Source organism: Dyella sp. C11, assembly GCF_003121485.1.
Lineage (GTDB): Bacteria > Pseudomonadota > Gammaproteobacteria > Xanthomonadales > Rhodanobacteraceae > Dyella.
Window position 1 is genome coordinate 77,075 of record NZ_QAVX01000014.1, and the last position, 57,671, is coordinate 134,745.

The following is a 57,671-nucleotide window of genomic DNA, read 5'->3' on the forward strand; positions in this document are numbered from 1 at the left end:
GCCGGTTTTGTCTTTGGGGCTTGCGGCGTTTTTGGGGGGCCCCGGCGCCCGTGCCAGTTCCCCCTCCCGCCCCGGGGCTGCGGCCGGGGGTGCGGGGCGGGTGCTCGCGGGAATGTTTCAGTAGGCGAGCTTTGGCTTTTCCTCTTGTCATGCATAGAGGCAAGGGCAAAAGGATCGCCGAACCATAGAGACGGCACGGCAAGCACCCGCCCCTCACCCCAACCCTCTCCCCGAAGGGGAGAGGGAGCTCGCTGCGCCGGCTTGTGTCAGCCAGCTTGTCCCGGGCGCAAAAAAAAGCCGGCTTGAGCCGGCCCGTCTCTATCAATCAGCCACACAAAAAAGCCGGCTTTCGCCGGCTTCTTCGCCAACCCGAGATTCAATACGCGGAACTGGCTTACGCCAGTTCGCGGATCTTCGCGTTGAGGCGGCTCTTGTGGCGAGCAGCCTTGTTCTTGTGGATCAGGCCGCGAGCGGCGTAGCGATCCATGACCGGCTGGGCGGCGGCGAACGCCTCGACAGCAGCAGCCTTGTCCTTGTTCTCAATGGCCTTGACGACCTTCTTGAGTGCGGTGCGCACCATGGAACGGGCGCTGACGTTGCGCAGGCGGCGCTGCTCGGACTGGCGCGCGCGCTTCTTCGCGGACTTGATGTTGGCCAAGGTAGAACTCCGAAATGAATTGCTGGGTTGGAAAAAGACGGCAATTATGCCGGCCAATGAGCCGTTGCGTCAATAGCTTAGGCGTTTGTCAAGGCGAAACAGCGGGTACGCAGCCTTGAAAGGACGATCCGGGGGAACGCCGAGCCCCAATTATGCCATGACTGAGCTGTCATCTTGCCTCGTCGGGCTGTCACACTACGCGCCTTTCGGCGCCAGGGCAGAGGGGCTCTGGCGCGCTGAGCGTCTCACCAGCAAAGGCACGACAAGAGGCATGAAGTCTCCCAGCATGTTCCGCGGGCTGCTGTCCTTCAGCAGCATGACGATGATTTCGCGCGTCCTCGGTTTGATCCGGGACATGTCGATCACCTCGGTCTTCGGCGCCAACGCGGCCACCGATGCCTTCTGGGTGGCATTTCGCATTCCCAACTTCATGCGCCGCCTGTTTGCGGAGGGCTCGTTCTCCACGGCCTTCGTGCCGGTCTTCACCGAGGTGAAGGAGAAACGCCCCCATGAGGATCTCAAGGAGCTGATGGCGCGAGTGTCCGGCACGCTGGGCGGCGTGCTGCTGGTCATCACCGCGCTGGGCGTGATCTTTGCGCCGCAGGTGGCAGCGCTGTTTTCGCAGGGCGCGGCCGATACGCCGGAGAAATTCGCGCTGACGGCGCAGTTGCTGCGGCTGACGTTCCCGTTTTTGCTGTTCGTCTCGCTGACCGCGCTGAGCGGCGGCGCGCTCAACAGCTTCCACAAGTTCGCGCTGCCGGCGCTGACGCCGGTGATCCTCAACCTGTGCATGATCGCCGGTGCGCTGTGGCTGTCGCGCCATCTCAATCCGCCGATCCTGGCGATGGGCTGGGCGATCCTGGCGGCGGGCGTCCTGCAGCTGGTGTTCCAGCTGCCGTCGCTGCGGAGACTGGACCTGTTGTCGATGCCGCGCTGGGGCTGGAGCCATCCGGACGTGCGCCGCATCCTGAAACTGATGGTGCCGACCCTGTTCGGCTCCTCCATCGCGCAGATCAACCTGTTGCTGGACACCGTGATTGCCGCCTATCTGATGACGGGCTCGCAGAGCTGGCTGTCGCAGGCCGACCGCTTTCTCGAACTGCCGCTGGGCCTGTTCGGCGTGGCGCTGGGCACGGTGATCCTGCCATCGCTGTCGCGCCATCACGTCACCACGGACAGGGATGGTTTTTCCAAGGCATTGGACTGGGGCCTTCGCATCACGCTGTTGATCGCCGTACCGGCGATGTTCGCGTTGATGCTGCTGGCCAGGCCGCTGGTGGCCACGCTGTTCCAGCATGGGCAGTTCACGCCGTTCGATACGCACATGGCGACGCTGTCCATTACGGCGCTCAGCTTTGGCCTGCCGGCGTTTGCGCTGGTGAAAGTCGCGTTGCCGGCGTTCTATGCGCGCCAGGACACCCGGACGCCGGTGCGTGCGGGCGTGGCTTCTCTGGTGGCGAACATGGTGCTGAACGTGGCATTCGTCGCGCTGCTTTACGTGCTGTGGGCAACGCCTGCGCAGCGCGCGCTGCCGTGGCTGGATGGCATCGCCGCCGTGCCGGGGCTGCACATGGCGCTGGGCATGGCATCGGCCATCGCCAGTTACCTCAATCTCGGCCTGCTGTGGTTCTGGCTGCGCAAGGCTGGCGTGTACCAGCGCCAGGCGGGCTGGGCGCGGCACATGATGCGCCTGGTGTTGTCCTGCGCGGTGATGGTGGCTGTGCTGTTGACGGGACTGTGGCTCTGGCCCGACTGGACGAACGCGGACAGTCATACGCGCGTCTGGAGACTGGCAGTGCTCGTCGTGGCTGGCGGCGGTGCCTATGTGGCGACGCTGTTCGGGGCCGGATTCCGGATGCGGGAATTGCGCGGGGTTTGACGCGCCGCTTCATGGCTCAAGATCGTCATTCCTGCGGACGCTGGATCCCTGCTTTCGCCGGGATGACGGCCAAGAAATCCCAAGCGTGCCGTCATCATGGCCGTCCAGCAGACCTCAACCGCTATACTCGCCCGATGATGAGACTTTCCAGGGATGTCGCCGGCCCCAGCCTGGCACCCGGCGGCAGTGTGGTTGCCGTTGGCGCGTTCGATGGCCTCCATCTGGGCCATCAGGCCCTGCTGGCCGAGGTACGGCAGCGCGCGGCCGAGCTGGGTGTCACGCCCATCGTGGTCAGCTTCGAACCGCTGCCACGTGCGTTCTTTTCGCCCGAGCCAGTGCCGCGCCTCTCCAGCGTTCGCGAAAAGCTGCGTGGCTTCGACGCGGCGGGCATGGAGCAGGTGCTCTTGCTTCGCTTCAACCGCGCCCTCACGTCCATGTCTGCGGAGGATTTCATCCAGCGCGTGCTGGTGGATCGCCTGCAGGCGCGGGAAGTGTGGGTGGGCGCGGATTTCCGCTTTGGCCACAAGCGCAGCGGCGATGTACCGATGCTGGAGCGCGTGGGGCCGGGTCTTGGTTTCACCGCGCGCACCATGCCTTCCGTGCTGCTCGAAGGCGCACGCGTTTCGGCCACGCGGGTTCGCATGCTGCTTTCCGCCGGTGAATTCTCCGGCGCAGCACCGTTACTCGGTCGTCCGTTCGTGATGGAAGGCAAGGTGGAATATGGCAAGCAGCTGGGGCGCCAGCTGGGCTATCCCACCGCCAACATCCATCTGCGCGACCGCACCAGCCCGGTGCACGGCATCTTTGCCGTTCGCGTGGGGCTGGGCGAAAGCGAATGCAGCTGGCCGGGCGTGGCGAGCCTGGGCGTGCGGCCCACGGTGAACGAGGTGCCTGAGCCGTTGCTGGAAGTGCACCTGTTCGACTTCGAGGGCGACCTCTACGGCCAGCGCATGGCGGTGGAATTCGTCGCCAAGCTGCGTGATGAGCAGAAATTCGACAACCTGGACGATTTGACCGTCCAGATGGCCAAAGACGCGCGCCAGGCCCGCGAATTGCTGGGCATGAATCCGCGTCTCAGCGAGGCGTAACCGGGTCAAATCCGGTAACGTTGGCGTTTCCGCCACGTCATCCCGGCGACACCCCGGCAAGCAGTCGAAGACAGCTTGCCGGAGCAGGCCAGGGAAGGCCTGCGCGTAGAGCAAGCATGGTGATGCTTGCTCTACGGAGCCAGGTTCGGACATGTGCCGAACTTGGCGAGCCGGGAAAGTGCAGGACCGCACTTTCCCGGCAATCCAGTAAACCCTCAGAGCATCCCCAGGCAATGACCCAGGATTACAAGAACACCATCAATCTGCCGCAGACGGAATTCCCGATGCGCGGCGACCTTCCCAAGCGCGAGCCCAAGTGGCTGGCCGACTGGCAACAGGTCAACCGCTACGTGCAGATTCAGGAGCGCGCGGCCAACCGCGACAAGGTGTTCGTGCTGCATGACGGCCCGCCGTACGCCAATGGCGCCATTCACCTCGGTCACGCAGTGAACAAGGTGCTGAAGGACGTGGTGGTGAAATCGCGCCTGCTGGCCGGTTTCCGTGCCCCTTACGTGCCTGGCTGGGATTGCCACGGTCTGCCGATCGAAGTTGCGGTGGAGAAGAAGTTCGGCCGCGTGGGCGACAAGCTCGACGCCGCGGCCTTCCGCCAGAAGTGCCGCGAATACGCGCAGCAGCAGATCGACCTGCAGCGCACCGACTTCAAGCGCCTCGGTGTGCTCGGCGATTGGGAAAACCCGTACCGCACGATGGACTTCAAGTACGAAGCCGACATGGTGCGTGCGCTGGCCAGGATCGTCGGCAACGGCCACGTCGTGCGTGGCGCGAAGCCGGTGTACTGGTGCTTCGATTGCGGCTCGGCGCTGGCCGAGGCGGAAATTGAATACGCCGACAAGGTGTCGCCGGCTGTCGACGTGGCGTACGACGCAGTCGATCCGAAAGCACTCGCGCAGACCTTCGGCGTGGACGCAGGCGATGCCATCGTCGCCATCCCCATCTGGACCACCACGCCGTGGACGCTGCCGGAAAGCCAGGCGGTGTCGCTGGGTGGTGAACTTGAATACGCCTTGATCGAAGGCCCGGCGCGCGATGGCCATCGTGTGCTGCTGGTTGTCGCCAGCGCACTGGTTGAAAAGGTCGCCGCGCGCTACGGCATCGATGGCGAGCCGGCCGTGATCGGCCACGCCGTCGGTCAGTCGCTGGAAGGCGTGCTGCTGAAGCATCCGTTCTATGCACGCGAAGTACCCGTGCTGATCGGTGACCACGTGTCCGCCGAAGACGGTACCGGCGCCGTGCACACCTCGCCCGACCACGGCGTGGAAGACTTCGTCGTCTCGCGCAAGTACGGCATCGAGACGCTCAACTACACCGAAGCGCGCGGCACGTATCGCGCGGACACGCCGGCCGCGCTCGATGGCACCGTCATTGCGGGCAAGCATTTGTGGAAGGCCAACGACGAGATCGTCGAGCTGCTGCGTCGTCGCGGCGTGCTGCTGGCCTTTGCCAAGATCGAACACAGCTACCCGCATTGCTGGCGCCACAAGACGCCGGTGATCTTCCGCACCACGCCGCAGTGGTTCATCAGCATGGAGAAGGAAGGCCTGCGCCCGACCGCGCTCGATGCGATCAAGCATGTGCGCTGGGTGCCGGGCTGGGGCGAAGAACGCATCGCCGGCATGGTTGGCGATCGTCCCGACTGGTGCATCTCGCGCCAGCGCACGTGGGGCGTGCCGATCGCGCTGTTCATCCACAAGGGTACGCAGGAACCGCATCCCGATTCCGTCGCGCTGCTGGAGCAGGTCGCCAAGCGCGTGGAGCAGGGCGGCATCGACGCGTGGTACGCGCTCGATGTGGCCGAGCTGCTCGGCGATCAGGCCAAGGACTATGAAAAGGTCCTCGACGTGCTCGACGTGTGGTTCGACTCCGGCGTCAGCCACTTCGCCGTGGTGGGCCAGCGTCCTGAACTGCAGCAGGGTGATGCGTCCAGCTATCACGTGATGTACCTGGAAGGCTCGGACCAGCATCGCGGCTGGTTCCAGTCGTCCTTGCTCACCTCGTCGGCCATGTTCGCCAAGGCGCCGTACAACGACGTGCTCACCCACGGCTTCACCGTGGATGCGCAGGGTCGCAAGATGTCCAAGTCGCTGGGCAATGGCATCGAGCCGCAGGACATCATGAAGAACCTGGGTGCGGACATCCTGCGCCTGTGGATCTGCTCGACCGATTACCGCAACGAGATGTCGCTGTCGGACGAAATCCTGAAGCGCGTTTCGGATACGTATCGCCGCATCCGCAACACCGCGCGTTTCCTGCTCGGCAACCTCGACGGTTTCGATCCCGCCAAGCACCTGGTGCCGGTGGAAGAAAGCCTGTTGCTCGACCAGTGGGCCGTGCAGCAGGCATACGATACGCAGCAGGCGGTGATGGCCGCGTACGACCGCTATGATTTCCCGGAAATCATCCAGCGCGTGCAGAACTTCTGCACCAACGAGCTGGGCGCGCTGTACCTGGACATCACCAAGGACCGCCTCTACACGATGCCGACCGAAAGCCACGGTCGCCGCAGCGCGCAGAGCGCGATGTATCGCATTGCCGAGTCGCTGGTGCGCTGGCTGGCACCGGTGCTTACGTTCACCGCGGAAGAAATCTGGCAGCACCTGCCGGGCGAGCGCAGCGAGAGCGTGCTGTTCGAGACGTGGTACGACGGCCTTGCGTCCACGCAATCCTCGCCGGAGCAGCGTCGCTATTGGTCCGATCTTCTGGCCATCCGCGAGACGGCCTCGCGCGTGCTCGAAGGCATGCGCAAGGGCGAGCAGATTGGTGCATCGCTGGAAGCCAAGCTGGCGATCCATGCCGATCCGGCCATCGTGGCGCGTTACCAGCCAGCGGCGTCGGAGCTGCGCTTCTTCTTCATCACCTCGGATGTGCGCCTGGATCTTGCTGGTGGCCAGTCGGCGGAAGCGGTGCTGACAGAACTGGAAGGTGCAGACGTCTGGGTGTCCGCCACGGTGAGCGATGCGTTGAAGTGCGTGCGCTGCTGGCATCGTCGCGACGATGTGGGCACGCATGCGAACCATCCGGAGCTGTGCGATCGCTGCATCAGCAATGTGGAAGGGCCGGGCGAAGATCGTCGCTGGTTCTAACCGCACTTCTTCCTCTCCCCTCCGGGGAGAGGACCGAGGTGAGGGGCGGGTGCTTGCGATAGACCTTCAAAGAATCGGCGTCGCTTCGCTTAAAATTTGTCGCAAGATTGACCCCTCACCCCAACCCTCTCCCCGGAGGGGAGAGGGAGTTGTTCGGCACTATTGATTCCTTATGAAACCCAAACCCAACGCACTTTCCTGGCTCGCCCTCTCCATCGTTGTCATCGTGCTCGATCAATTGAGCAAGTGGTGGGCACTCACCGCGTTGGCGCCGGCCGGCACACCGCATCCAGTGATCCCCGGTTTCCTCAACTGGACGCTCGCCTTCAACACCGGTGCGGCCTTCAGCTTTCTCGCCAGCGGCGATGGCTGGCAGCGCTGGTTCTTTGTCTTGCTGGCGGTGGTGATCAGTGGTGTGCTGGTCGTGTGGCTTTCGCGCACGCCGCGTGGCGACTGGAAGACGGCGATGCCCTTGGGCCTGATCGTGGGCGGTGCGCTAGGCAATCTCATCGATCGCCTGCACGCCTCGCAGGTCACCGACTTCATCCACGTGTATTTCCGCCAGTGGAACTACCCGGTGTTCAATCTCGCCGACTGCGGGATTACCGTGGGCGCCGTGATGCTGGTGGTTTTCGGCATGTTCCAGGGCAAGCCAAAGGCCTGAATTGGGCCGTCACGTATGGTCGCTGTGGCCATGCGATAATGGCCACCTGTCAGTCGACCCGCCCAGTCCGGAGTTTCCGTGGACATTTTGCTCGCCAACCCCCGTGGCTTCTGCGCCGGTGTGGATCGCGCCATCGCCATCGTCGAGCGTGCGCTGGAATCCTACGGCGCTCCCATCTACGTGCGTCACGAAGTGGTGCACAACCGATTTGTCGTCGAGAAGCTGCGCACGGATGGCGCGGTCTTTGTCGAAGAACTGCATGAAGTGCCCGATGGCGCCACCGTCATCTTCAGCGCCCACGGCGTTTCCAAGGCGGTGCGCGAAGAGGCGGATCAGCGCGGCCTGAAGGTATTCGACGCCACGTGCCCGCTGGTCACCAAGGTGCATATGGAAGTGGCGCGCCTGGGTCGCGTGGGGCGCAGCGTGGTGCTGATCGGCCACGCCGGCCATCCCGAAGTGGAAGGCACCATGGGACAGTGGAATCCCGCCAACAAGGGCGAGATCCTGCTGGTGGAATCGGTGGAGTGTGTCGCTACGCTCGAACCGAAATTCCCGCATGAGTTGTCCTATGTCACGCAGACCACGCTGTCGGTCGATGACACCAAGGCCATTATCGAAGCGCTGCGCACCAAGTTCAGCGACATCGATGGCCCGCGCAAGGACGACATCTGCTACGCCACCCAGAACCGCCAGGATGCCGTGCGCCGTCTTGCTGCCGCGGTGGACCTGATGCTGGTGGTGGGCTCGGTCAACAGCTCCAATTCCAATCGTTTGCGCGAGCTGGCAGAGAAGGAGGGCGTTCGCTCGTTCCTCATCGACGGCGCCGAACACATCGAGCGCAGCTGGCTGGATGGCGTCACCCGCATCGGTCTCACGGCAGGCGCGTCGGCACCCGAGAAGCTGGTTCGCGACGTCATTGCGCGCCTGCAATCGTGGGGCGCCGGTGACGTGCGCGAGCTCGATGGCGAGCCGGAGACGATCACCTTCGCGCTACCCAAGGAATTGCGCCTCGCTGGCGGTGTTTCGGCGAGTATCTGATCGAAAACGTCTTGCGCGATTTCGACACGCTCTTTAGAATTGGCGGTTCATCGCCGGAATAGCTCAGTTGGTAGAGCGGCGCATTCGTAATGCGTAGGTCGTAGGTTCGATTCCTATTTCCGGCACCAAGTTTTGCAATAAAAACAGCGGTATACGCATAACAGCGTATACCGCTGTTTGTCTTTGTATCCCACGATTTGTCACTGTGCGTGTGGCAAATTTGTGGCGACGCCACACCACGTATTGGCCGATGGGTGTTGAACACGGGCAGGTACATAGATAAATTGGTGTCGCGAGTTGGTCGCAAAGCCCGGTTAGATGCGAGGCAATTAGCTGGGTGCGAGTCCAACAAATGTGGCAGGGGAAGCGGAAAAGCCCTGCCCATGACGAAAGGGGTCGGTAACGACCTGCCCTAGGCCAGCCAAAACAGGCGGCCGAGGTCTGTGACTCCCAGTAGAGAGCCTGGGTTTTCAACGTCACAGCAGGGACAGCGCAGTCAATGGGGCGTAGCCCCGCAGGGGAAACCCTGCCCGCTGGGGGCCGGCCTAAGCAAAACCTTGGCCCCCTGCTCGTTCGAGCAAGGTGGGCTTCCGCAGATCTCGATCCGCCATACCCTTCGGGTGTGGCTGCATGGAGATTTGCATGACTGCCATCAACACTGAACGTGCTGCTCGCTACGCTGCGCTCGCTGGCGAGATGTTTGACGTTGACGATCTCGCTGCCTTGCTCCACAGGCAGGTTCATACCATTCGCAATGACGCCTCGCGGGCGCCGTATCGTCTTCCGCCTCGTTGTGTCCTCCCCGGACAAAAGCGCTTGCTGTGGCGTAAGGATGACGTACTGGCCTGGCTTGCCGCAGCAGTAGCTATAGAGCACGGTCCCATGTCTTCCGAGGCACCTCGGCCGAGGCGAGGGCGCCCCACGAAAGCGGAGCAGCGTGCTCGGCTGGCGGCAGCAAGGGGTGTGCGATGAGTGGGGGGTACATCATTAGGGCTTCGCGCCCAGACGACCCTTGGGAAAGACTGCCTGTTGCGCTCCTGAGGGACAGGAGGCTTTCATTTCGTGCTCGCGGACTGGCCGTACGGTTGTTGTCGAACAAGGATGGTTACCGCATGCCTATGACTATGCTCGCTGCTGAAGCCGTGAGCGAAGAACGGATGCCAAAGTCCCCGCGAGAGGGGCGTGATGCGCTCCACAAGGCGTTAGCGGAGCTGCGATGGGTTGGGTACGTGGTCCAAGAACACGAGCAGGACGAAAGGGGGCGATGGATAACGAAAACATATATTCACGACACCCCCCAGTCCCAAGCCCGGTCATCGAAGATACCGAAGAAGAAAAGACCGAAAACGGGTAAACCGGCCCCGGTAGAGCCGGAGTCCGGTGAGCCGAACTTCGGCAATGCCGTTTGTAAGAGCACTAAAAGCACTAGTGATGAAGAGCACCAGTGAGAAAAGCACCATCTACTTAGAAGAGCATTAGTACCGGTCGATGCCGTGCGACGGCTACGCCGTCGCGCGGCGTTGACCCACGCGGCGCATCGCGCCGCGTAGCTCTTGGCGAGGCTCTACCTACGGAGCGGTGTACAAGTCACAATCTAACGAAGCTGTTTGGCGTAACGGCATTTTGGAGGTCTTGCATGAATGCTAGACATGAACCAAGTGAGCCTATTCGCGGCCTGCGTCGCTGCCTGCCGGGTGAGATCTGCGACACGCTTGGAATCGATGGATATGGTCCTGCTGAGGAGGCCCTTGTTTACGACCTGGCGCGGAAAATCGATCGCCACTGTCAACGCGTCGCAAGGGCTGCAGTGGGGGGCTATAACTCGCGCCTAGCTTCGGCCGTGGCAGAAGGGAAAAGAGCCTTGGCACGCGAGCCGCAAGCTTTGGCTGCGTTTACTCGATTTTGCGGCAATGTAATGGGGGCAATGGGGTAATCACGGCAAAGTCGTCATTCAAGTGTCCCTGGTGCAAGGGACCAGACCGTGCTGCCAGTCGGCGTGAGTTTGGCTTGGTGCCATCCCCGGGCAGTACACCTTAAGAAAGATTTTGGACTTCAGCCTATGCGAAGATTTGAAGCTGCCAACATCATTATCAGGAAAGCTGCGACGTGAGCGCAGCCATGCTGCTGCCGTTCCAGACCGCATTCGATCCGCCGCAACAGGCTGAAGGTAGCCTCGATCCGCTTGGACTGTATTCGATAGCCGATGCGCTTGGTGTCCGCCTGGCACCTGGCGTGCGCGAACGGCAGTCGAAGCCGCGGTACCTGACACTCGCACTGGTCGGCTTTGCGATTTGCCGGGGAGTGGATGAAACGCCCTCTGCACAACGCCTTCCCGCCTGGCTGGCATATGAGTGGTTGGTGGTGATGGCGCTGGTGAAGCAGTTACAGGGTACACCGCAATTGCAGGGCATTCCTGGCCGCGAGAAGGTGCGGGACTGCCTAGAGCGCGGCGAGGCAGTGTGCGCCAGCAACTATCTCAAGACGCCATCGGTGTTTGGCTTCCACGGCATCTATCGCGTGTTCGGGGTGAAGTCGGGGTTGTTCGACCAGGACGGACATCCACTCGAGCCGGGTCGACGCGTTTTGCGAGCCTGGCAGCAGGATCGTGGGCTGCCCACATTTTTCGAGGCCGATGACGAGGCCGGCCATTTCCGTCGTCTCATACAGCGCACGGTGCAGGCCGGCCGCGAAAGCGGACAGATGCCTGCGCCGGGCGCGCCGCTTAGCGCCTGGATCACCACGCATCTCAATCCGCGCGAAATTGGTACCGCCGAGCGCGAAGCGCTGTGGTCAGCGCTTACGATTACAGACGCATTGCGTGGCGAGTACGCGGTGCTCCTGTCGTCGCCGGAAGGCCAGCGACACTGGCAGGCGGCGGACGGTTCTGAGGCGGCGTATCACGGATCGATCTTTGATCACGCCAGCCTGCCCATGCAGCAGTTGCTGCGCACGATATGCGCGTTCGAGCGGCTGGCGCGCTTGCTAGTGGATGCATTCGACGAGGCTCGCTGGCGAATGAGCGAAGAAAACCGTGCGGTCGACATGGCATGGCTGGCACAGGGCGTTTGCATGCAGCGGGCTGCGAAGGATGTCACGGCGACGTTCAACGATGCGCTCGCGTCGCTAGGCGAAGTTGATGCGACCGCGCGGCTGCGACTGGAGAACAGCTTTGGCAGCCTGTGCGAACCAAAGAGTACGGCAGCCTTCGCGGCGCATTTGCTAGCGCACCATGAACGGGTGCAACGCGGTAAGCCACCGAATGGCAAGCGGCCTTGGTTTGACACTTTCGGTGATGGCCGTGTCGCGGTTAGGCCGGGCTACGTGCCGGAAGCATTCGCCGAACGCCAAGGGCACTATGTGCATGCCTACCGCACGCGTCCGATTTGGGATTTCGCACTCGACCTGGGGCGGGTTAAAAAGGAGGCTGTCTAATGGCCAGGCGCCGACAGCCGCAGGACAACGCGCGACGCATGCTCTCGTTGTGGGAACCGCCAGCAGGAGTCGGAGATCCGGTCGGGGTTCTAGCAACGACCTTCACTCTCGATACCGCGTTGTTCGAGGAGGAGTGTCTGGCGCGCTTCGCCGGCGTTCAAAGCGATCCCAATCGCGACGGTGCGCTTTACCGCATCGAACGCGAGGAAAAACTGGCTGCACTGCTATGTGCAGCCGTGGTCGCCGATATCCATCATTGCAGCGGACGACGCAGCCTGCGTTGGGACCTGCTGGCGTCGCGTCCGGAATCGGGCGTGATGCACGCGAAGATCAGCCTGCTGGCATGGCAGCGGCACACCCGCGCGATTGTGTCGTCGGCCAACCTCACGACGGATGGCTACCGGCGTAACCAGGAGTGCGCCGCAGTCCTCGACTTTGACTTGTCATTCGCTGATCGGGACTTGCTGGATCCTTTGCTTGAGTACCTGCGCGAGATCCTGGGCACGACGGCCGCGGGGCATGCGCGGGAGCGGGCGCAGCAATTGCTGGAATGGGTGGGCGGGCATCTGCCCCGCAACGAAGCTCCGGCGCGCGGCCTGCAGCGGCGGCTGGTGCTGGTTGGGCCGGGACGCCCGAATGCCTTCGATCAGCTCGATGCGCACCTACCTGCATCGCGGCCGGAAACTGCGTACGTCGTATCGCCCTTCTTCGACCAGGTACTTCGTCCCGGCGGGCCGGAGAAGCGGCTGTGGAACATGCTACGGCAGCGCGGTGATGCGGAACTGCAACTCCACGTTGCAGGCGAATACGCACCGGAGATTGGTAAGTGGCGCCTGCAGGTTCCAGCGCATGTGTTGGAGTCCACTCCTACGGGACGTGCAGGCGTGAGTCTTTCCCTGCATCCGTTACCCGTTGCGAGCGTACCCACAGATGCCGGCAAGGAACGCCGCCCGCTTCATGCTAAGACGTTGACGCTCTGCCATTCGAGCTGGGCCGCTTGGATGGTGGGGTCAAGCAATTTCACCTCCGCGGGTACGGGCATGATCCAGCGGGGGCGCAATTTTGAGGCCAACGTCCTCTACGTCCTTCGAGCCGATGCGTCCGACCCGTTGTACCGCCAGATCGAGTCAGGAGGACTGCGTGGCACCGATCCCGTGGATGTGCACTCGCAGGCCCAATTCGAACCGGCATTCGGTGAAGAGGATGATGGCGAAAATCTCCCGGTGTTGCCGGCGTTCTTTGTCGAGGCGAATCTTGATGCGAGCAGGGAGGCACATCACGTACTGACGCTGCGCTTCGTGCCCGATCGATCGCCGGCGTCGTGGCGACTGCGGCACGAGGGTGGATTGGTACTGGACGAGTTGACGTGGCGGGCGGAAGGAATGCCAGAAATGATGATGATCCGGCTGGATCGCCAAGGAGCTCCGCCATCGTTGTTACGCGTCGAGTGGGAGACGGACGATGTTGCATGTGCGGCGGACTGGCCAGTGAACGTCGGCAACGTCGATGCGCTGCCCGCCCCGGACGAACTACGCAACCTAAGCCTGTCGGCGCTGCTGGAGCTGCTCAGTTCCGCGCGTCCACTCCATGAAGTGATGCGTGGCTGGTTGAGACGGCAAGGCGATGACGATGATGCGGATGGGTTCAATGCCATTGAACTGATCGATCCGCATCAGAAGGTTGATACAAGCGGTTTCCTCGTCAAGCGGGTGCAGCGTGCCTGCGGGGCGCTGCGGCAGATCCGTCAACGTTTAGAGACGCCGGTGCTGTCGGAAGCCGCCCTGGCTTGGCGGATCGACGGACCTGTGGGCGCGCGCGCGGTGGTCGATGCTATCCATCACCAATGCGATTCGGGCATGCCGGATGAGTGGGCCTTCCTTCTGTGCGAATTAGTACGAGAACTGGAGCCTGTGCGATTGACGGGCGGAAATACTGCTTCCATGGCCCTGTTGCAGGCGCGGCTGGATGCGTTCGTGCTCGAGCTACGAGGGCGATTGGTGCAGGCTTTGGAAGAAGCCTCGGAGCAGATGCGCCGTTACTGTGGCACTGAAGCGAAGGAAGACCGGCGTGAGATTGCCTGAGTCGCTGAATTTGTATGTCGAAGGACGATTGTTCCCCGCGGACGCGCAGCGGCAGACACGTTCTGCGCGGGCCATTCTCGGCCGATTGGCGTTGCAGCCAGGCGTCGTTCTTGGCGACGAGGTGGGAATGGGAAAGACGTTCGTGGCGCTTGCTGTCGCGGCCGCCTATGTGATTTCGGATGAGCGGCGTCCCGTCGTGGTGATGGTGCCACCGAATGTTGTGAGGAAGTGGGAGCGTGATGCAAATACCTTCCGCGCGGAGTGTTTGAGGTCGGAGGTGGATCGTGCCTGCTTTCGAGTGCGCATCGCAGAAACAGGCATCGAATTCCTCAAGCTGTTGGACGATTCGCCGGCGGAGCGGGCCACGGTCATCGTACTGGCGCATGGCGCACTCAACCGGCGCTTGGCCGATAGTTGGACCAAGCTCGCCGTGCTCCAGGCGGCCATCAAGGGCCGGCATGGGGTGGCGAGAATCCGCGAACGTTTAGCACGCTTCGCGCCGCGAATTCTGCGGCTGCAGACCAAGGTGGATGAGGCTCTGCTGCTGCGCCTGCTGAATGCATCCACTGGGGAGTGGAAGAGGTTGCTCGTAGACGCCGGACAGCTCGCAGCCGGGGACGACGATCCGGTCCCTGCATTGCTGGTGGAAACGCTCGAGAGCCTTGACCTTTACGAGGTTTACCAGCGGGTTGTCGAGGTAATTCCAGAGCGCGCGTCCAAGAACCTCCATCTGCGGCTACGTGAGGCAAGTCATGCCTTGAACAGCGCCAGCGACGGCGTTCTGCCACCGATCTGGCAACAGGTGCTGCGAAAGATGCATTTATCGTTGCCGCTGCTGGTTTTGGATGAGGCTCATCGGGTGCGGAACGGCGGTGTGCAGCTGGCGCAACTTCTGAAGGAGCAGCACGAGGAGCTCGACGATGCCGGTGGCGCACTGGCACACCGCTTCGAGCGAATGCTGTTTCTGACCGCCACGCCGTTCCAGTTGGGACATGCAGAACTGTGCAACGTGCTCTCGCGATTCGAAGCGGTCGCTTGGAAGGGCGCGGCGGCACCCGTTATGCAACGAGCGGCATTCAAGGCCGCAATCGCAGAGCTCAAGCAAAGCCTCGATGGCATGCAGATGGCGACTGAGCGCCTGGAAAGGACGTGGAAGCGCTTGCTGCCACCAGATCTCGGTGAGGCAGTGGCGACGTTCGGCGACGCATGGTGGGAGATTAGCTTGGAAGGCGAAAGTGCGGCTAACAAGGTCGCGAACGACCGCGTTGCTGCCGTTATGCGTGCGTATGCTGCGGCTCGGTCGACCATCCTTAGTTCTGAAGTATTGCTCAAACCATGGGTACTCCGCAGTGCACGCTCGCTGAGGCTGCCGGAACCGTACTGTGATGTTCCTCGGCGAGAGCGGTTGGAGGGGGCGGCGGTTCTCAGCGAACTGGGTGCGGCTTCATCCGTAGGCGGCCTTCGTGTGTCGGCTGACAATGCGCTGCCGTTTCTGCTTGCCGCCCGCATAGGAACATTGCTAGGTGCACGCCGGGTGTTCGGCGAGGGCCTGGCTTCTAGCTACGAGGCGCTGCTGGATACGCGCTCTGAAGAGGGGGCGGTAGTGCGCGTGGACGAAGCATCGACCGAGGAGGCTGCGGTGCGCCTTCGCGAGCAGCAATTGAGGGAGTCCGTCGAGGGCATCGGCATCCATGCGCGACGCCTGCATCCCAAGGTATGCGCGACCGTTGATCTTGCCATGGAGTTTTGGCGGCGTGGCGAAAAGGTTCTAATTTTCTGTCACTACCGCCAGACGGGGCGTGCGCTGCACCGCTACCTGTCCGAGGCGATGCTGGAGGAAATCCGGAATCGCGCCGCCGTGAAGCTGGGGTGCGAAGCGAGTGCGGTTGACGAGGAGCTGCGGCGCTTCATCGATCGCCTGGATCGCGACCGGGCTGGCGACATGCTGGCGCAGGTTGATGGACTTCTGGCTCGCTATGCGGTCCTGCAGGATCCTGTCATCCGCTCGTCGATCCACGACGTCGTGCTGCGCTTTATGCGTACGCCCACTTTTCTCGTGCGTTTCGCCGATCTGGGCGTGGACCGGATACCGGTGGACTGGATGCAGTCAATGTTGGACAAGCGAGACTCGTCCGGGCTGGCCCTGCGCGACGTGCTCGACAAGTTTTTTGATTTCCTCGCCTACCGCTGCGGCGAGAGTGAACGAAAAAGTTATCTGGACGCACTCAAGTCCGTGCAGACTGGTACGCATGCAGGGACGGAGGTTGAGGCTTCGTTCGCCAGCGATGAAGCGCAGGCCGGAGAGCGAGCTCGCCTTGTCGCGAACGTCAGGCGTGTCTATGGAGACACCCGCGACGAAACGCGCGACAGGATCATGCTTACCTTCAATACGCCGTTCTATCCGGAAATCTTGATCGCGAGCAGCGTCATGGCAGAAGGTGTCGACCTCCACCTCAACTGCCGTCACGTTATCCACCATGACCTAGACTGGAACCCGAGCTCGCTCGAACAGCGCACGGGACGCATTGATCGCCTTGGCTCCAAGGCCGAGCAGGCGGGAAAGCCCATTCGGGTTTACCTGCCATACGTGGAGGGTTGCCAGGACGAAAAGCTGTTCCGGGTCGTGATGGACCGGGAACAGTGGTTCGGCGTAGTCATGGGGGGCGAGGAGTCCATGGGCCGGGTACTCTCGGCCAGCGCTTGGGAGGTCGATCGCATGGCAGAGCAGCCGCTAGTGCCGGCAGCGATGGTGGATGCATTGAAGCTCCGACTCGAGCCGGACTGACACAGTAACGACGAGCGGGCTACCGTTGGCCCAAAGCAATGACGCTGCCGAAGTAAGTGGGCCACCGTTGACCCAGTCAAATCGTCTAATTGAGCCAGATGTGGTCCATGAGGTTTCTCGCTGGGCCACCGCTGGCCCAGGGCATTGGCGTTGCCGGAGTAGGTGGGCCACCGTTGACCCAGTCAAATGTTCAAGCTGGGCCAGATTTGGCACGCGAACATGACGCTGGGCCAACGTTGGCCCAATGCAATGACATTGTCGAAATCGGCGGGCTACCGTTGACCCAGTCAAATTGACAAGCTGGCTCAGATTTGGCCCACGAAGGTGACGTTGGGCCAACGTTGGCCCAACGCAATGACATCATCGAAATAAGTGGGCCATGGTTGGCCCAGTCGCTTCCATTTTTGCGCGAAATGTTTTCGCAGATGATTCGTTCGGTGCCAGACGGAGAGCGTTACTTATGCGAGTTCTATGAGTATAAGTAACGTGGGGAGCAGATATGATCCTCGGCACCAAGTACGCTTCCAGAAAACGAGTGCGGTCCATCGTCAACAGGCGCGGCCAAGTGCGCCACCAGGCAGGGGCTATGACACCGAATCGGACTGCGAAAACAATTAACGACTATCGGCGCCGGGTAGATCAGATTCGCCGTCAGGTGGCTAAACCACTTGGTGTCAAAAACCCACGATTGGTGTCACCTCTGGCGCTCGTTGAGCACTTGATTGATCGGCGGGAGGCAAGTCGGGATCTGGCTACGAAATCGGTCATGTCGGCGGGACGGGAGACACTCCGCCATCTGGAGAAGAAGGCCATTTCGCGTGGTACTTGGCGCCAATACAAGAGCTCGCTCCTGTTCGTGCTCGAAGAAGAGCGTGAGGCAGCGATTGAGGGTATTGTGGTCGAGGAATTGGACGAGGCGATCGCGAGGCTACGAGCGGAGAGTCAATCAGGCTGCCTGAAGCAGAGTGGTCGGACGTCAGGTCTGAAGGCGAAAGCCTTTCCTGCCGTGGATTTCGAGATTGTTGCCAGCTATCTGGAATCGCGTATTGGCGGCATACGTGGTCACCGACATGCCAACGCGTTGCTGACCTTCTTGAGGGCGAATCGACTGGTGGGACTGCGCCCTGCCGAGTGGAAGTCGGCAGGGCTTGTCGACTTTCGCGGGAGTCTTGCCCTCAGGGTCGGTAATGCAAAGCACACCAACGGCCGAGCCAACGGATCGCACCGTCATCTGCTCTTGAACGGGCTATCGCCGGAGCAGATCGGCCACCTGGACGAGATGCTGCACATGCTCGTGAACTTTGAGAGCGACCCTGAGTATGACTTCGATCGCCATATGCATCAGCTTCGCCTGTATATGGGCAAGGTGGTGCGGCGCTGCCTTGGCAAGCGCAAGCGCTACCCATCCATGTACAGCTTTCGACACCAGTTTGTGGCCAATGCGAAGTCTGGATCACGCTCGCAAGAGGAAATTGCTGCCTTGGTGGGCCATGGCAGCAATGCGACGGCAAGCCAGCACTACGGCCGCAGGGCCGTAGGTGAGGGCGACGTGGGCGTCACTGCCGTGGCCAGCGAAGTGGCCACAGTCCGGAATAGCCGCAAAGCCACCGGCCATCGGCCGGCATCGAGCTTGGCTCGTTGAGCACAAAACCAGAATCGAGTTACGAGACGCATAAACCGCTTCCCACGTTCACATACCCCAGAGGCCCAGACAGGCGGACCGTGGGGCGTGCGCGTCGACAAGTGCATGGTGACACGCGCCTGCTCTTCGAGATGGCTTCCCCACCATCGGACCATAGGTTCACGCATGTCTTCGAAAAATTGCCAGCGTAAGTCCGCCGGAACCGGCTCGTAGCTTGGGCGTTTGAAAGCCATTGATGACGTATTGGCACAAGGCGCGATCGGCGCCGGAGTCGTAGCAAATCAGGGAGCGCTCCACGCTGGCTAGGAACTCACGAAGCCGGCGTGTCATCACCGCCTCGCTCATGGCCGTGGGCCCCGATCAAACAGCGGATGAACCACGGTCTTCACCCACAGCGTCGGGTCGACAGGCAAAGGATCGCGCTCGGCGTAGAAAGCGTGCTGGAGATCCAAGCTGACAAGAGCTAGCGACACCAAATCCGAGGCGAGTACATCCGCCCACTCGCAATCTAAGAACAGACCCATGACTACGTCGTCCCTGTGCTGTTGCGATCCATCCACGCCAGCCAGCCCGCACGATGCGCCAGGGCGTCGTGCAGGGCGTGATGCCAAGGATGGGCGGGATGCTCGTGGTAGCGAGCCACTGCCGTGTCGTACACGGTCGTATCAATCAGCGGGCGAAGGTCATAGAGCACCCGGTTCACGTTGGCCGGCAGGGTGCCGCCCATGGCCATCAGTAGCAGGTCGCGGTCGATGGCCGAATCGCTGGCCAACTGCACGCGACGTGGCAATACCCGAAACCAGGCGTGCAGCAGGTGGCCAAACTCCGGCAGGGTGCAGAGCGCTGCAGCGTCTTCGCCCAAATGTGGCAGCACGTTGGCCACGACGAAATGGTTGCACGAGGTACGCGAGAAGTCGGTGCGCTCCAGGTAGATCGAACGCTGACCATCCTCGGTGACCATGCCAACGCTCACCAGCTCCCGCCGGTATTCGTCGGTGTATTCGGTATCGAGAAAGATCAACATAGCGGCGCAGGTCTGTCAGCGGTTCTTGGACATCCGGGCCAACCGATGTTCGAGCGCCATCCGGACATCGGGTTCGCTCAACCCGAGGATCGGGTTGCACGTAATGAGGTGACGCTTGGCTTCCGCTGGCCAGCCTTCGGCATCGTCATCAAGTGCCAGCCAGTCTTCAGGCATGCGATGGCGGACGTCTCTGACAATCTGCTGATATCGGGTTGAGTGATTCAGCCACCAAAAAAGCAGTTCATCGTCCTCGGCCATTTTGCTGTGCCATGTCGCGCCAATGATCCGGCTTCGCAGACCTTCAGGAAGCCGTTCCGCTGCATACCGAAAGCCTTTGACCCTTACCCAGCTCGTCGACAACACAATCTTGATGTCGGGGTAGGGCGTCAAAATGCTTTGAAGTCGAGAGGCGTACTCGAACAGAGTGCCCATGCCGCGGAGGACGGCCCGGTTGCGTTGGTCGAGATAGACGTCGTAGTGGTGAAGGACGCCATCAAAATCGAGGTAGATGATCACCACGTCAGAGTCCCTGCCGGCTCAGGTAGGGGTATTCCTCTGCCGGAATTTGCCGAGAGCGTTGCTCAGCGTTTTCGATGATTTCATCAGCCACTGCATCCGTTCCGTCCGCATAGATCCTTAACTCGTTGTGCTTTTCCTTGACGTCAGCGATGGTCACAGTGAGTCCTGTGGCCCGGATGTGCTGTAGCAGTTCTTTGCTGAATTCGCGAAGCAGTGGAGCCCAGCTGTCCGGGCAAGCAAATGTAAATTGGGCGCCGTAGAGCTCGGGATAATCCGCGCAGAGGTGCTTGCTGTTTTCCTCGTTCATAAAAGCTGCCTGTTCTGGAATCACGGTGAGCTCAGGTCGAGGAGCGCCGTAACTCCTGCGACATGGCCGTGGCAGGCACCCGCACAGCCAACAGCCTCGCCGCCCAAATCCAAAGCAGCAATCCAAATCCATAGAGCGGCAGCAGGAACAGGCCATAGAAAAGCAGCTTGAACGCTTCGACCTTTTGCTGTGACACCAGACGACAACTTTGTTCTACGGCTTCTGTCGTGCGCCCCTGACTCCGGACGGCGTAAAGCACATGTCGCTTGGCGCTGCCAAAGAATCGAGGAAAGCGGACTTCGGCGAAGAAGAAAGTCTGGGCGTCGCGATCCCGGAGTAGGGAATCCAGGACGGGTAACGTCATCACGCCCTCGCAGTAGCCGTCGCTTCCGCTTTCGGTGTTGAAGCGCAGATACGAGTAATACCGAGCGCCGTTCTGGTTTTCTTCGATGGAACCCAAGCTGGCCAGATAGCCGGTGATTGTGCGAAGAGCCATTTAACGCCCTTGTTCAGAAACTGCCTTATGGGTTGACGCGGTCACTAGCCTGGTCTGGCGAGCTCGCTGATCCATTGATGCGACTAGTTCAGTGGCAAGCTATCACCATCAATACAATTAAAACAATCATTGATGGTTATGCATTGCAATTTGATTCAGGCAGACGGAAAAGAGGGCAGGGATTACACTGATGGCATTGATAGCTTTGGGGTGGGCTATGGGTGGCATCGATAGCGCCAAGGGCGAAGCGTCCACGGCCGAGAACGACACGGGTCTGCCGCCCTTGGCGCTTCGCCCGCGATCGGACCATCTGTTAGTAGTCGTCACGGGGCGTCCGTCTCGGTCTGGGCATGTGCCTCTTCAGGTGGCCATTCCCCAAGAGCTCCTTGGCCGCCTGCGGTTTGAAACCCTTGGCAGCACTAATCAGGTCCTCATGGCCCTTGTTCGTCAGGCCATCGCTTGGCTGGATGGTGAGGGCCTAACCTTGCGCGCCGACGTCCACGAGGGGCCTGTGCCAACGTCGGTGGCGGCTACCAGAGCCATTCCAGATCATCTCGGGGGGAAGGCAAAACAGGAATTTGTTCAATCGCTGGATGACCTGTGGCCTAACGCACGTCTCAGCTCGGCGCCGCGGGACGGGCATTTGCTTGCTGTCCAAATGGAGCGACAGCCCCGAGTGGACGCTCAGCTCACTCAGATATCCATCCCCAAAGACGTCCTGACACGCTTGCAGCGCGATGGCGTGGGCGCAGTGAGTCAGTTGGTTATTTCGCTGGCCCGCTATGCTGTTCGTCTGTTGGACAGCGAGAAGCTCTCGCTGGATGTTGGGGCCGAGCCGGCACGCCCGGCGATCTCGCCCCCCGAGACGGAAGCAGCCCAATCTGAGGGCAGCGCCCTTGAGGGGCACCAAAGATCGGCGAGCCTGACTGTCGATGATCTAATCAATGCCCTATCAAAGCTTCCAAGGCACGCGCATGTCGTGTTCGAGGAGCGCGATAACAGGTGGTGGGATGTAGAGCACGTAGAGGCGGCCCATCTGCGTGTCGACAACCCTTACGAGCGACCACTGGCCCCAGGTGAAATTCCCGGGGAGGAGACGACGGCACTCGTGTTGCTAAAGGGCAGCCCATCCGACGTCTACGAATTTGACGGTGACGAAATCGAGTGATCAGAGGCCATATGGCGCGGCACGCGCTGTCCAAGGCCTCTCGAGCTGACAAGGAAAGCTGATGGTGATGGACGTTGTAGTAAAAGCCGAGACTCAAGCTTGCTGCCAAATGCCCGATCTAGAGGCTAAACGGCTTTTACTTGGTCAGCAAAAAAAGCTGATGGTGATGGTGATGGTTGTAGAGCAACGAAGCCATCGAACTCAATCGGGATTGGCAGGAGTAGCGGCTGCGCGTCCTGTCAGGTCGACGCTAACTTTCAACCATGCCAAGAGATCTCTTCATCGATCGTCATCTTTGGTCAATTCTCAACGCGCAGAAGTAGTCTGTTTTCGGTGAGCGCTAACAGACCGCAGGCCATCAGGCACGCGAGATAGGACCCAGGCAACTTGCCCCAGCGACACATTTTCATTGGCTTGGCCTCGTGCTTGAGCCTAACCAAGTGGATCAAGACAGGAATAATAGAATGACCAGTGCCCAACAACGCGCCGAACTGCAACGCCGAATCTGGCAAATCGCCAACGATGTACGCGGTGCCGTGGATGGCTGGGATTTCAAGCAGTACGTGCTGGGTAGTCTGTTCTACCGCTTCATTAGTGAGAACTTCGCCAGCTACATCGAAGGCGGTGACGACAGCGTCAACTATGCTGAGCTGACCGACAGCGTCATCACGGCAGACATCAAAGACGACGCCATCAAGACCAAAGGCTACTTCATCTATCCCACCCAGCTGTTTGCCAAGGTTGCCGCCAGCGCCAACACCAACGAGAGCCTGAATACCGATCTGGCCGCCATCTTTGCCGCCATTGAAGCCTCCGCCAACGGCTATCCGTCAGAGCAAGACATCAAGGGCCTGTTTGCCGACTTCGACACCACCAGCAACCGCCTTGGCAATACCGTCAAGGACAAGAACATCCGTCTGGCGGCCGTACTCAAGGGTGTGGCCGAACTGGATTTCGGGCATTTTGACGCCAGCCACATCGACCTATTCGGCGACGCCTACGAATTCCTCATCTCCAACTACGCCGCCAATGCCGGCAAATCGGGCGGCGAGTTTTTCACACCGCAGCATGTCTCCAAGCTGATCGCACAGCTCGCCATGCACAAGCAGACCAGCGTCAACAAGATTTATGACCCGGCCTGCGGCTCCGGCTCGCTGTTGCTTCAGGCCAAAAAGCACTTCGATTCACACATCATCGAAGACGGCTTCTTCGGGCAAGAAATCAACCACACCACCTACAACCTGGCGCGGATGAACATGTTCTTGCACAACATCAACTACGACAAGTTCAACATCCAGCTCGGCAATACCCTCGTCGAACCGCAATTCGGCGGCGATAAACCCTTCGATGCCATCGTCTCCAACCCGCCCTACTCGGTGAAATGGATAGGCGGCGACGACCCCACGCTGATCAATGACGAACGCTTTGCCCCAGCAGGCGTACTCGCGCCCAAGTCCAAGGCCGACTTTGCCTTTGTGCTGCATGCGCTGAGCTACCTTTCTAGCAAAGGCCGTGCGGCGATTGTCTGCTTTCCCGGCATCTTTTACCGGGGAGGTGCCGAGCAAAAAATTCGCCAGTACCTGGTGGACAACAACTATGTGGAGACGGTGATTTCGCTGGCGCCCAACCTGTTCTACGGCACCACCATCGCCGTGAACATCCTGGTGCTGTCCAAACACAAAACCAACACCAACATCCAGTTCATCGACGCCAGCGGGCTGTTCAAGAAGGAAGCCAACAACAACGTGCTACTGGATACACACATCGACCAAATCCTGGCGGTGTTCGACAGCAAGACGAATGTCGATCACTTCGCGATGTCGGTGCCATTTGAGCTGGTCGCCGCCAACGACTACAACCTCTCGGTCAGCAGCTATGTCGACGCCAAAGACACTCGTGAAGCGATAGATATCGCCCACCTCAATGCTGAGCTAAAAACCACCGTCGCGAAGATCGACGAGCTGCGCAAGGACATTGATGAGATTGTCACTAAGATCGAAGGCGAGGAGCTCAAGGTATGAGCAGTGCGCGCTTTTTGGACAAGCTACTGGGTGGGGTGGCGGTGGAGTGGACGGTATTGGGAGATGAGCGCTTTATTGAGGTGGCGAATGCTGCAAGGCGCCCAGTAAAGGCTTCTCTACGTGTGACTGGTAAAACTCCTTATTACGGCGCGAATAATATCCAGGACTACGTGAACGGCTATACCCATGACGGAGAATATATCCTAATCGCGGAAGATGGCTCGGCGAGCCTGGAAAATTACTCTATTCAATACGCAACTGGAAAATTTTGGGCAAATAATCACGTGCATGTTGTGCGTGGAAAGCAATGGCTAAACACCAAGTTTCTCTACCATTATTTGCATATCGTTGATTTCATCCCTTACTTAGCAAACAAAGATAGGTCCAAGCTGACAAAAGGGGAGATGGTAAAGATTCCTCTCCCCGTCCCCTGCCCAGAAAACCCTCGGAAATCGCTGGAAATCCAGGTCGAGATCGTCCGCATACTGGACACCTTTACCGAGCTGACCGCCGAGCTGACCGCCGAGCTGGCCGCCCGCAAAAAACAATACAAGCACTACCGCGACCAGTTGTTGAGTTTTGACGACAGGGAAGTGGAGTGGAAGACGATGGGACAAGTGGCGGAAATTGGCACGGGCAGTCATGACACACAAGACGCCATTGAGGACGGCGACTATATTTTTTATGCGCGCGGCCGTGAACCGCTAAAGCTGAACGTGTTTGATTTTGATGAAACTGCAATCATCACTGCCGGGGATGGCGCCGGAGTAGGGAAAGTATTTCACTATGCGCAAGGTAAGTATGCGCTGCACCAACGAGCGTACCGCATCGTCCCAGGACCACTAGTGGAGCCGAGGTTTGTATATCACTGGTTGGCATCACATTTTTACGGGTACATACAAAAAGCTTCAGTGAGTTCATCTGTCACCTCGCTTCGAAGGCCTATGTTCTTAAATTTTCCGATACCAGTTCCATCGCTCACCGAACAATCCCGCATCGTCGCCATCCTCGACAAATTCGACGTCCTAACCAACTCTGTCAGCGAAGGCCTGCCCCACGAAATAGAGCTGCGCCAGAAGCAATATGCGTATTACCGCGACCTGCTGCTGAGCTTCCCCAAGCCAGAGGCGGTAGAGGCATAACATGGGCAAGACGCTCACCGAAATCGCTCAGCAGCTGAAAGACGTCAACAAGAAGGTACAACTCATTTATGCCTTCAATGGTACCGGCAAGACGCGCCTGTCGCGGGAGTTCAAGCAGCTGGTTGCGCCGAAGGCGGAGAGTGATGACGCGCCGTCGTCGGAGTTGGCCGACAAAAAAATTCTATATTACAGCGCCTTTACCGAAGACTTATTTTACTGGGACAACGACCTGGGGCTGGATGCTGAGCCGAAGCTGAAGATTCAACCCAATGCGTTCACCAAATGGGTGCTGGAAGAGCAAGGCCAGGACCAAAGCGTTACTACTACCTTTCAGCGCTACACGAGCGAAAAGTTGACGCCGCAATTCAGTGCGGATTTCTCATCGGTCAGTTTTTCGTTCGAGCGCGGCAATAATCAGCAAGAGCCTCACATTAAAATCTCCAAGGGCGAGGAAAGTAACTTCATCTGGAGCATTTTCAATGCTCTTCTGGAGCAGGTGGTTTCCGAACTGAACATCGCCGAAGTCGCCGACCGCTCCACCGAAGTCTTCAACAATTTGACACACGTCTTTGTTGACGACCCTGTGAGCTCACTCGACGAGAATCACCTGATCGAACTAGCGGTCAACTTGGCGGGGTTGATAAAATCAAGCCAGTCCGACCTGAAATTCATCATCACTACGCACAGCCCTTTGTTCTATAACGTGCTGTTCAATGAGTTCAGCAACAAGGCCTGCTACATGCTGGAGCGTTTCGAAGATGGCAGCTTCGCGCTCACTGAGAAGCTTGGCGACTCCAACAAGAGCTTTTCCTATCATTTGCACCTGCTGCAGACCGTCGAACAGGCCATTGCTGACAGCAAGGTCGAGCGGTTCCACTTCACCCTGCTGCGTAATCTTTACGAGAAGACCGCCAGCTTTTTGGGTTACCCCAAGTGGTCCGAGCTCTTGCCGGATGACAAGCAGCTTTACTACAGCCGAATCATCAATTTCACTAGCCACAGCACGCTGTCCAATGAAGCAGTTGCACAGCCCACGCTGGCAGAGAGCGCGACGGTCAAACTGTTGCTCGACCACTTGAAGAGCAGCTATGGCTTCTGGAAGCAGGAAGAACAAAATGCCTGAGTGCAGCATGGCGATCGCCGAATCGAACAACTTCATCGTTCTGGATAAATACACCCAGGAATGGAAGGTTGCAGAAAGCTACCAGAGCGAAAGCGATCTAGAGCGGGAATTCATCCAGGATTTGCAGAATCAGGGTTATGAGTACCTTTCCGACCTGAACACGCCTGACGCTTTGCTTGCGAATGTGCGCGTCCAGCTGCAAGCGCTCAATAGCGTGCAGTTTGCTGACGGCGAATGGTTGCGCTTTGTTGAGACTTGGCTGGATAGGCCCAGCGACGGTATCGTCGAGAAGACCCGCAAGATCCACGACGACTACGTCCACGACTTTGTCTTCGACGACGGACGTATCCAGAACATTTACTTGCTGGACAAGAAGAACATTGCCCGCAACAAGGTGCAGGTGATCAAGCAGTTCGAGCAGACTGGCAGCCACGCCAACCGCTATGACGTGACGATTCTGGTGAATGGATTGCCGCTGGTACAGGTGGAGCTCAAAAAGCGCGGCGTTGCGATTCGTGAAGCCTTCAATCAGGTACACCGCTACAGCAAGGAGAGCTTCAACAGCGAGCATTCGCTGTTCAAGTACCTGCAATTGTTTGTGATCTCCAACGGTACTGACAGCCGGTATTTCGCCAACACCACGGCACGCAATAAGAACAGCTTCGACTTCACCATGAACTGGGCGAAGTCGGATAACGGCTTGATCAAGGACCTGAAGGACTTCACCGCCACCTTCTTCCAGACGCGCACCCTGCTCAATGTGCTGTTGCATTACTCGGTGTTCGATGTCAGCAACACCCTGCTAGTGATGCGCCCGTACCAGATTGCCGCCACCGAGCGTATCCTATGGAAGATCAACAGCGCGTATCAGGTAAAGAACTGGAGCAACACGGAAAGTGGCGGCTTCATCTGGCACACCACGGGCTCGGGCAAGACGCTGACAAGTTTCAAGGCGGCACGTCTGGCCACCGAGCTGGAATTCATCGACAAGGTGTTTTTTGTGGTGGACCGCAAGGATCTGGATTACCAGACCATGAAGGAATATCAGCGCTTTTCGCCGGATAGCGTGAACGGCTCGGACAGCACGGCGGGCCTGAAGCGTAACCTGGACAAGGACGACAACAAGATTGTCGTCACCACCATCCAGAAGCTCAACAACTTGATGAAGAGCGAGGCTGACCTGCCCATCTACAGCAAGCAAGTGGTGTTCATTTTTGACGAGTGCCATCGCAGCCAGTTTGGTGAGGCGCAGAAGAACCTGAAGAAGAAGTTCAAGAAGTTCTATCAGTTCGGTTTTACCGGCACGCCCATTTTTCCTGAGAACGCGCTGGGCGCCGAAACCACTGCCAACGTGTTTGGACGTGAACTGCATTCGTATGTAATCACCGATGCGATTCGCGATGAGAAGGTCTTGAAGTTCAAGGTGGACTACAACGATGTTCGCCCGCAGTTCAAAGCCGTTGAAACCGAGAAGGACGAGAAGAAGCTGAGCGCAGCGGAGAACAAGCAAGCCCTGCTGCACCCGGACCGCATCCGCGAGATCACTCAGTACATACTGAACAATTACCGGCAGAAAACCCACCGCCTGCATGCGGGCAATAAAGGGTTCAATGCTATGTTTGCGGTCAGCAGCGTGGACGCCGCCAAGCTGTACTACGAGTCTTTCAGGGAGCTACAGAAGGACATCGACAAACCGCTGAAGGTGGCCACCATCTTCTCGTTCGCTGCCAACGAGGAGCAGGATGCGATCGGTGACATTCAGGACGAGAGTTTTGATGTGTCGGCCATGAACAGCAGTGCTAAAGAGTTTTTGAGCGCGGCGATTGATGATTACAACGCGCTGTTCAAAACCAATTTCAGCGTGGACAGCAACGGCTTCCAGAACTATTACCGCGACCTGGCCAAGCAGGTTAAAGCCAAGGAGATTGACCTGCTCATTGTGGTTGGTATGTTCCTGACCGGCTTTGATGCTCCCACGCTCAATACGCTGTTTGTCGACAAGAACCTGCGCTATCACGGGCTGATGCAGGCCTATTCGCGCACCAACCGCATCTTTGATGCCACCAAGACCTTCGGCAACATCGTCACCTTCCGCGATCTGGAGCAGGCGACCATTGATGCCATCACCCTGTTCGGTGACAAGAATACCAAGAACGTGGTGCTGGAGAAGAGTTATAAGGAGTACATGGAAGGCTTCACCGATGCGGCCACCGGTGAAGCACGGCGTGGCTTTGTGGAAGTGGTGAAGGAGCTGGAAACCCGTTTCCCTGATCCTGCCGCCATTGAGAAAGAAGCTGACAAGAAGGCCTTCGCCAAGCTGTTTGGCGAGTATTTGCGTGTGGAGAACGTGCTTCAAAACTACGACGAGTTCGCCAGCCTGAAGGAATTGCAAAGCGTCGATATGAACGACTCCGCTGCGATGGAGGCGTTCAAGGCTAAGCACTACCTGAGCGATGACGATCTGATCTCACTGCAAGCCATCACGCTTCCTTCAGAGCGGAAGATTCAGGATTACCGTTCGACATACAACGACGTGCGCGACTGGCTGCGACGTGAAAAAGCGGGGGAAGGCAAGGATAAATCCACCATCGACTGGGGCGATGTGGTTTTTGAGATAGACCTGCTCAAATCGCAGGAAATCAATCTTGACTACATCCTGGAGCTGATCTTCGAGCATAACAAGAAAGTCAAGAGTAAGTCGGAGTTGGTGGATGAAGTGCGCCGCGTGATTCGCGCCAGCCTGGGCAACCGCGCGAAAGAGAGCTTGGTAGTCGATTTCATCAACCAAACCGATCTGGACCGGATTGGCGACAAGGCCAGCGTGATCGATGCCTTCTTCACTTTTGCTCAAGCGGAGCAGCAGCGCGAGGCGCAAGAACTGATAGACACCGAGAACCTGAATGCGGAGGCGGCAAGGCGCTACATCACCACCTCACTCAAACGGGAATTTGCGAGCGACAACGGCACGGAACTGAACGCCGTGCTGCCCAAGATGAGCCCGCTGAATCCGCAATATCTGACCAAGAAGCAGAGCGTGTTCCAGAAGATCGCCGCCTATGTGGAGAAATTTAAAGGCGTGGGTGGACAGATATAGGCTCGGCGCATAGTGAAATTCGATGCCGCTGGGATTTGGTGAACACACCGGGTCAATTTCAGTCGCGAAGTTCTTGCCAGCGAGGCGGCTCGAAGCGCAGCGGCGCGACTCGCCTACGCTCCGTGCGATACATCCAGCAAGTGTGCAGTCGGCAGAGCCCAGCAGAGCCGCATCCGTCATGGTGCAGTTCTTTATATTGTTGATCACCCGCCCGTGACTCATCGGCTGGGGACTGCCACATAGTTGCGCAACGCCTGTAAGTGACGAGCCAAAGGTAGCCTGAGGTGTTCGACCTTTTGCAGGACAAATGAAAAGGCCGCTCGGCGAGAGTGGCCTGAATCATTGAAAACATTGGTCGGGGTGGCATGATTCGAACATTCGACTTCTAGGTCCCGAACGTTCATGTCGGCCAAAAATCTTGAAATCACATGACACGGTTATGCCGACGTATGGCACATTCTCAGCCCAACCGTTTCGCAAGCTCTCCCGCATCGGGGTGGTAGTAGCGGAGCAGCATCCGGGTATCGCGATGCCCAGTGATCTTCGCAAGCTCGTGGAGCTGGAACTTCGACGCTAGGCGTGACGTTGCCTCGTGCCTCAGATCATGAAAGCGTAGATCGCAGAGGAAGGCAGGGGCGGGTCGTGTTTTGTGTTCTTTGCATTCGTTTTCGTACACGGCTCGAGCGCGCCGAAGAGCCCGTTCAAAAGCTTGGGTGATTCCATCCGGGTGAACCGAAAACACGGGACCATGCAACGAGGCCGGGACCGCTGGGGTCTTGCGCCGACCAGTAACGCCCTTGCCTGGAAGCAGCGCGGCCAGAGTGGCCACGGCAACCAGTGAGAGCGGCACTTCACGCGAGTTGCCGTTCTTTGTTTCTGGGAGGTATGCAACGCGGCGATCAAGGTCGATGTGTTCCCAATGTAGTGCTGCAATCTCGCTGCGGCGCATTGCGGTCTCGACAGCCAACGTGACGACTGCGGGTAGAAGCTCTGACTCGCTGGCGGCGATGATGCGATCGAGTTCATTTGTTGTTCGATCGCCGCGCGGACCGGCCGTGTCCGCCGCCACCCGACGCGTTCTGGAATTCGCCACGATGGGCTTGCGCACTAGGTCCACTGGATTTGAGAGGCTCTCCATGTGCCACTCTTTTCTGGCAACGTTGAACAAGTGCGAAAGTCTGGCGAGGCGCCGCAGTACGGTTGCCGGAGCCAGTCCATCTGCCAGCCAACTGTCGCGCTGTTGCGCAATATCGCCACTTCGGATGGTGGCCACGGTGCGCGCTGCCAATGATGTCTGGCGCCAAAGATGCAGCACCGACTTTTCGCGCACCGCTCCCTTCAGGGCAGGAATGACGTCGGTCTCGTAGCGGTCAAGTAATGCATGCAGTGTTGTGCTCTCAGCCTCGCTACGATCGAGCCAGACGCCGCGGTTCATCTCCGACTCGATCATGGCGGCCCAGGCCTCTGCCTCCGCCTTGGTGTCGAAGGTCTTGGTCTGCGCTGGCCATCCACGTCGCCTTACCTGTGCTTCCCACGAATACCGACCGCGCTTGCGAAAGGTGGCCATGCCACAACCTTGTCGTTGGTGTGGCAATAATGTGGCATAAAAGCCATTTAATTATATAATTTATTGATTATAAGTGGATTTGTGACGCATTCGTAATGCGTAGGTCGTAGGTTCGATTCCTATTTCCGGCACCAGTATCAGAAAAAGCCCGCGCAAGCGGGCTTTTTTTGTTGCCCGATAACGCAAGTTATTGCGTCACACGGCTTTTCCTCTTTTGCGGAGGATTGTCACTCCCGCCATCCCCGCAAAGGGCAGTCAACGACTTTGGATAGAATTTTGTTTAATTACATTCGGTTACGACTATTTCTCGTTGATCGCTGCCATCGTTCGACCAGCGCGACGTCGTAACAAGTTACAAGTCGCCTTGTTGCCACGATCTAATTTGTGATAGCGATCACCCTTTGTTGCGGCGTTGGCGCCGCCACTTGCCGCTTATCCGGAATAACTTACCGTTTGTCGGCTACGAGGTTTTCGTGAACCTGACGGCATTATATGTTCTTGCGTAAACAGGCAGGGGGTGTCGCATGAAGTTGCTGCTCGGGTCGCAGGGGGCGAATCCGGCGCGTAGGGGCAAGGGTGACCCTATTCGTGGTTTTTCCCTGATCGAACTGATCGTTACCCTGGTGATCGCCTCGATCATCCTTGCGTTCGCGATTCCCAGCTTCCGGGCCATGATCATCGCCAATCGTTTGACGACGGCGACCAATGACATCGTCGATGCGCTCAACACCGCGCGGGTCGAAGCAGTGAAGCGCAACGGCAACGTGCAGTTCTGCGCCAGCACGACGTCCGACAACACCACCGATACGCTGGGCACCGCGTGCAGCACCAACAGCGGTGCGGTGTATGGCCTGAGCGTCAACAGCACCGGCAACACGGCGGCAGACCAGGTGCGCGGCACCCCGCCTGCCTTGGTATCGCCGCTGAAGATTTCCAGCACCGTGACATTCACGGCCATCCGCTTCAACGGCCAGGGCATGGGCATGAAGGCGGGCACCACCGTGCCCTTCAGCGACAACGTCGTCCAGATCTGCGCGACCAACATCAGCCGCGACAACATCCGCACGGTGGCGCTGGCTGCCGGATCCATCGTGCAAGTCACCACCTCTTCGGGAACCTGCTCGTGATGAGCCCGACACATCGCGCCATGTCAGCGCATCCCCTGCTATCTACGGCAAATCTCAGATCGCATCAGCGTCGCACGAAGTGTGGTTCGCGCGTCGCGCAGCGTGGCGTGGGCCTGATCGAAGTGCTGGTCGCCGTGGTGATCCTGTCGATTGCCTTTTTGGGCATTGCCGCGCTGCAGGCCATGTCGCTGTCGTCCAACAACAGTTCCATGGCGCGCAGCATGGCCACCGTGGCGAGTTATTCGATCGTCGATGCCATGCGTGCGGATTACAGCAACGCTGTCGCCGGCGCCTATGTCACATCGACAGCGTTGAAAGCCAGCTCCTGTCCCACCGACACCAGCACGCTGGCAGCGTCGCAATTGGCGCAATGGTGTGGCCAGCTGGGCAATTCGCTCGGTGTTGCCGATACGACCACGGGAAACATCGCCTGCACCGCGGGCGACTGCACCGTCACCATTTCGTTCCTCGATGTGCGCCCGGGCGCCGATGGCTCGACGCAGCAGACCGTTGTCACCAGGGCCATGTTATGAGCGGCAGGCACGCATCTTCCTTGCAGTCATCGACCGATGCATCGCGCATGCGCAAGCCGCGTGGTTTCACCCTCATTGAGTTGATGGTGGCCATGCTGCTCGGCACGATTGTCATGGCCGGCGTGATCAGCGTGTTCATGACCAACCAGAAGGTCTATCGCACGAATCGCGGCTTGAGCGACGTGCAAGCCAACGCGCGCATGGCATTCGAGCTGATGTCGCGCGATATACGCACCGCAGGTCTCACCGGTTGCGGCAACGGCAGCCGTCTCGCCAACGTGATCAAGAACAACTCGACCACCTGGTACGCCAACTGGTCCACGCCGCTCATGGGTTACACGTCGAGCCAGAAGGATCTTGCTTCGGGTACCGGCGGTACGGAGCGCACAGCCAATACCGATTCGATCGCGCTGCTTGGCGTTGATGGCTCCGGCTATAGCGTGAAGACCAACGCGGAGCCGGCGGGTACGTTTGCGCTCAACGAGTCCAGCACCACGCTGCAGAAGGGCGATCTGGTGCTGGTGTGCGATCCGGATCATGGCGCCATCGTGCAAATGAATGCGGTGAGCGGCACCACCTTGACCCACGATACGTCGGGCACTCCCGGCAACTGCTCGAAAGACCTGAGTTATCCCACGGTCTGCAGCAGCGCCAGCAGCTATACCTTCAGCGCCAACACCCAGATCGCCAAGCTGACGGCGGCCGATTGGTATGTGGCATCCAATGGCGTCGGGGGCACATCGCTCTATCGCATGTCCCTGTCCAACAGCAGCGGCACGGTCACTGCCGTGGCCAACGAAATGGTGCGCAACGTTTCCGGCATGACGCTGGCCTACCACGTCAGTGGGGCAACGTCTTTCGTCGCCGCCGACGCGGTCGCCAGCGGTAGTTGGGGAAGCGTGGATGCCGTCCAGATCACCTTGACCATGATCAGCACGGATACGACGGCAGGCGCGGACAGCAAGCCGATCACGCGAACCTTCACCAGCACCACCACGCTACGCAACCGGGTGTCGTGACATGCATGCAATATCCCCAGATCACAAAACGCGTTCGGCGCCTTCATTCAGCGGCAAGCATCAACAGGGCATGGCGCTGGTGGTGGCCATGATCCTGATGGTGGTGATCACGCTGGTGGGCTTTGCTGCCGTGCGAGGCACGCTGATGCAGCAGAAGATGTCGGCCAATCTTTACGACCGACAGGTGGCATTCCAGAACGCCGAGGCGGCGATGCGTGCCGCGCAGCAGCGTGTGCTGTCCAATCCCACGGATATCGCACGCAATTGCCAGGCGGGTGGCGTGGTGTGTCCGGCGAACCCGTTCACCGACAGCACCATCACCTCGAAAATCATCACGGTGACGACCGGTTCGGGCGCCGGCCTGTTCACGGCGAGCAACCTTGCCACGGGCCAGCCGCAATACATCATCGAAAGCATGGGGCTCTGGCAGGACCCGAACTCCAGCACGGGCTACAGCCAGAGCGCCAACGCGCACAACTATGGCGCGCAAGGCCTTTCCACCATGGTGACCTACTACCGCGTCACCGCACGTAGCGACGATCCCAAGAATGCCGGCAGCCGTTCGATCGTCACGCTGCAAGCCATGATCAAGCAAGGCTGATTTGTGCGGCTCACCTTTCGCAGTGCTTCCACCCGACACGCCGTAGCCATCGACAGGCTTTCTTTCATGCGTATGCCATTTCGCTCGAGTTCCATGCTCGCCAAATTCCTGGGACGGCTGGCCTGCACCAGCGCGCTGGTGTGCACGCTGGGCGTGTTGAGCGCACCGGCCCAGGCGGCGGTGACGGTGGACAGTTCGCCGCTGATCCAGCGGCCAACGGTGCCGCCCAATATCCTGCTGATGCTCGACGATTCCGGCTCGATGGCTTGGGACGTGATGCCCGATTACGGCTATCTGAGCGACACGAGCGCCAATGGCCTGAGCAGCGCCAGCGTCAATGGGGTCTATTACAACCCGAGCACGACCTATAAGGCGCCGCCCACGGCAAGTGGTTCGTATTATCCGGACGCCAGCTTCACCAATGCATGGATCAATGGTTTCAAGCAGGCGACCGGCACCGTCAACCTGTCGCGCTATGACGGATCGTCGGACGTCAGCCGCAACGGTTACAGCTCAAGCAGCATCGCCTACGTCAAGAGTTTCTCCGGCACCAGCAACACTTACGCGGCGACCCAGGTCTGCAATAGCGGCGATACGGGGCCGCTGACCAGCGGCAGCAACAGCGGCAAGTGTCAAAAGGGCAGCGGGTCGGGCGCGAGCTACTACGCGCCTACCAATACCTGCGATAGCGGAAGCAGCTACAACACGACCAGCAAGCTGTGCGTGCAAAGCCCGGTCAGCATGTTTACCTACACCACGCCTACGGGCAGCGGCTACACCAGGTATTACATTGCCAGTCACGCAGGCGACTGCAAGGCCGCTGGCGTCACCAGCAGCAACTGCAGCGAGGCTGCGGCCGATCAACAGAACGCGGCCAACTGGTTCTCGTACTACCACACGCGCATTCTGATGGCGAAGAGCGGCCTGATGGCGGCCTTCAGTGGCCTTAGCAGCACCTATCGCGTCGGCTTCGGCTCCATCGACGGTGGCAGCGGCGGCAACAGTAATTACAGCAACCTGCCGACCTCGCGCTACAAGTACACGGACGGCTATAACGGCGGCAGCAATTACATCGCCCAGGTGGCGCCGTTCGGTGACGGTTCCAGCTCCACCGATCAGAAGACGGCGTTCTGGAACTGGGTGTCCAAGGCGACCGCATCCGGTGGTACGCCGTTGCGTCAGGCACTCGATGCCGCGGGCACCTATTACAAGCAGGATCAGCCCTGGCAGGCGATGAACACCGATCCGGCCAATACCAATGGCGCGGAGCTGGCTTGCCGACAGTCCTACACCATCCTCACCACGGACGGTTTCTGGAACGAAAAAACCAGCAACATCGGCAAGGATCCTGGCAACGCCGACAACACCAGCATGTCGACGGCTATCACCGGTCCGAACGGCGCCAGCTATACCTACAAGGCCACCGCCCCTTACTCGGACGGCAATAGCAGCACGCTGGCCGACGTGGCCTTCTCTTACTGGAGCAGTGACCTGCGCCCCAGTTCGCTGAACGAAGTGCCGATCAGCGATGACGACCCGGCCTTTTGGCAGCACATGGTGACCTTCACCATGGGCCTGGGTTTCACGCCCACTGGCATCAAGCCGACCGGCACCACCATCGACGATATCTTCAAGTGGGCCAACACCGGCACCGCGCCCAGCTGGGCCAGCAACTTCAGCTGGCCTGCGCCGACGGCGGACAGCATCAACAATATTTCCGACCTCGCGCATGCCGCGGTGAACAGCCACGGTGGCTTCTATTCGGCGACCAGCCCGACTGATTTCGCCAATGGTCTGGCGGATGCGCTCAGCCGTGCCACCTCCCGTACGGGTTCGGCGGCGAGCTTGTCCTCCAACTCGACGCAGTTGCAGACCAGCACGGTGACCTATCAGGCCACTTATACGACCAACAAGTGGACCGGTGATCTGCTGGCCTATACGGTCGATTCGAGCACGGGCGCCATCGCCACCAGCTCGAGCTGGGTCGCTTCGTCGAAGCTGCCGGCGGCGGCGAGTCGAAACATCTACACCACGGCCGATGGCAGCACTTCGATCGCCTTCCAGGTCTCGACCAGCGACGGCAGTCTGCCGGCGCTGTCGGCAGCGCAGTTGACGGCACTGGGGTCGAGCAAGGCGACGCAGACCGCGATGATCAACTATCTGCGCGGTGACAAGACCAACGAGGGCACCACCTATCGCAAGCGTGATTCGCTGATCGGCGACATCGTCAGTTCGCAGCCGGTCTACGTGGGGCCGCCGTCGGCCAATCAGTTCCTGGGCCAGACGTTTACCGGTACCACGACCTTCAGTCAGTACGCCAGCGACAACGCCAGCCGTGCAGGCCGCCTGTTTGTAGCTGCGAACGACGGTTACCTGCATGCCTTCGACACCAGTGGCGCTGAAGTCTATGCCTATCTACCGGGCGCGGTGATCCAGTACGGCGGACCCAGCGGCGTTGCCGGTCTGGCCGATCCGAACTACGGCAACGGCAAGACCGGTAGCCCGGATCACCAGTATTTCAACGATGGCGAGCTGGCGATTTCGGACGTCTATATGTCCGGCGCCTGGAAGACCGTGCTGGTGGGCACCTCGGGTCGCGGCCTGGCCAGGACGGTGTATGCGCTGGATGTGACCGACCCCACCAAGCTCAAGCTGCTGTGGGAGCGCTCGGCCAAAGACGGCAATACCGATGGCAAGAGCCAGTACATCGGGCAGATGACCGGCAAGCCGGTGATTGCACAGACCGCGGCGGGCACGTGGTCGGTGGTGATGGGTAACGGCTACAACAGCACCGCAGGCAAGGCCGCGCTGCTGCAGTTCGCCCTGGCCGATGGTGCGATGACGGTGTACAGCACGACGGACGGCACCGGCTTGGCGGCGCCGGCCGTGTGGATCGGCAATGCGACCGACGGCGTGAGCACGGCCGCTTATGCGGGTGATCTGGATGGCAACGTGTGGAGCTTCGACCTGACCAGCGCCGGCAGCGCGGGCACGCTGTTGTTTACCGCCACATCGGACACGGCCGGCAAGGTGCCACAACCGATCACGGCAGGCATGCTGATGGGCAAGAGCTCAACCGGTGACCTGTGGCTGTTCTTCGGTACGGGCAAGTATCTGACCACGGCCGACCTGACCGACAAGGCCACGCAAAGCTGGTACGGCTTGATCATTGCCAAGGGCACCACCAGCAGCAGTACGCCGATCACCTCGCAGACCACTAAGACGCGCGCCAAACTCGTGGCGCGTGCAATCACCTCGGAAACCTCGGCGACGGTGGACGGTGGCGGCAACGTGACCAAATCGGCCGGGCGCACCATCACCACGCCGGACGAAGCCAAGTCGATGACCGGTCTGTCCGGCTGGTACATGGACTTGCTGCAACCCAAGAGCGATGGCACCACCAATCAGCAGGGCGAGCGCATCGTCACGCCCAACCAGTTCCAGGGTAGTTACCTGCTGGCCACGACGCGCATTCCCGACTCCAGCGACCCGTGCAACCCCGCGGGTACCGGTTGGGTGATGGCAGTGGATCCGTTCACCGGCACCAATCCGCAGCAGGCCTTCTTCGACCTCAACCACGATGGTTCGGTCAACGCATCGGACAACGGCAACAGCAAGCCTTCGGCTGGCATCGCCTTCAACTCGCTGCCGAACAACCCGAACTTCGTGGGCAGCTCCATGCTGATGAGTTTCGACAACGGCTCCAATGCCAGCATCAAGACCTCGGGCGGCGGCAACAAGCTGACGCGCGTTTCCTGGCGTGAGTTGATCAATCAATGAAAGGACCAATCATGACCAAGCATGTTCGGGCCGGCGGCGTGTTCACCGCGCCGCGCGCACCCTCGTGGCGCAGCGCCGGCTTTACGCTCATGGAAATCATGATGGTGGTGCTGATCATCGCGATCCTTGGCGGCATCGCGTATCCCGCCTACATGAAGAACGTGGTGCGGACCAACCGCGTGGCCGCTGAAGGCTGTCTTTCGCAGATGTCGAGCTACATGGAGCGCTACTACACGACGTACCTTCGCTACGACAAGGCTGGCAAGGACGCGAATGCCGCGGCCAACACGCTGCCCGCGCTGGATTGTTCGTCAGCGCAGCAGTCGGGTCGTTACTACACGTTCGCCTTCGATAGCGGTCAGCCCACGCAGACGACCTACAAGATCACGGCAACGCCCATTGCCGGCACGCAGCAGGCGCGCGACACCCAATGCCCCGCATTGAGCCTGGATCAGGGCGGCCAGCGTTACGCAGGCACCGGACAGGTCGCCAACTGCTGGTAAGCGAAACTGCCGGCCAACACGCCGGCAGTTTTTTGTGCTCCGCCAATGGCGGCAGGGTCGAGAGTTTGTCGCCTGGCGTAATACATGGCCCACGCCACGTTCCGTGCTTTGCCTTACGGCTGCGCGGTTGATCATCCCTGTTCGCGCTTGCCATCTGACCACGATCATCGGTAGTTCCGATGACTGACTGTGGTGCGGGCTGTGACCTGGCGAGCGAACCCTCTCTTTCTGAACACCCGTGCGGACTCGCGAGGCTTCACCCTCGTCGAGTTGATGGTCTCGCTGTTGCTTGGCATGGTGGTGATGGCTGGTGTCGTGAGCGTGTTCACGGCCAGCCAGCGCGTGGATCGCGCAAGCCGTGCGCTGGTCGACGTACAGGACAGCGCGCGCATTGCGTTCGAGCTGCTGGTACACGACATCCGCAATGCCGGCCTCACGGCGTGTGGCAATCGCGAACGGGTCGCCAATGTCCTTGATGTAGGACCTGCCAATGGCGGAAAGACCTGGTGGGCCGATTGGAGTCATGCCCTCCGTGGATACGGCGGCAACGATGCGGATGCACCCGCCGGCAACGCTACGGGCGATCGCGTCGCGGGCACGCCGTCGTTGCAGGTGTTGCGCGGTGACGACACGAGCTTCAGCGTGGCCGCGCACGATCCGCAAAAGGCAGTGTTCACGCTGGGCGAAGCGAATACCGATCCCGCCGCGGCCGACCTATTCATCGCGTGCGACTACGATCACGCCGCCATCTTTCGTTCAAGCACCTACAGCGCGGCGGCCAAAACCGTGGGGCATGCCATGTCGGCGGGAAACTGCGCGGCAGGGCTTGGCTACCCGACGTCGTGCGGTGCGGGTGACACCTATGCCTTCGAAGCCAATGCCTTGCTTACGCGCTTGTACATGGCCGATTGGTACATCGGCCGAAATCCGGACAAGGGTCTGTCGCTATACCGATTGGGGAGCACTGGCGGCAAACCAGCGCGACAGGAAATGGTGCGGGGCGTGACGGCCATGCAGGTGGCTTATCACCAGGAAGGCCTGCCGTCGGCGTTCGTGGAGGCCAGCCATGTGACGCAATGGAACAACGTCACCGCCGTGCGCGTGACGCTGACCACGCAAGGCGCTGAAGAGCGGGCTGGAGTGAACGATGCGCCGATTGCGCGGCAGTTCTCCATGACCACCACGCTGCGCAACAGGGTTCCCTGAGATGATCGTGCACGTTTCGCCTCATCTTCCGTTTTCGCGCGGTCGCGGGCCGAAAAATCCATTGGTGCCGAGGCGATCCCGCGGCATGGTGCTGGCCATGGCTTTGCTCCTGCTGCTGGTCATCACCATGATGGGCCTGGGGGCTGCACGCAGCGCACTCATGCAACAGAAGCTGGTGACGCACCAATACGATCGGCACCTTGCCTTCGAGCATGCAGAGGCGGCGCTACGTGCGGCGCAGGCGCGCATCTCGGCTCACCCCGAGGACGTCGCACGCCATTGCCAGCAGAAGTCGGTCGTTTGTCTCTCCAACCCATTCAACGATCCACGCTTGCCGGATGGCAGCGTGCATACGGTGGGCAGCGGCACGGACGAAGGGCAGTTCATTCGCGCTTCCGTGGCTTCCGGCCAGCCCCAATACGTGATCGAAGACATGGGAAGCTGGGCTGACCCGGACTCACCCGCGGGAGTGAACCAGAGCGCCAACGCGCACGACTACGCCGCACGCAATCCGGTTTCCACGTATTACCGCATCACTACGCGCAGTGCCGATCCGGCGTCGACCGACGGCCGCATGGTGGTCGTGCTGCAGGCCACGATCAGGCAGCACTGACACCGGTGCGAAAGGATCAGCGGCTGGACCAGCGCTGGTACAGCCCCGAGTGTCGATGCACCGGTTGCTCCACGGCCAGTTGCACGATGGAGGCAGGTGCCAACAGGCTGAACCAGCGGCGTGCGCGGGTGATGCCGGTGTAGAGCAGTTCGCGCGTGAGGACGGCGCTGGCATCGCCAGGTAGCACCAGTGCGGCGTGCTCGAACTCCGAGCCCTGCGACTTGTGCACCGTCATGGCATACACCGTTTCGCGTTCGCCGAGGCGGGAAGGGAGCACGAAACGTATGCGCGTGGCATCGCTGCCCGCATCGCCTGCCACTTCAAAAGCCACGCGCAGCTGCAGGTTGCCCTGGTCGTCGGGCACGCGCAGCGCAATGCCGACATCGCCGTTCATCAACCCGAGGCTGTAGTCGTTACGGGTGACCAGCACCGGGCGGCCTTCGTACCACTCGTGGCCCGCATCGATCAGCTGCGCCTGTTGAAGGATGCCTGCGATCTGGCGGTTGAGTCCGTCGGCACCAAAGGGGCCTTGCCGCAGCGCGCAGAGCAACTGGAAGCTGCCGAAAGCATGCAGTACACCGCGTGCCCAGGCGTCATACGCTTCAACGCCCGCCGTGGCGGCAGGCCGCTGTTGCCGCATCCATTGGAGATAGTGTCGATAGCCTTGGGGCTCGGCACCGCCAGCCTGCGACAGGAAGCGCGTTGCGCCGGCATGCAGCACAAGATCAGCCAGCGAGCGGCTGTCGGCGGCGTGATCGTTCCATGCAATATCGGCGTGGGGTTCGGCGAGCAGCGCGCGAACCTGCGCAGCATCGCCGTCGTTGACGCGTTGTGCCAGCCCACCGATGCCGCTTTGCGCCCCAAAGCGATGGCTGTGGCGCAACATGGCGACGTGCTGGTCCAGGGGCTGTGCATCGTCGCGCGTCCACGCATCGATGCGGTCACCGGTAGTGTCGCGAAGCCATATGGCCGTGGCGGAGCTGTAATGCCCCTGTTCCGCGCGACGACAAAGATCACCGAGCACGGCACCGGCTTCCACCGACGACAGCTGGTCCTTGTCGCCAAGCAGGATCAGTCGTGCGTCATCGGGCAACGCGGCGAGCACGGCGGACATCATTTCCAGGTCGATCATCGACGCTTCGTCGATCACCAGCACGTCCAGGTGCAAGGGATGGCTGGCATCGTGACGGAAGCGTCGCGAGTCCGGTCGCGCGCCGAGCAAGCGGTGCAGCGTGTCCACCTGGCTGGGTATATGGGTGCGCACATGGTCATCCACATCCAGTCGCGCGATCTGCGAGCTGATGGACGACTGCAATCGCGCAGCCGCCTTGCCGGTCGGTGCGGCGAGGCGAATGCGCAAGGCGCGACCGGAAGCTTCATGGTGCAGCGTCTGCAACAGGCCCAGCAGTCGCACCACCGTGGTGGTTTTGCCGGTGCCCGGGCCACCAGTGATGACGGTGAAAGCACCGCGTGCGGCCAGTGCACACGCTACGCGCTGCCAATCCGGACCTTCAGTGGTCGAGGCAGGAAACAGGCGGGCGAGTTGCGAGGCGAGCAAGGGCGATGTGTCGTTCACGCGGGACAGGCGCTGCCCAATGGCCTGCGCCACGCGTTGCTCGTGGTCCCAGTAGCGGCGCAGGTAAACGCGGCTTCCGTCCAGCACGAGCGGCGACGATGTGGCATCGGGATCGTCGGACGACGCCATCAGCGTCGATGGCTGCAACGTCGACGGCGTGGTTGCGATCCCAGCCAGCACGGTGCGCCAGTGAGCAGGCCAGTCCGCGTCGTCGGCCAGCGCTTCCCAAGCGGCAAGGTCGAGGCACAGATGGCCGTCCGCCTGCTGTCGGCTTACCAGTGCACCCAGCAAGGGCAGGGCGGCCGGTGCCTGTGGGTCCTGCGCATCGAGGAAGCGTGCGAACGCCACGTCGAGCGGACGCAACCAGCCGCGTTCAATGGCGTGCTGCCAGGAAGCGTCATGCGGCATGTGCATGGCCTCCCGTGGCAAACAGGCGATCCATGGCTTCAATCAGCGCCTTGGGCAGGCGTTCCACGTGCACGCCGTGACCGGCACCATCGATACCGCGCAGGTACAGGTAGGCCACGCCGCCCATGTGGCGGTCATAGTCGTAGCCTGGCAGTCGGGCTTTGAGTTGGCGGTGCAGCGCCAGCGTATACAGCGCGTACTGCAAATCGTATCGCTCGCGGAGAATCGAGTCGCGCATGGCTTCTGCGGTATATGCGCTGGCGTCCGTGCCCAGCTTGTTGGATTTGTAGTCGATCACTACGTAGCGGCCCTGATATTCCACCACCAGGTCGATGAAACCTTTCAACAACCCGTGAATACGATCGGCGGCCAACGGCAGGCGAGGGCGTGCGTCCAGCGTGTGACTGGTCACCAATTGATCCAGCACCAGCGTATCGACGCGTTGTGCCTCGAACCAGAATTCCAGTTCGGCGTAATGGTGGTTCATCTGCGTCAGCGCGGCATGCATGCCATCGGGAAGCGCCAGCGGCGTTCGCAACAGCGTGGACACCCACGATGTGAGCATCGAAATGTGCGACTGCCAGCCGCGACGCTGGCAACGCCGCGCGATTTCCTTTTCCAATGCCGCTTCGTCGCCAGCGATATCGGCAAAGCCTTCGTCAGCTGCCCATTCAAGCAAGTCGTGCAGGAACGTGCCGGCTTCGGCGCCTGCGTGAAAGGCGTGGATGCCTTGCGCAGGCGCGGTTGCCGCATTCGCCAGCACGGGCTGCTCGGCAGCTGCCTCGATCAAGGTGTCCTGCGATGCCGTTTCGGGCGCCGGAAGGCGAATATCTTCCTGTTCCGCATACTTGAGCCCGCTGTAGCTGGATACACGCCAGCGCTCGATAGCCGGTCCTTCGTAGATGCGTGCTTCCCACAGCGGCGTTATGGCGCCCTGTTGCGCGGGCAGGGGATGCATGCCGGGCGCATCGAGCTCGTCGATGGCGATACCGGGTTCGTCACCGCGCATGGCGCGCAGGCGAAGCATCAGGTCGGAGGGTTCGATCTTTGCGCCGCCGGAGAGCACATGGCCGAATGCCGACTTGTTCAGCGTCGATGCCTTGCCCTGGCCCGATCGCGTGCACGCAACACCGAGCCAGCAGGCGTGTTGGGCGCGGGTCAGTGCGACATACAGCAGGCGCAGATCTTCCTGCAGTCGTTCGCGATCGGCTTGCTTCAAGGCCGCATCGCTCGGGCGCAGGTCCATGCGCAGTTCGTTGTGTTCGTCGTGCCAGGTAAAGCTGTCGTCGGCTTTCAGTTCGCGTGCGGAACAGATGAAGGGCAACAGCACCAGCGGGTATTCGAGGCCCTTGGACTTGTGGATGGTCACCACCTTGATCAGCTCGGCTTCGCTTTCCAACCGCACGATCTGCTCTTCGGCGGCGTCGCTCCGTGGATCGCTTGCCGTTGCCATTTGTGCAGCGAGGTAGCGAATCAGCGCGTGCTCACCATCCAGCGTTGACGCTGCATGCTGCAGCAGTTCGGCAAGATGGAGCAGGTTAGTGAGTGCGCGTTCGCCATCGGGGCGCGCGAGCAGGCGGGCAGGCAGGTCAAAGGCGTGCAGCAGGTCGTGCAGCATGGCGAGCACGCCGTGGTGCAGCCAGGTGGCATGCAGCTGGCGGAAGCGATCGCCACAGGATTCCCAGTGGTGTTCATCCAGATTGATGCGATCGAGTTCCTCGTCGCTTTGGCCCAGCGTCGGCGTGGCCAGCGCGGCGCGCATGGCTCGGTCGGAACCTGGTTCGGCACAGGCACGCAGCCAGCGCAGCAGGTCGGCCGCTTCCTCGGACGCATAGACCGAATCGCGGTCGGAGAGATACACGCTCTTCAGGCCGCGACGCTGCAACGCTTCGCGTACCTTTGCCGCTTCCGCGCCGCGACGCACGAGAATGGCGATATCGCCGGGGCGCAGCGGCCGTAGCACACCATCGGCGTTGCGAAAACCGCAGCGGTTCTCCTGCGCGGCAGTCAGCAGATCAACCAGGTGACTGGCGGCGTGGCGTGCCATCAGGTCGGTATAGACCCTACCGCTGATCGCTTCGTCACTGGATTGCACGGCCACCTGCATGGGTGGCAGCGGCTGTCCGTCGAGCATCAATATTTCTTGGCGCCCCTTGGCGTCGACGCGCAGGAAGGGCAGTGCATCGCGGCCCTTGCCGAAGGCAAAGGCGCCTTCCTCGTGCGTATCGGCGAAGGCAAACACCCGGTTCACGGCATCGACCAGCGGGCGCGTGGATCGGTAATTGGTGCCGAGCGTCCACGTGGGTTGTTGCGCGGTGCCGCGCGCTCGCAGGTAGGTGTGGATGTCGGCGCCGCGGAATCCGTAGATGGCCTGTTTGGGGTCGCCAATCAACAGCAGCCCGGTCGACTCGCGATGCGCGTACACGCGATGGAAAATGCGCCACTGCAGCGGGTCGGTATCCTGGAATTCATCGATCAGCGCTACTGGATATTGCTTGGCGATGGTGTCCGCGAGGCGCTTGCCGGTATGGCCATGCAACGCGCCGTCCAGGCGCTTGAGCATGTCGTCGAAGCCCAGCTGCGCTCGGCGCTGTTTGGTTTCTTCGAGCTTCGCTGCCACCCAGCGTGTGGCATGGGCCAGCACGGGTTCGCGCAGGGGTGCCGTGACGCCTTGCGCTTCCATGCACGCTTCAAGGGCGTCGAACGCCGGATGTTGCAGCGCCTCGGCGCTCTTGTTCTTGGCTGCCGCAAGATCGGAGCGCGTGTAGCGCTTCAGCGTGGCGGGTGCAATGCCGTCGCCACTCGCCCAGGCGCGCAGCAGGGCGAGTTCTTCCGCCACCTTTTCCTTGCGCATCTTGTTGCCATTGAGCGCACCGGCGGCGAGTGCCTGTGCGAACAGGAATTCGATGGCATCGATATCGTCGCGCCAACACTGCCGGGCCCTTTGCTCGGCCTCTGCCGCATTGCCGACGTGACGGCGAAACTCGTCAAGCACATGCGTGGGATCGGGCAACGGCCGCCCATCCAGGCGCAGGCTCTCCGCCGGCTGTCGCAGCAAGGGCTTAAGGTCGGCCTGCAGGTCGGCTGGCGTTTTCCACCAGCCGGTGATCAGCGCGGCGCCGTCCCTGTCCAGCGGAAAGAAATGGCAGCGCCAGTAATCGCGCACGATGTCGGCGAGCAGGGCACTTTCATCCGTATCGGTGTCCTGCTCGAACGGATGCCCACTGTCGAACGCATGCTGACTCAGCATGCGCTGGCACCATGCATGGATGGTATGGATCGCCGATTCGTCCATCCATTGCGCGGCCAGATCGAGCTGGCGTGCGGCACGTGAGCGCGTATCGTCGTCGGGATAGACGGCCATCAGGTCGCGCAGGAAATCGTCAGCAGCACGGCGTCCGCGAAAGGATTCGGCCGCCTCGCCAAGACGCTCGCGAATACGTTCGCGCAGTTCCGCCGTAGCCGCCTTGGTGAAGGTGAGCACCAGGATCTGCGAAGGCAGCAGCGGCTGGCCTTGTGGCGTGCCGTGCCCCAAAACCAGGCGCAGATAGAGCGCGGCGATGGTCCAGGTCTTGCCTGTGCCTGCACTGGCCTCGATCAGCTGGATGCCGTGCAGCGGCAGCTGCAACGGTTGAAGGGTGGCGGTGGTCATGCGTCCGCCTCCTGGGTCACCGCCGCGAGCATGGGTTGATAGAGTGCAAGCCAGTGATGGAAGCCGCCGGCTTCCAGCGCCTCGAAATGGGGCCACGCTCGTGCGAGATAGGCATCTTCCTGCACCTCGCCGACCCCGCCGAAACCGCTGCCTTCGTAGGCAAGCTGCGCCTGTTTACGCGCCTTCTCCGGATCGTCCATGTTCTGCAGCCATGCAAACGCTGTCTTGCGCGCGATGGGCAGCGGCATGCGCATGCCTTCGCGCAGACACGAGAGCAACGCGTTGAGGCACATGCGCGCGTCATCGGCATCCATCGGTTGCAAGAGCAACGTGGCATCCACGCCGATGATGCGGGTTTGCATGCGCAGCCCAAGCGCGTGGGCAATCACGTGGATCACCCACGCATTGATCGCCTTTTCGTGACGGATATCTTTCTTCTGCAGCAGCTTGCCGGTAGCCAGTTCCAGGCGAACGTAAGGTGCGTCACGGCCCTGCCGAAGATCGCTGAGCCAATCCTCCAGCCGCACACCGTGCGCCTCATGAACCACCTCGATTTTCTCTGTGACCAACGGCGAGCGCTCGCACGCGGCCAGCCAACGCATGGCGAGATCGCTGCTTTCGCGGGCAACGGCTTCACGGGCCAGTTCACCGAAGCCGCCCGGCGGCAGGGCGCCCTGTTCAACCAGTTGTCGCGCGGCCACCTCCACGGTCTCGCGCGCATCGGGTGACGTTACCGCGGCGCGAAGCACGCTGGCGGTGGCCATATGACGCTCAAGCGCGTTGAGGCCGAACGGCTCGTCGTTCATGGCCTCTTCGCTTGCATCGCTGAAGTACACCTTCAGGCGATGGTTGAAGAAGTGACGCACGGGACGTGCCGCAAAGCTTTGCAGCAGGCTGATGTTGATGGCTGCGTCCGGCTGCCAGGCGGCAAGCAGCGTGTTCATGGGAGTGTCGACGTGATCGCGGTGCGCCTGGCGCCATTCGCGCGCAAAGGTGAAAAGCCGCGTGTCGGTATCGATACCGAAATAGCGGCGACTGAAAGGCTGCAGCGGATGCACCGTGGTCATGGCATCCAGCAGGTGTTCGCCAGCGCGCGGCTCGACGGCATCGTCGCCTTCGCGATGCCAGCCCGCTGAAACATAGTCGCGCAACTGGCCAACCAGTACCGAGGGTGGAAGCACGCTGTTGTCGCGCACATGACGCCCCATCCAACTCACGTAAAACGCATCGCGCGCGGATGTCAGTGCTTCCAGGAACAGGTAGCGATCGTCCTCGCGCCGCGAGCGGTCGCCTGGTCGCGCATGGCCGGGATGGGCCATCAGGTCGAAATCCGCGGGCGCCTGGCGACGGGGATAGTCGCCATCGTTCATGCCGAGCAGGCAGACCACGCGGAAAGGAATGGCACGCATGGGCATCAGCGTGCAGAAACTGATCGCGCCGCCCATGAAACGCTGTGAAAGGCGGCTTTCATCCATCGACGAAAGCCAGTACTCGCGCACGATATTGAGCGGAAGCGGTGAGCAGAAGTTGGCAGATGCACAGGCGTCCTGCCACGCATCCAAGGCATCGTTGAGGCGTCCCAGTCGATCGCTGTCGGTGGGTTCGGTGGCGTCGAAGAAGGCCATCAGCAGCTGTTGCAGGCGGCCGTGCCAGGCGTCCGGCGTGGCCGGCTCGCGCATCGTGTCCCACCATTGCTCCAGCTGGTCGAGCAAATGCGCAAGCGGGCCGATACGTGCGGCGTCCAGGCCGCCGACCTCGCCGTAGGGCGCAATGCCTTGCCACGTGTCGCCATCGCCCACGGCATAGCCGAGCAGCATGCGGCGCAACCCGAAGCGCCAGGTGTTCTGCTCGATGGCAGGCAATTCCAGGCTTTGCTTCTGTTCTCCATCAAGGCCCCAGCGAATGCCGGCACCTTCGATCCAGCGGCGCAAGGTTGGCAGGCCGTTGTCGTCGATATCGAAACGCGCGCGCAACGCGGGCACATCCAGCAGATCCAGCAAATCGCTGACGGCGAAGCGCGACTCGGGCAGCGACAGCAAATGTTCCAGCGCCACCATCAATGGGTCGGCGCCACGCGTGGGCTGGTCGGCCACGGAGAAGGGCAGGTGGCGCGGATCGTTGGGAGGAAGGCGGCCAAACACCGCCTGCACATGCGGTGCGTAGGTCTGTATGTCCGGCACCATCACGATGACGTCGCGCGGCGTGAGCGGGTCGCCGCGTTGTGCGGCGTCTTCGAACATGGCCAGCAACTGGTCGTGGAGAATTTCCACTTCACGCTGCGGGCTGTGCGCCACGTGGAAACGCAGCGAGGTATCGCTGCCTCGCCACGGCTTGCGCCTGGACGGATCGGTCGGCAGCGGCTCCAGATCAAGAATGGCCTGCTGCATTTGCCGCAACAGCGTGCTGCCGTCGGTATCCGCAAACAGGTCGATGCTGCGGTTCCATGCGCTGAACTGGCCGCGATAGTTCTCGGGCTTGTCGAAGGCGTCGAGCAGGCGGATGTAGTCGCGACCTTGTCGCCCCCACGCTGCCAGTAAGGGATTGGCGTGCAGGTGCAGGTCTTCGTAGCGCGGTTCGTCGGGCAGGCCGGGCTTCATGCCCTGGCGGCGCTGGTTGGCCTTCAGCAGCTCGCGATCTTCGATGATGTCCGCCCAGTAATGCCGGCAGGGATTGGCCACCAGCAACATCACCTGACTGAAGCGCGAAAGCGCCGTCAGCGCTTCAAGCGTCTGTTGCGGCAGCGACGACATGCCGAACACCACGATGCGTCGCGGCAACAAGGCAGGCCGCGTTTTCAGCGTGGCGATGCGTTCGAGGAAGGCCTGATGCACGGCCGCGCGATGGTTGTGGCGCTCCTCGCCGACGTCGTCGAGCAGAAGTTGCCACAGGCGCGCCTGCCAACGTTGGTCCGCCGGCAGCGGCGTGTGCTTGCCACGCAATTCGTCTCGCAGCTCGTAGCGGCCATTCTCCCAATCAGCCAGCCAGTCGGCGCGATAGACCTGGTACTGGTCGAACAGGTCGGCCACGCGCTCGGCGAGCTGGAAACGCTTGCGCTCGTCGGGGTCATGGCGAAGAAAGTCGCGCAACGGCGCGAAATCATCCTCGTGCAGATGGGCGGGCAGCAGGCGAAGCAGGCGCCAGCTCAGGCGGGATTTGTCGAACGGCGACGTGGTGGCCACGGCGTCGCGGCCGAGCACGCTGCGATAGGCCGCCCACAGGAATCGACCAGGCAACTGCACGTCCACCGCCGCACTGATGCCAAGGCCGCCTTCGCCGGCCGGTCGGGCGAGGGCCCATTTCAGCCACTGCGCAATGCCATTGCTCTGCACCAGCATCAACTCGTCTTCCAGCGGTTGCAGCGGCGCGCGCGCGAGCCAGCCGGTCAGCAGGTCGCGCAGGTCTTCCATGCGGTTGCCATGGATCACCATCAGGCCCGGCTGGATGGGGCTTTCCAGGGGCAGGTCCAGGCTGTGACTCACGAGGGGCGGGAGAAAGTCGGGGTCATGGCGGCATTCTCGCCGAGGACGAGGGAGATGTCCCGCATGATCTCGCAGGCGCGTCGCAGCGGCTGAGAACGCGATGCGCCGATTTGTTGCGTTGCGCAAGCGCTGGCGCCCATACTCCGGGTTCAGTGTCATCCGCCGTATGGATGGCCAAATGCCACGAAGGAATGGCGCATGATGTCGCCCTGACGGCTTGTTGTGGCGAAGAACTGGTCGCTTCCCTCCGCCTGCAGGATGCAGACATCGGGCTGGTTCGAGGCGCGCTTATACCCAGTTGGGTTTGGCCGCTGACAAAAAGAGGGGCATGAACGCGCAATGGGCGCCAGTGCTTCGATGTGCTCGCTGTGGTGTTGGTGGCACTCTCGTTGAGTGCTTCGTCACGGCATGCCGAAGCCGCGTAGTGCATCACGCGAATTTGCGAATGGACGCAAGGACACTTCGATGCGCGCTGGACACAATCCGCGCGCCTCGTCGTGCTGACGCGCGGATGTGTGCCTAGGAACACGTATCCGACGTCACGCGACGGGGCACTGCAGTGCCAGAACGCAAGAACATGCTTTGCCTCGCCGTCATCCGTGTTGCGCCTTGCAGCGTTACGATGAGCCGCTCGATATACGGCATTGGCAAGGAGAACGGCATGGCAACGCAGGGAAGGCAGAACAGGTTTTGGGCATGGCCACTGGCTGCCTGCATGATGGCGATGGCATCGCAAGCCGGTGCGCAATCGGCAGCCCAATCGGTGGCGGCTCCCAGCGACGCGGACACGCCGCCACCCACGGATGCCGACCTTGCCGGCACGCGTTGTGTGTCGGGTGAAGAGAAATTCCTGCCGGGTGATTACTACTACTGCCTTGGCACGCAGACCTATGGCCTGAACAAATACGCTACGTCGCAGCGCTTCTTCACCACGGCGGCAAGCTGGGCCAGCAAACCCGCGCAGTACGTGCTGGGCATCATGGCGCTCAACGGCGATCACCAGCCGGTGAACAAGCCGCTGGCGCTCGCATGGTTCACGCTGGCCTCGGAGCGTCAGAATTCATCGTTCAAGCAGGCCTACGACACGGCGATGAAGGGTGCGACGCAGGCCGAGCGCGAGGCTGCCAGGAAACTGCTCGTCACCATGACACCCGTGTATGGCGATGCCACCGCGGCCAAGCGCGCGGAAGCCCGCTACGCTCAGGGCATGCGTGAACTCAGCCGGCTGAGTGCGAAGGGTTCGAAATACTGCATGGCCGGCATGGTCGATCCGTCACGACCCATTGCCGACCCGAACGGCTGCCCGCCGATAGAGACCGTGGTGAAAATGCTGGATGCCGCGGCCGTCAACGTGTTCGAAGGCTGGAACGGTCACGTGCAGGTGGGGCCGCTGGAGCAGGTCCCCGCGCCGGAAGCCTCCGGCAAGCCATAAACAGACGTGCTGCGGGGGAGGGCGCGCGTATCAGTTGCTGCGCGCGTCCATCGCCCATGCATTGGTCAAGCTGGTGAGGTCCGCCAGGTTCATCGAACGCTCCGCGCGTTCCAGCGCGCTGCATGCCGATTCCGCGGCGTAGCGCATCAGGTAGGCAAGGTGTGCGCGGTACTGTGTGCCAATGCCGTGTGCGCGAATCATGCCGGCCGCTTCAGCCAGGCATTCCAGGTCGCTGTAGGCGCGATCAAGGTCTGCACTGCTGGAACACTGCACAAAGGCCGACGCATCATCGGGATCGCGCGAACGCAGATTCACCACGTCTTCCACCAGTCGTGCTGCCTGGCGTGCGGCAAACACCAGCACGTCGGCGGCCGCATGCGACAGCTCGCTGTCGGAGACGGCGCGATCGGTCAGCTCCACGAGGCTGCGCGTAACAACAAGCAGTTGGGCCACGGGGCGACCCGCAGCATCGTTTAGTGTCATGGCTTCCGGTTCCCCCTCCAGATAGTCGCCATTGTCCACGGAGTCGTGACATTTGTGTACATCGCCGACGGGGTATTTTGTGACTTTTCGCGCACCCGGCGCGGCGATTTGCCCCCGTTCGGTCCAATCGGTGTTTTTGGGTATTGACGGTTTCCCTCGACTGATTTAGGCCGCCTGCCTCCATGGGTCGCTCACGGCGTTTCCCCCAGACAGCGAGCGCAAAGCCGCCCACTGGTCTAATCTCACCCCATGGTTGATAAGGAAGCCCGGGAACTTCGTGATTCACGTGAACCGCAACATGTGTAACGGGCCAAGTGCGCATGGATGAACGCGCGTCGGAACCGGGTCGGCTGGCAGCCGCCTTCATCGCCTTGATGTTTCTGCTCACCGTGGGCGTGATTTACGCGCCGCGCTTCGTGCACCGCGAGGAAGCCGTCAAGGCAGCGCCCCAGGCGCAGCCGGTATTGCCCAAGGTGCAGCTCTGGTTGAGCACGGCCGACCGGCGATTGAAGCTGGCGCGCCAGCCCGATATCGACATGACTGCACGCGGTTCGTCCACGGCCGACGTGATCATCGACGTGCAGAAGACGTATCAATCCATAGTCGGCTTCGGTGCCGCCATGACGGATTCCTCCGCCTGGCTTCTGCAGAACCGTTTGTCCGATGGGCAACGCAACGCCTTGATGAAAGAGCTCTACGGCGCACCGCCCAACCTCAACCTCAACATGATGCGCATCCCCCTCGGCGCATCGGATTTCTCGCTGAAGCTTTACACCTTCGACGATGTGCCCGCCGGCGAAACCGATCTTGAGCTGGTGCATTTCAATGTCACGCCGAACATGCCCGACGTGCTTCCTGCCGTGCGCCAGGCGCTGGGCATCAACCCGGACCTGCGCATCATCGCGTCGCCGTGGAGCGCGCCGGCGTGGATGAAAACCGAAGGGAGCCTGATCGGCGGCGAATTGCAGGAGCAGTACGAAAGCGTCTACGCCGACTACCTCGTCAAATCCGTCGATGCGCTCCGCGGCCGGGGTATTCCCATCTTCGCGCTCACCCTACAGAACGAACCGAACTTCGTGCCCATTACCTATCCGGGCATGGCCATCGGGCCCACGCAGCGAGCACGCATCGTCACTCAATACCTTGGCCCGAAGCTGGCAAGCCGGGTGCCGCACACGAGCATCCTGGAATGGGACCACAACTGGAGTCATCCCGAGCAACCGCTCAGCGTGTTGGCCAACCCCGATACGGCGCGTTACATCGACGGTGTCGCATGGCATTGCTACGAAGGCAGCCCGTATGCGCAGGGCCGCGTGCATCGCGCGTACCCGCAGAAAGACGCCTACATCACCGAATGCTCCGGCGGTGACTGGGCCTCCAGCGTCAACGGCGAGCTGCTCTGGTTTTCCCGCGCGTTGCTCGTCGAAGGCATTCGCAACTGGGCGCGCGGCGTCGTCTACTGGAACCTGGCGCTGGACGAAAACCACGGCCCGCATCTGGGCGGCTGCGCTGCCTGCAAGGGCATCGTCACCATCGACTCCAAGACCGGCGAGGTCAGTCGCAACGACGAGTACTACGCATTGGCCCACTTCAGCAGCTTCGTGCTGCCCGGCGCCCTGCGCGTGAACTCCACCGCCACCGACAAGGGCATCGACAACGTGGCATTCCAGAACGCGGACGACGAATCGATCGTGCTGGTAGTGGTGAACAGCAACAAGGAAGAGCGCCACATCACCGTGGCCGACAACCGCGCCCGGTTCGAATACACCTTGCCACCGCTGAGCGTGGCCACCTTCGTATGGAACCCCGACCCGGCCGGCACATTGCTGCGGCGTGGCATGCGATGGTTGAATGGCGAGGCAATCAAGCGGGGTTTCGTGCGCCCCGCGCAGCCCGGCGGGGCGAGCGAACCCTAAGCAGTCCGTGTTCAATGGATCGTTGAAATCACCGGCATCAACCAGGGAGTGGGTTTATGGCGTGGAACTTTGCAGCGTGGCTCACCGCTCATCGCGGTTACATTTTCCTGTCGATAGGTCTCGCGCTCGTCGTCGTCGGCCTCGTGAGCGACGTGCTGGGTTATCGATGGCAAATGAATGTGGCGGCCCTTGTGTTCATCGGGATCGGGCAGGGTTTTCTTCATAAGGCGAAGAAGGGAAATCAGTAGATTTCCTCCGCTGATGCATGAGTGCGGACGAACAGGGCATTGGGGCGAGGGGGCTGGCCCCAGTTTTCAGAACGACAGCTTTATTCCAGGCCATGCTACGTATCGCTTGCAGCTTGGGATGAAGCAAAGGGGCTTTGAAGCCCATGGATTCGCTGCCATCAAAGGTGAGGCGTGCGTCTAGCTGGCTTTCGATACTTGGGGGAATTTCGATGATCTGCCGCGTCATTGCTTGTTTGCCAATGCTGGCGTTGACCGCGTGCGCCACCATTCCCGACAGCCCCGCCAGCATCGATAGGAATTCCCAATCTGATAACCCCGCACAGTATCCAGCCCAGGCAATCCGTGAACGTCACTCAGGAACGGCGATAGTGGCCGTGCAGATTGGTGCCGACGGAGCTGTCCGCGATGTAACCATTCTCCAGTCCAGCGGCTTTAGGGAGCTGGACCGGGCTGCCGTTGCAGTGGCTTATACGTGGCGTTACAAGCCGCGCATCGCGTCTGGCCATCCAGTAACGTCTTATGTTCGCGTTCCGGTTACCTTTCATCTGAACGAGCCCGCTCGAAACTGAGCACGTGCGCATGCGCCCAGACATATGGGCGGCATATGCCTGCTGGCACGCTACTTACCCAAGCCTCACCCGAATGCTCACGATGGGCGAGTGCCGCCGCATCTCAAAACTCAAGTCATCAACAGGGGAAAATCATGCCTTCGAGATCAGGATCGCTTTTGCTCGCCATGGTGTTTCTGTGCGTCGTTTCATTGGCGTATTCTCATAAGTCATTTGCACAAGCGCCCCAGCCTTTCGCACCGATCGCGTTCTCTTCGTATCGCGTTGTCGGCCATGTCGAAGACAACAACTCAAGCATGATGTTTGTCGAAACGCATGATCCGACCATGGCGGTCATTGTGATGGCAGACTCTCTGGGACAAAACGAAGAAGCGCTGGCTACCAGCCGTCTTGAGAAGTGCCGTGCGACTGCTTTTGACAAGATGGCCAGTGGCCTTTCTTCTCAACTGGAAGCTACGCGCCTTGCCCAATCTCAGGGCCAAAAGCTGAGTGAGGGCGACCTTGAGGCGCTGCGCGTCATGCCGGATGTCATGCCCTGGCTCAATGGCATGTCTGGGCAACCGGAGTACGCATGCGTTCTTGGCAGGAGAGCTGCCAAGGCCAAGTAGGGCCGGGGCGCTTGGCCCGTCGAGACGGGTGGCCACACACGTTGAAGAGGTTGCATCTGGCCGGTTCGCGCTGCCATAAAGCTGCATGTCTGCATTCGATCCGAAGCGGACATTTCACGAGCTGGAAAAAATGTCTCGGTAAGGGGGATCAATGAGTAGTGAGCGAAAGCCTGTCTGGGTTGCTTTCCCTACCATTCCCTGGGGAAGTATGGGTTGGCGGATGGGGCACGGTGAGGACTATTGGCACGCATGGGTTCCTTGGTTCAAAGGGCTGAGCGTTGATGTCCGCGAGCAGTACAAGCTGACATGGCCCGAGCCGGAAGGTTGGCAGGGGTTCTACGAATTCATCGAAGCTGGGAAAAATCCTCCGTGGTTTTTAGAGCGCCAGAGGAGATTTGCTGAGGCGGCCATTCCGCCTGCAGCGAATGAAGCGGTGATATCCGACTACTACCGGATAATCTGGCTCGTTCGCCAGCACATGAAGAGGAGCGGCTCTGATCAACTGAAGCCCGAAGAGGCGTTTGCTGAGTTCTATCAAGCACCAGACGGTAGTCGGTGGCGCGTTTCGGCTCAGCTGAAGGGCGGCATGAGCATGCATCGAGTTACCGCGTAAAGTCCGCTTTCGACCCGCGGCGGACATTGCTCGGAGAATCAAGAGACAAATCCTTTTGGGGGAAGGCATGGCGCGGCGGTGGAATCTGCGATCTTGGTTGGTAGAGGGGCTGCTGCCCCTGGTCAGATCATGTGTCGTGTTCATGATCGTAACCGCCATTCTGCGCACAGCGGCTTTCATGTTCGTGGTCGAAGTTTGGCTGGCTTTTTGGGCTTGGTACTTGATCCTGTGCTTGGCCAGGTCACCATCCGCTAGGGTGGCGACGGATCCTAAGAACAAGCGGCCACCAGGCGGCTGATTGAAGTTGGCGCGCCAAATGGGACGGACGTAGTTAAGTCCCGCCGCCATCGTTCGAATTAACTACCTCCGTCCCGTTTGCCAGGTCTAACCCTGTCAGGTGCAATCAACATGCAATTCAGCGATCTCGAAAAATCAGCCCTGCAGTTGAATGAGCTCTACGAGCAGCTAGAGATCAAGCGGTGGGGCCGTGTCTGGACCACAACAGAGCTTGCGCTGGGTTTCGTTGGTGACGTGGGTGATCTGGCAAAGCTGATCCAGGCAAACGCTGGTGTTCGAGATATCGATGACTGCAAGGCCAAGCTAGGACATGAGCTGTCTGACTGTTTATGGTCGATCATCGTTCTTGCCAATAAGTGTGGCATCGACCTGGAGGCGGAATTCGCCAAAAACACCAGGGAGTTGGTCGACTATGTATCCAGCGAGCTACGCGCGTAGCCGAAGGTTACAGAACGGCGAATTCGGCGCGGCTCAGCGTCACCTCGCTTGTACGTGAATACGGATGTCAGGTTCCGAGGAAGCAGGGGCAGACACGTCTGTCGTCTATCTTTGGATAAGAAGGAAAAGTGCAAGTTGGCCGTGGTTCTATGCTCCCGGTTTTACGGGTGGCACGCAGTTCAAAACTCACTCAAGGACGATAAGGGCATATGAATTTGAGTCGGCGCGTCTGGGTTATTGCGTTATCGCTCGCATCGCTACTGGTCGCCCTTATCTGTTACTGGGGGCTTCCGTACTATCTGGTTGCATGTGCCTTGCTGGGGCCTGCCTTGGCGGCGTACGCGTATGTCATGGCCAAGATCCTGTCGTTGAAGTCATCCCCGAAAGTTCTGCTCGGGATATGGATGGCGACGCTTGTCCTGCTGTCACTGGCGGAAATCCGGATTCGTTCCGCCCCTCCTTCCACAACCACGGCAGGTACAGGCGCGTTGCCGTGGGTTGTCGGCACGTTCAACGACTGGAGAAACTCGCCGGTGGCAGCAGCGCCCACGAGCGGGGCGGATGTCGACCCAGATAAGCAGGCCATGGCAGCGTTGAAGACGCTGGTTGTCGCGGATCAGTGCAAGCGGCAGAACTTGTTGATCCTTGCGAAAGACACTCGTTGGAATGAGGTGGTGAGCGAAGAAGCCACACGTACCGAAGACGATATTCGCGACGGCAAGGCCGCACTGGCGGACTACAAAAAATATCGAGCCGAACTCGTCGATAGCCTGGAAAGAACGCTCACCGACGGCCGGGTCATCATTAAGGGCATGAGCGAATACGGGCAGCCCAGCGTGATGGCGAGATTCGTGAATGGCCAGTCGGCGCTGGTTGATGGGGAGAGGGAATACGATGCGCAATTGCAGCCAGTCCGTGTCGCCGAAGAGTTCTTGCTGGATGCCGCATCGAAGAACCTTGGCGCAGCAAGCGCACCCCAAAGCCGCGCAGACGCCCAGCGTGCTGCAAGGGACAGGGACGATCAGGCAGCAGTTGCATGGAGGTGGAAATTTGACGTGGATCTCTTCAACCAACGTGTATGGCTGGCCGACAAGTCCCGCGAATACGGCATGGATCAGTTGGGTTCGCTACTGGGCATCAAGCTTGTTGGCCAGGCGCTCGATACCTCGACATGCCAGCCCCCTCAGGCAGCGCCGCGCCGCCATCACGCGTGAGGGCAGCGTCCCAGTTTTTTACCGAATGAGCGTCATGCGGCTTTGCCGGGCAGAAATCCGATAGTTGATCGACCGTCCGCCGTCGAACCAAGGCGGGCACAACCAAATAACACTGAGAAATCGACCCGGGGGGATATGGCGACACTTAATGGCTTCGGCACCATGTTTTATGGATGGAAGCACCAGGCTCAGGAGAACTCGTCCGCGACCAAATGGCTGACCGTCTTCTACATTCCCATCGTGCCGCTGGCTCGTTACCGCCTGAAGGTGCTGACCGACTTTGGTCGCGAAACCACCCGGCTTGGCGCCTCACCTGTGGGGCTCATGGCCTCGCAGGAGAACCGGTTCGATATAGCCGAGAAGAGAAACTGTCCGCTTTCGACCCGGAGCGGACTTTAGCTAGGATGCGCTGATGGGCCAGACAGGGGAGGCTTATGGCTACGGAATCGGAGATGCCCGAGGACGTCTCGGTATGGGTGCGCACGGTTTACAAAGAGGGGGCGCAGTCCGTACTGGACGCCTTGCAC

41 protein-coding genes and 2 tRNA genes (1 of these 43 cut by a window edge) are annotated in these 57,671 nt (G+C 60.6%); 32 read left to right on the top strand and 11 right to left on the bottom strand.

Annotated features, from left to right (window positions below; genetic code table 11):
• Positions 1 to 394: 394 nt before the first annotated feature.
• Positions 395 to 658, bottom strand: coding sequence for a 30S ribosomal protein S20 (gene rpsT, locus DK366_RS13970; RefSeq protein WP_038616506.1), 264 nt, complete (start codon positions 656 to 658; stop codon positions 395 to 397).
• Positions 659 to 929: 271 nt separating this feature from the next.
• On the opposite strand from rpsT, the gene murJ reads away from it, so the two are divergent.
• The 10 genes from murJ (at position 930) to DK366_RS14045 (ending at position 18,368) form a co-directional block, all read left to right on the top strand.
• Entirely contained in the window at positions 930 to 2,537 is a 1,608-nt protein-coding gene (gene murJ, locus DK366_RS13975) for a murein biosynthesis integral membrane protein MurJ (protein ID WP_109126158.1), read from the top strand.
• A 134-nt stretch (positions 2,538 to 2,671) separates the two neighbouring features.
• Positions 2,672 to 3,625, top strand: a complete 954-nt coding sequence (locus DK366_RS13980) for a bifunctional riboflavin kinase/FAD synthetase (RefSeq protein WP_109126159.1) — start codon at positions 2,672 to 2,674, stop codon at positions 3,623 to 3,625.
• 233 nt (positions 3,626 to 3,858) lie between these two features.
• Complete coding sequence (gene ileS, locus DK366_RS13985) at positions 3,859 to 6,726, top strand: isoleucine--tRNA ligase (protein WP_109126160.1); 2,868 nt, start codon at positions 3,859 to 3,861, stop codon at positions 6,724 to 6,726.
• A 172-nt stretch (positions 6,727 to 6,898) separates the two neighbouring features.
• Entirely contained in the window at positions 6,899 to 7,390 is a 492-nt protein-coding gene (lspA, locus tag DK366_RS13990) for a signal peptidase II (protein ID WP_109126161.1), read from the top strand.
• A 78-nt stretch (positions 7,391 to 7,468) separates the two neighbouring features.
• A complete protein-coding gene (ispH, locus tag DK366_RS13995; protein ID WP_109126162.1) occupies positions 7,469 to 8,428 on the top strand; it encodes a 4-hydroxy-3-methylbut-2-enyl diphosphate reductase in 960 nt (319 codons plus the stop codon).
• Between the two features lie 52 nt (positions 8,429 to 8,480).
• A tRNA-Thr gene (locus DK366_RS14000) sits at positions 8,481 to 8,556 on the top strand.
• Between the two features lie 1,978 nt (positions 8,557 to 10,534).
• Complete coding sequence (locus tag DK366_RS14020; protein ID WP_157956534.1) at positions 10,535 to 11,860, top strand: hypothetical protein; 1,326 nt, start codon at positions 10,535 to 10,537, stop codon at positions 11,858 to 11,860.
• 38 nt (positions 11,861 to 11,898) lie between these two features.
• The gene (locus DK366_RS21245) at positions 11,899 to 13,941 is read left to right on the top strand and encodes a hypothetical protein (protein WP_157956535.1); all 2,043 of its coding nucleotides are present in this window, start codon (positions 11,899 to 11,901) and stop codon (positions 13,939 to 13,941) included.
• A complete protein-coding gene (locus tag DK366_RS14040) occupies positions 13,928 to 16,726 on the top strand; it encodes a DEAD/DEAH box helicase (RefSeq protein ID WP_157956536.1) in 2,799 nt (932 codons plus the stop codon). The genes DK366_RS21245 and DK366_RS14040 overlap by 14 nt, the downstream gene beginning before the upstream one ends.
• A 499-nt stretch (positions 16,727 to 17,225) precedes the next feature.
• Complete coding sequence (locus tag DK366_RS14045) at positions 17,226 to 18,368, top strand: hypothetical protein (RefSeq protein ID WP_157956537.1); 1,143 nt, start codon at positions 17,226 to 17,228, stop codon at positions 18,366 to 18,368.
• Positions 18,369 to 18,894: 526 nt separating this feature from the next.
• Here the strand turns inward: DK366_RS14045 and DK366_RS14055 are convergent.
• The 4 genes from DK366_RS14055 to DK366_RS14070 are packed head-to-tail and all read right to left on the bottom strand — an operon-like array spanning position 18,895 to position 20,714.
• A complete protein-coding gene (locus DK366_RS14055) occupies positions 18,895 to 19,392 on the bottom strand; it encodes a hypothetical protein (protein WP_109126172.1) in 498 nt (165 codons plus the stop codon).
• Positions 19,393 to 19,407: 15 nt separating this feature from the next.
• Entirely contained in the window at positions 19,408 to 19,911 is a 504-nt protein-coding gene (locus tag DK366_RS14060) for an HAD domain-containing protein (RefSeq protein ID WP_109126173.1), read from the bottom strand.
• Between the two features lies 1 nt (position 19,912).
• On the bottom strand, positions 19,913 to 20,218 hold the full coding sequence (locus DK366_RS14065) for a hypothetical protein (RefSeq protein WP_109126174.1): 306 nt from the start codon (positions 20,216 to 20,218) through the stop codon (positions 19,913 to 19,915).
• 31 nt (positions 20,219 to 20,249) lie between these two features.
• On the bottom strand, positions 20,250 to 20,714 hold the full coding sequence (locus DK366_RS14070; protein WP_109126175.1) for a hypothetical protein: 465 nt from the start codon (positions 20,712 to 20,714) through the stop codon (positions 20,250 to 20,252).
• Positions 20,715 to 20,931: 217 nt separating this feature from the next.
• Here DK366_RS14070 and DK366_RS14075 point away from each other — a divergent pair, with 217 nt between their 5' ends.
• From DK366_RS14075 to DK366_RS14095, 5 genes are all read left to right on the top strand, one after another.
• On the top strand, positions 20,932 to 21,882 hold the full coding sequence (locus tag DK366_RS14075; protein WP_157956538.1) for a hypothetical protein: 951 nt from the start codon (positions 20,932 to 20,934) through the stop codon (positions 21,880 to 21,882).
• 464 nt (positions 21,883 to 22,346) lie between these two features.
• Complete coding sequence (locus DK366_RS14080) at positions 22,347 to 23,903, top strand: type I restriction-modification system subunit M (protein ID WP_109126177.1); 1,557 nt, start codon at positions 22,347 to 22,349, stop codon at positions 23,901 to 23,903.
• Complete coding sequence (locus DK366_RS14085; protein WP_109126178.1) at positions 23,900 to 25,045, top strand: restriction endonuclease subunit S; 1,146 nt, start codon at positions 23,900 to 23,902, stop codon at positions 25,043 to 25,045. Before DK366_RS14080 ends, DK366_RS14085 begins: the two co-directional genes overlap by 4 nt.
• A gap of 1 nt (position 25,046) precedes the next feature.
• Positions 25,047 to 26,168 (top strand): anticodon nuclease, encoded by a 1,122-nt coding sequence (locus tag DK366_RS14090; protein ID WP_109126179.1) that lies wholly within the window; start codon positions 25,047 to 25,049, stop codon positions 26,166 to 26,168.
• 7 nt (positions 26,169 to 26,175) lie between these two features.
• Complete coding sequence (locus DK366_RS14095) at positions 26,176 to 29,262, top strand: type I restriction endonuclease subunit R (protein ID WP_232821049.1); 3,087 nt, start codon at positions 26,176 to 26,178, stop codon at positions 29,260 to 29,262.
• Between the two features lie 460 nt (positions 29,263 to 29,722).
• Here DK366_RS14095 and DK366_RS14100 read toward each other — a convergent pair whose 3' ends face one another.
• A complete protein-coding gene (locus DK366_RS14100) occupies positions 29,723 to 30,829 on the bottom strand; it encodes a site-specific integrase (protein WP_109126181.1) in 1,107 nt (368 codons plus the stop codon).
• Positions 30,830 to 30,843: 14 nt separating this feature from the next.
• Here DK366_RS14100 and DK366_RS21250 point away from each other — a divergent pair.
• The 9 genes from DK366_RS21250 (at position 30,844) to DK366_RS14140 (ending at position 40,211) form a co-directional block, all read left to right on the top strand.
• Positions 30,844 to 30,963: transfer RNA gene (locus DK366_RS21250), tRNA-Thr, on the top strand.
• A 390-nt stretch (positions 30,964 to 31,353) separates the two neighbouring features.
• Complete coding sequence (locus DK366_RS14105; RefSeq protein WP_109126182.1) at positions 31,354 to 31,956, top strand: GspH/FimT family pseudopilin; 603 nt, start codon at positions 31,354 to 31,356, stop codon at positions 31,954 to 31,956.
• Between the two features lie 20 nt (positions 31,957 to 31,976).
• A complete protein-coding gene (pilV, locus tag DK366_RS14110; RefSeq protein WP_109126219.1) occupies positions 31,977 to 32,489 on the top strand; it encodes a type IV pilus modification protein PilV in 513 nt (170 codons plus the stop codon).
• A gap of 47 nt (positions 32,490 to 32,536) precedes the next feature.
• Positions 32,537 to 33,508, top strand: a complete 972-nt coding sequence (locus DK366_RS14115) for a prepilin-type N-terminal cleavage/methylation domain-containing protein (protein ID WP_109126183.1) — start codon at positions 32,537 to 32,539, stop codon at positions 33,506 to 33,508.
• A gap of 1 nt (position 33,509) precedes the next feature.
• Positions 33,510 to 34,109, top strand: coding sequence for a PilX N-terminal domain-containing pilus assembly protein (locus DK366_RS14120; protein WP_232821050.1), 600 nt, complete (start codon positions 33,510 to 33,512; stop codon positions 34,107 to 34,109).
• A gap of 66 nt (positions 34,110 to 34,175) precedes the next feature.
• Positions 34,176 to 37,889, top strand: a complete 3,714-nt coding sequence (locus DK366_RS14125) for a PilC/PilY family type IV pilus protein (RefSeq protein ID WP_109126185.1) — start codon at positions 34,176 to 34,178, stop codon at positions 37,887 to 37,889.
• Between the two features lie 11 nt (positions 37,890 to 37,900).
• On the top strand, positions 37,901 to 38,392 hold the full coding sequence (locus DK366_RS14130; RefSeq protein WP_109126186.1) for a type IV pilin protein: 492 nt from the start codon (positions 37,901 to 37,903) through the stop codon (positions 38,390 to 38,392).
• 201 nt (positions 38,393 to 38,593) lie between these two features.
• Positions 38,594 to 39,598, top strand: a complete 1,005-nt coding sequence (locus tag DK366_RS14135) for a PilW family protein (RefSeq protein ID WP_157956539.1) — start codon at positions 38,594 to 38,596, stop codon at positions 39,596 to 39,598.
• 85 nt (positions 39,599 to 39,683) lie between these two features.
• Complete coding sequence (locus DK366_RS14140; protein WP_109126188.1) at positions 39,684 to 40,211, top strand: PilX N-terminal domain-containing pilus assembly protein; 528 nt, start codon at positions 39,684 to 39,686, stop codon at positions 40,209 to 40,211.
• Between the two features lie 16 nt (positions 40,212 to 40,227).
• Here DK366_RS14140 and recD read toward each other — a convergent pair whose 3' ends face one another.
• The 3 genes from recD to recC are packed head-to-tail and all read right to left on the bottom strand — an operon-like array spanning position 40,228 to position 49,326.
• Positions 40,228 to 42,195 (bottom strand): exodeoxyribonuclease V subunit alpha, encoded by a 1,968-nt coding sequence (recD, locus tag DK366_RS14145; RefSeq protein ID WP_109126189.1) that lies wholly within the window; start codon positions 42,193 to 42,195, stop codon positions 40,228 to 40,230.
• Positions 42,185 to 45,847, bottom strand: coding sequence for an exodeoxyribonuclease V subunit beta (gene recB / locus DK366_RS14150; protein WP_109126190.1), 3,663 nt, complete (start codon positions 45,845 to 45,847; stop codon positions 42,185 to 42,187). Before recB ends, recD begins: the two co-directional genes overlap by 11 nt.
• Entirely contained in the window at positions 45,844 to 49,326 is a 3,483-nt protein-coding gene (gene recC, locus DK366_RS14155; RefSeq protein ID WP_109126191.1) for an exodeoxyribonuclease V subunit gamma, read from the bottom strand. Before recC ends, recB begins: the two co-directional genes overlap by 4 nt.
• 622 nt (positions 49,327 to 49,948) lie before the next feature.
• Here recC and DK366_RS14160 point away from each other — a divergent pair.
• Complete coding sequence (locus tag DK366_RS14160; RefSeq protein WP_157956540.1) at positions 49,949 to 50,758, top strand: SEL1-like repeat protein; 810 nt, start codon at positions 49,949 to 49,951, stop codon at positions 50,756 to 50,758.
• A gap of 30 nt (positions 50,759 to 50,788) precedes the next feature.
• On the opposite strand, the gene DK366_RS14165 is transcribed toward DK366_RS14160, so the two are convergent.
• Complete coding sequence (locus tag DK366_RS14165) at positions 50,789 to 51,241, bottom strand: hypothetical protein (RefSeq protein ID WP_157956541.1); 453 nt, start codon at positions 51,239 to 51,241, stop codon at positions 50,789 to 50,791.
• 320 nt (positions 51,242 to 51,561) lie between these two features.
• Between DK366_RS14165 and DK366_RS14170 the strand changes: the two genes are divergently transcribed.
• Positions 51,562 to 53,157: a glycoside hydrolase family 30 beta sandwich domain-containing protein gene (locus DK366_RS14170; RefSeq protein WP_109126194.1), complete on the top strand. Its 1,596-nt coding sequence runs from the start codon at positions 51,562 to 51,564 to the stop codon at positions 53,155 to 53,157.
• Positions 53,158 to 53,352: 195 nt separating this feature from the next.
• Here the strand turns inward: DK366_RS14170 and DK366_RS21565 are convergent, their stop codons facing one another.
• Entirely contained in the window at positions 53,353 to 53,694 is a 342-nt protein-coding gene (locus DK366_RS21565) for a hypothetical protein (protein ID WP_232821053.1), read from the bottom strand.
• A gap of 414 nt (positions 53,695 to 54,108) precedes the next feature.
• On the opposite strand from DK366_RS21565, the gene DK366_RS14185 reads away from it, so the two are divergent.
• The 6 genes from DK366_RS14185 to DK366_RS14210 form a co-directional block, all read left to right on the top strand.
• Positions 54,109 to 54,582, top strand: coding sequence for a hypothetical protein (locus DK366_RS14185; protein WP_157956542.1), 474 nt, complete (start codon positions 54,109 to 54,111; stop codon positions 54,580 to 54,582).
• Positions 54,583 to 54,733: 151 nt separating this feature from the next.
• Positions 54,734 to 55,195 carry a hypothetical protein gene (locus DK366_RS14190; RefSeq protein ID WP_157956543.1) on the top strand — a complete coding sequence of 154 codons (462 nt, stop codon included), beginning with the start codon at positions 54,734 to 54,736 and terminating at the stop codon, positions 55,193 to 55,195.
• A gap of 408 nt (positions 55,196 to 55,603) precedes the next feature.
• A complete protein-coding gene (locus DK366_RS14195; RefSeq protein WP_109126199.1) occupies positions 55,604 to 55,930 on the top strand; it encodes a nucleotide pyrophosphohydrolase in 327 nt (108 codons plus the stop codon).
• Between the two features lie 350 nt (positions 55,931 to 56,280).
• Positions 56,281 to 57,144: a hypothetical protein gene (locus DK366_RS14200; protein ID WP_157956544.1), complete on the top strand. Its 864-nt coding sequence runs from the start codon at positions 56,281 to 56,283 to the stop codon at positions 57,142 to 57,144.
• 135 nt (positions 57,145 to 57,279) lie between these two features.
• Positions 57,280 to 57,543, top strand: a complete 264-nt coding sequence (locus tag DK366_RS14205) for a hypothetical protein (protein ID WP_109126201.1) — start codon at positions 57,280 to 57,282, stop codon at positions 57,541 to 57,543.
• A 35-nt stretch (positions 57,544 to 57,578) separates the two neighbouring features.
• On the top strand, positions 57,579 to 57,671 hold the start of the coding sequence (locus DK366_RS14210) for a hypothetical protein (RefSeq protein WP_157956545.1). It continues 198 nt past the right edge of the window; 93 of the gene's 291 nt are visible here — the first part of the coding sequence; the start codon lies at positions 57,579 to 57,581; its stop codon lies beyond the right edge, outside the window.

What these genes read in the sequence shown, in the direction of transcription:
- lspA (WP_109126161.1), top strand. Translation starts at nt 6,899, where the DNA reads ATGAAACCCAAACCCAACGCACTTTCCTGGCTCGCCCTCTCCATCGTT.
- DK366_RS14140 (WP_109126188.1), top strand. Translation starts at nt 39,684, where the DNA reads ATGGTGCTGGCCATGGCTTTGCTCCTGCTGCTGGTCATCACCATGATG.
- DK366_RS14195 (WP_109126199.1), top strand. Translation starts at nt 55,604, where the DNA reads ATGCAATTCAGCGATCTCGAAAAATCAGCCCTGCAGTTGAATGAGCTC.
- DK366_RS14085 (WP_109126178.1), top strand. Translation starts at nt 23,900, where the DNA reads ATGAGCAGTGCGCGCTTTTTGGACAAGCTACTGGGTGGGGTGGCGGTG.
- DK366_RS14100 (WP_109126181.1), bottom strand. Translation starts at nt 30,829, where the DNA reads ATGGCCACCTTTCGCAAGCGCGGTCGGTATTCGTGGGAAGCACAGGTA.
- DK366_RS14130 (WP_109126186.1), top strand. Translation starts at nt 37,901, where the DNA reads ATGACCAAGCATGTTCGGGCCGGCGGCGTGTTCACCGCGCCGCGCGCA.
- recB (WP_109126190.1), bottom strand. Translation starts at nt 45,847, where the DNA reads ATGACCACCGCCACCCTTCAACCGTTGCAGCTGCCGCTGCACGGCATC.
- DK366_RS14065 (WP_109126174.1), bottom strand. Translation starts at nt 20,218, where the DNA reads ATGAACGAGGAAAACAGCAAGCACCTCTGCGCGGATTATCCCGAGCTC.
- DK366_RS14075 (WP_157956538.1), top strand. Translation starts at nt 20,932, where the DNA reads ATGGGTGGCATCGATAGCGCCAAGGGCGAAGCGTCCACGGCCGAGAAC.
- DK366_RS14070 (WP_109126175.1), bottom strand. Translation starts at nt 20,714, where the DNA reads ATGGCTCTTCGCACAATCACCGGCTATCTGGCCAGCTTGGGTTCCATC.
- DK366_RS14095 (WP_232821049.1), top strand. Translation starts at nt 26,176, where the DNA reads ATGGCGATCGCCGAATCGAACAACTTCATCGTTCTGGATAAATACACC.
- DK366_RS14055 (WP_109126172.1), bottom strand. Translation starts at nt 19,392, where the DNA reads ATGTTGATCTTTCTCGATACCGAATACACCGACGAATACCGGCGGGAG.
- DK366_RS14045 (WP_157956537.1), top strand. Translation starts at nt 17,226, where the DNA reads ATGATCCTCGGCACCAAGTACGCTTCCAGAAAACGAGTGCGGTCCATC.
- DK366_RS14190 (WP_157956543.1), top strand. Translation starts at nt 54,734, where the DNA reads ATGAGTAGTGAGCGAAAGCCTGTCTGGGTTGCTTTCCCTACCATTCCC.
- DK366_RS13980 (WP_109126159.1), top strand. Translation starts at nt 2,672, where the DNA reads ATGATGAGACTTTCCAGGGATGTCGCCGGCCCCAGCCTGGCACCCGGC.
- DK366_RS14160 (WP_157956540.1), top strand. Translation starts at nt 49,949, where the DNA reads ATGAGCCGCTCGATATACGGCATTGGCAAGGAGAACGGCATGGCAACG.
- DK366_RS14185 (WP_157956542.1), top strand. Translation starts at nt 54,109, where the DNA reads ATGCCTTCGAGATCAGGATCGCTTTTGCTCGCCATGGTGTTTCTGTGC.
- pilV (WP_109126219.1), top strand. Translation starts at nt 31,977, where the DNA reads ATGTCAGCGCATCCCCTGCTATCTACGGCAAATCTCAGATCGCATCAG.
- DK366_RS14200 (WP_157956544.1), top strand. Translation starts at nt 56,281, where the DNA reads ATGGCCAAGATCCTGTCGTTGAAGTCATCCCCGAAAGTTCTGCTCGGG.
- murJ (WP_109126158.1), top strand. Translation starts at nt 930, where the DNA reads ATGAAGTCTCCCAGCATGTTCCGCGGGCTGCTGTCCTTCAGCAGCATG.
- DK366_RS14170 (WP_109126194.1), top strand. Translation starts at nt 51,562, where the DNA reads ATGGATGAACGCGCGTCGGAACCGGGTCGGCTGGCAGCCGCCTTCATC.
- DK366_RS14115 (WP_109126183.1), top strand. Translation starts at nt 32,537, where the DNA reads ATGCGCAAGCCGCGTGGTTTCACCCTCATTGAGTTGATGGTGGCCATG.
- DK366_RS14090 (WP_109126179.1), top strand. Translation starts at nt 25,047, where the DNA reads ATGGGCAAGACGCTCACCGAAATCGCTCAGCAGCTGAAAGACGTCAAC.
- DK366_RS21245 (WP_157956535.1), top strand. Translation starts at nt 11,899, where the DNA reads ATGCTCTCGTTGTGGGAACCGCCAGCAGGAGTCGGAGATCCGGTCGGG.
- DK366_RS14105 (WP_109126182.1), top strand. Translation starts at nt 31,354, where the DNA reads ATGAAGTTGCTGCTCGGGTCGCAGGGGGCGAATCCGGCGCGTAGGGGC.
- DK366_RS14125 (WP_109126185.1), top strand. Translation starts at nt 34,176, where the DNA reads ATGCGTATGCCATTTCGCTCGAGTTCCATGCTCGCCAAATTCCTGGGA.
- ileS (WP_109126160.1), top strand. Translation starts at nt 3,859, where the DNA reads ATGACCCAGGATTACAAGAACACCATCAATCTGCCGCAGACGGAATTC.
- DK366_RS14165 (WP_157956541.1), bottom strand. Translation starts at nt 51,241, where the DNA reads ATGACACTAAACGATGCTGCGGGTCGCCCCGTGGCCCAACTGCTTGTT.
- DK366_RS21565 (WP_232821053.1), bottom strand. Translation starts at nt 53,694, where the DNA reads ATGCTGGCGGGGCTGTCGGGAATGGTGGCGCACGCGGTCAACGCCAGC.
- DK366_RS14205 (WP_109126201.1), top strand. Translation starts at nt 57,280, where the DNA reads ATGGCGACACTTAATGGCTTCGGCACCATGTTTTATGGATGGAAGCAC.
- DK366_RS14080 (WP_109126177.1), top strand. Translation starts at nt 22,347, where the DNA reads ATGACCAGTGCCCAACAACGCGCCGAACTGCAACGCCGAATCTGGCAA.
- recD (WP_109126189.1), bottom strand. Translation starts at nt 42,195, where the DNA reads ATGCCGCATGACGCTTCCTGGCAGCACGCCATTGAACGCGGCTGGTTG.
- DK366_RS14120 (WP_232821050.1), top strand. Translation starts at nt 33,510, where the DNA reads ATGCATGCAATATCCCCAGATCACAAAACGCGTTCGGCGCCTTCATTC.